Genomic DNA, 55,953 nt, shown 5'->3' on the forward strand with positions numbered 1-55,953 from the left:
CGTTGATGACGCTCGCCGACGGCGAGAGCGTGATCCGTGAGACGATCTTCGAGAACCGGTTCATGCACGTCCCCGAGTTGGGCCGCCTCGGCGCGGACATCTCGGTGCATGGCGGCGAGGCGCGCGTGCGCGGCGTGGCCAGTCTTGAAGGCGCTCAGGTCATGGCGACCGACCTGCGGGCCTCGGTCAGCCTGGTCATCGCGGGCCTGGCGGCGAAGGGCGAGACGATCGTCAATCGTGTCTATCACCTGGACCGTGGCTTCGAGCGTCTGGAAGAGAAGCTCGGCGCGTGCGGGGCCAAGGTTCGGCGCCTGAAGGGCGAGGGCGTCGAGGCGGAAGTCGAGTAGGCTGATGGCCGACGGCGCAATGCTCCACCTTCTTGCCGAAGATCCCGAGGATCTCAGCATAATCTCGGCTGCCCTTCAGGATGCGGTGGCCAAGGTGGGGGACATCTCCTACGAGGCCCGCTCACGGCGGCTGACCATCGCGTTCAACCGGTTTCGCTGGGAGGCCGGCGAGCGGCAGCGCGTGCGTTCGGCCCTGCAGATCGGCGGCGTGTTGTCGGTCCAGGCGCGCAGGATACGACGCGAGCGCCGTGAAGGCGTGCTGGAACTGCTTGCGATCGCCTTCGAACCCGGAGTGCCGCCCGGTGGAATCCTGACGTTGAGCTTTGCCGGCGGTGGCGATCTGCGGGCGACCGTCGAATGCGTGGACGCCGTCCTGGCTGATGTCTCAACGCCATGGCCGACGCCCCGCGCGCCGCGCCACGAGGCCTGAACGGATAGCCTTGGACGTCTGGCGCCATTAAGAGAGCGCGCCATGCGCCGCTTCCGATATGACCAGCCCGGCTTCGCCGACGCCTTCACCGCGTTCGTCTCCGAACGTCGCGAGACGCCCGAGGAGGTGGACACGATCGTCCGCGACGTGCTCGCCGCCGTCCGCTCAGAGGGCGTAGGGGCCCTGCTTCGCTATGCCCTTGAGTTCGATCGCATCGAACTGACGGAGGCGACGTTGCTGGTCAGCGCGGACGAGATCGCCGAGGGCGCCGCGAAATGCTCGGCGGAAGTGCGCGACGCGATCGCCTTCGCCGCCGAACGCATTCGCGTCTACCATGAGCGACAACGACCCGCAGATCAGAGGTTCACCGACTCGGCGGGAGTTGAACTCGGCTGGCGCTGGACGCCGCTGGAGGCTGTGGGGATCTATGTTCCCGGCGGTCGCGCAGCCTATCCTTCGACCGTGCTGATGAACGCCGTGCCCGCCAAGGCGGCGGGCGTCGAACGAATCGCCATGGTGACACCCCCTGGGCGACTTCAGCCGGCGGTGCTGGCCGCAGCTCAGACAGCAGGCGTCACCGAGATATGGCGTGTCGGCGGAGCCCAGGCTGTGGCAGCCCTGGCCTATGGCGCAGGTCCAATCCGCCCGGTGGATAAGATTGTCGGCCCGGGGAACGCCTTCGTCACGGCGGCCAAGCGGCGCGTTTACGGCGCCGTGGGCATCGATGCGCTGGCCGGCCCGTCGGAGATCGTCGTGGTCGCGGACGGCGCGAACAATCCCGAGTGGATCGCTGCGGACCTGCTCTCTCAAGCCGAACACGACCCAGCCGCGCAATCCATCCTGATCACCGACGACGAGGCGTTCGCCGCCAAGGTCGAAGCCGCAATCGAGGCGCAGCTTCAGGTGCTCGCGACCGGCGCTGACGCGCGCGCATCCTGGCAGACTCATGGAGCGGTGGTGATCGCCCCGCTCGACGCCGCGCCTGGCCTCGTTGACGAGATCGCCCCCGAGCACGTGGAGTTCGCGATCGATGAGCCCGAGCGCCTGTCCGACCGGGTCCGGCACGCGGGCGCCATCTTCCTGGGGCGCCATGCGCCGGAGGCGATTGGCGACTATGTGGCAGGGTCGAACCACGTCCTGCCCACCAGCCGTGCGGCGCGGTTCTCCTCCGGCCTATCGCTCTATGACTTCCTGAAGCGCACCTCGATCGTGAAATGCGATGCCCGCTCGTTCGCAGCTCTGGCGCCCGCGACCATCGCGCTCGCTGAGGCGGAAGGCCTGCCGGCCCATGCGCGTTCAGCCGCCATTCGGATGGGACAGTAGGTCGCGGGCGTTGCACGCCAGGGCGGTCAGGGGCTAAGCCGCTCTCGTGTTCGCCGCAGAAACCCCGACGACCGCCGCCACGCCCCCGGCAAAACCTCCTGAGCCAGGCTTCACCGAGCGGCTGGTCGATTCCGTGACCGACGGGATCGACCACGTCATCGGCATGGGCCCTCGAGAGGCGGGGATGAATCTGGTGGCCACCGGTGTTGTGGTGGTTGTCGCCTGGGTTCTCGTCTGGGGTAGCCGCCGCCTTCTGGACGGCTGGCTGGCGCGGGTCACCGTGAAGGGCGGCGATGCGCCGGACCGCGAGGAAGCCCGCACCCAGAAGGCGGCTCGGTTCAGCTGGATGCTGTTCCGGCTTGCGATGACGCTGGGCGTTGTCGTCCTGGTCCTGCAGATCTGGGGCATCGATACCCGCGCCTGGCTTTCGAGCGAGGTGGGTCTGCGCCTTGTTCGACTGGCCATGGTTGTCGTCCTGGCGACCGGCCTTGTGGAGTTGGCCGGCTACACGATCAACAGACTGATCGGAGGCTTCGCGCGGCGGAGCGGAGACGAGCGTCGGGCGGCGCAACTTCGAACGCTGGGCCCGATTCTCACCGGATGTGCCCAGACCGTCCTGATCGTCGTTGGGGCCTTGACCGTCCTGACCGAGCTGGGCCTCAAGGTCGGGCCGATCCTGGCCAGCGCCGGCGTCCTGGGGATCGCCATCGGCTTCGGCGCCCAGACCCTTGTGAAGGACTTCCTGACCGGCCTCTTCCTGATCGCCGAAGACGTCGTGTCGGTTGGCGACAACGTCGAGATTGGCGGCTTCGCAGGCGTGGTGGAGGCGATGACCCTGCGGACGATCCGCCTCCGTGACGCCAATGCGACGCTGCACGTGTTCCCTTACAGCGAAGCCCAGGTGATCCATAACCGGACCAAGGTCTTCTCTTCGTACCTGGCCGAGATCCCTGTGAGCTACGACAACGACCTCGATCATGTGCTGAAGGTGATCCAGACGGTCGGTGACGGCCTCCGAAAGGATCGGCGCTTCGGTCCGATGATCACCGAGCCGTTCGAAGTGATGGGTGTGGACCGCCTAGCCGACAACGCGGTGCACCTGAAGGCCCGCTTCATCACGGTACCCCGAACGCAATGGGACGTCGGCCGGGAGTTCAACCGCCGGCTCAAGAACGCTTTCGACGCGGAGCGCATTCTGACGCCCGTGAAGACTACGCCCGTCGCCGCCCAGCCGCTGGACGACCGGCATGCGCAGGCCGCCAACGGGCCGGCTGTGACGCCACCGGAAACCACGTCGACAACCTGAACGGTTCCTAACCGCAAGGTCTGCGGAGCCGTTCAGGCTCACCCGTCTAGAAGCTGCGTCATCGAATGAACGCAGAGGACGGAGATCATCATGCGTATCCTGAACACCAAGACGACCGGCGGCGCCCTGACGGCGGTCGCCCTGGCTGCCGGCCTGGCGCTGAGCGGCGCCTCGAGCGCCAGCGCTGGGGTGCTGGGCTGCTCAGCCCCGGGCGGCAAACAGGAGGGCGGCGCCGTGATCGGCGCTCTGGTCGGCGGCCTCATCGGCAACCAGGTCGGCGGTCGTCATGCCACCGGCGAAACCGTGGCCGGCGCCGCAGCGGGCGCCGCGGCGGGCTCTGCGATTGGATGCGAAGCACAGAAGAATAGGGCCCAGAAGCAGGGCGCGGCCACCTACAAGCGCAATGGCTATCGGCTGTACTCGAACGTTCAACCTGCCAGCTACAGCCGGATCGGCCAGACGTTCGTGGCCGAAAGCGGAGTGAACCTGCGTGCGGCGCCTACCGCCAGCTCGGCAAAGGTCGGCCGCCTGCAGGCCGGCGAACGGTTCCAGGCCCTGGCTGCTGTCCGTGACTCGGACTGGGTGCTGGTCGGCGTCAATGGCGTCGGAGCCGGCTATGTGCGCGGCGACTTTGTCCATCCCGTCGGCCGCTACGCCTCCCGCTAGCAGGCCTGACCTGCGGGCTTGAAAGGCGCCCGGAGCCTCCGCGCTCCGGGCGATTTCTCGTATCTGGGCCTCCCCGATGACGCGGTGGGATGACGTCGCCCCCCAGATTGCAATAAAGCTCGACCTGAAGCCCATGGTCGACGACCCGAAGAAGAGCCACCGCCTGCAATCCGTCGAGCTGGACGAGCAGTCCCTCGCGGCCGTTTCGCGCGACCAGGAACAGGAACGTCAGATCGCCATCTTCGATCTGCTCGAGGAGAACTTCTTCCATCCGGAGGGCGCCGAGGCCGGGCCCTACGACCTGCGCATGGGACTCTTGGAGAACCGGCTTGTGCTCGACGTGCGAGGTCCGGCCTACGAGCGACGCCATATCCTGTCGCTCTCGCCGTTCCGAATGCTGATCAAAGACTACTTCATGATCTGCGACAGCTACTACCAGGCCATCCGCAACTCGACGCCGCAGCAGATCGAGGCCTTGGACATGGGGCGGCGCGGTCTGCACAACGAGGCGTCCGAACTCCTGCGCACCCGCTTGGCCGGCAAGGTCGAGACCGACATGGACACCGCGCGCCGCCTCTTCACCCTTATCTGCGCCCTTCACTGGCGGGGTTGACCGGCATGACCGGCGATCCCGGGAAGCGGCTGCCCGACGCGGTCCTCTTCTGCTGCAACTTCAATCAGGTGCGGTCGCCGATGGCGGAGTCGCTATTGAAGCACATCGCCGGCACCCGGATTTTCGTCGACAGCTGCGGTCTGAAACGTGCGGCGTTCGATCCCGACGAGGACGACATGGAGGTCGATCCCCTGGCTGCGGCGGTCATGCAGGAGCTTGGCGTCGACCTGACGCGGCACCGGTGCAAGATCTTCGACGATCTGGAAGACGACTCCTTCGACCTGGTCATCTCGCTGACACCTGAGGCTCAGCACCGCGCGATCGAGATCGCCCGCGGGCGCGACGCCGAGATCGAGTATTGGCCGACGATGGACCCGACACTCAGCGAGGGATCGCGCGAGCATCGGCTGGAGGCCTATCGCCAGGTTCGCGACGGGCTGGCCCAGCGAATTCGGACGCGTTTCCGCGTCTAGGCCACGGCCCATCGACCTTTCCGCCGCCGATGCGCTATATGCGCACCCTGTTGGACGGCGCGCGTCGCCGTCGGATCGTCCAAGGACCAAGGGAGCCGCATGGCGAAAGAAGAACTGTTGGAGTTTCCAGGCACGGTCAGCGAAGTGCTGCCCAACGCCACGTTCCGGGTAAAGCTCGAGAACGACCACGAGATTATCGCTCACACGGCCGGCAAGATGCGGAAGAATCGCATCCGGGTCTCGGCAGGCGACAAGGTGCTCGTGGAAATGACGCCTTACGACCTGACCAAGGGCCGCATCACCTTCCGCGTCCGCTGACCGGCCCGAGGTTGCGACTTGGCTTCTGAGCCGCGCCTCGTCCTGGCCTCTGCGAGCCCCCGAAGGCTCGACCTCCTGCGTCAGATCGGCCTCGTGCCCGATGCCGTCGAGGCCGCCGATCTGGACGAAGCCCCACAACCCCATGAAACACCACGCCGGCTGGCGCTTCGCCTGGCTCAGGCCAAGGCGATGTACGTCGCCGCTCGTGCGCCGGACGCCCATGTTCTGGGCGCTGACACGGTAGTCGCGGTCGGCCGTCGCGTGCTGCCCAAGGCTGAGGATGCCACCGAGGTGCGCGCCTGCCTTCGCCTCCTGTCAGGGCGGGCGCACCGCGTATTGACGGGTGTGGCCGTGGTCGCGCCTGGCGGGCGGGTCTCTTCACGACTGGTGGAGAGCCGCGTCCATTTCAAGCGTCTCAGCGAAGGCGACATCGAGACGTACCTGACGTGCGGAGAGGGGATCGGTAAGGCCGGTGGGTATGCGATCCAGGGGCACGCCGGCGCGATGGTGATCTCTCTGCAGGGCTCCTATTCGGGCGTCGTCGGGTTGCCCCTCTATGAAACCGCCAACCTGCTGGCGGGATTGGGGTATCGGCGCTCATGAGCGAGCGGCGCGTCTTCCTGGATGTCGGAATCGGGGTCACGCGGGGGATCGTAACGTTAGACGGCCGCCCCGAACGCATGCTTCTGCAGCGGAATGACGACGAGCCCCGTCTGGCCTTGGGCGCACGCCTTATTGCCCGCATAACCAAGGTCGAACCGGCCATCGCCACCGCGTTCCTCGATCTGGGCGGAGGTCACGAGGCGATTCTACCGTTCAAGCCTGAGGCGCGGCCAGTGCGGGGCGGCGCGATCGTAATCGAGATTCGGAGCGAGCCGCGAGACGGCAAGCTGGCGGTCGCCCGCCAGGTCGGGGAGGGTGAGGGCGCGCCGCGCCTGCTCGCCGAGGCGCCGGGCGTGCGTGAGGCCTTGGAGTTCCTCGTCCGCGATGTTCCCATCATTGAGGGGCGTGAGGCCCGACGCACGGCCGACGACGCGGAGGCTGAGGCGCTTGAGACCATCCACCCGCTGCCGGGCGGCGGAACCCTCGCCATTGAGCCCACGCGCGCCTTGACTGCGATCGACGTCGACCTGGGGGAGCGCAAGGGTGTGGACGCCAAACGCGTGACCCGGCACGCGAACCATGCCGCGCTAGCGGAGTCGGCCCGTCTGCTTCGGCTCAAGGGCCTGGGTGGCCTGGTGGTGTTGGATCTCGTCGGTCGAGGGCACGACGGCGCTGCCCTCCTGGCTGCCGCACGCCTTGCCTTTGGCCCGGACAATCCAGGCGTCGCGATCGGGCCGGTTGGCCGGTTCGGGACCATGGAGCTCTCGATTCCGCGCCGCACCCGGCCACTGCTTGAGCGCCTGCGTCAGGCTGACGGCGCCTTGAACGATCGCACGCTCGCCGAGCGACTGATCCGACGTATCCAGGTCGAGGCCGAGGCGCAGCCTGGGGGACGCCTCGCCGCGTCCTGCGCGCCGGCTGTGGCCAAGGCGGCCGAGCCGCTGGCGCGGCTTCTCGCCGCGCGCATAGGCGCCCGCTTCGTCATCACATCCGATCCCGCTCGCCCGCGCGAGCGTCTCGATGTCGCCGTCGCATGAGCGGGGGGCGCTGTCCGATCTGCGCCAAGCCGCGGGTGGTCGAGTATCGGCCGTTTTGCTCTCGGCGCTGCGCCGACGTCGATCTGCAGCGCTGGCTCAATGGCAGCTACGCAGTGCCGGCCGAAGAGGACGAGAGCGGTCCGGGGGAGTTTTCCGACGAGGATTGAGGCGCGGCGAAAATCCTCCTCGGACCTTGCTGGACTTCGCGGATTGGCTCCCTTATAGACGCGGCTCCCGCGGGCCTGGGTAGCTCAGTTGGTAGAGCAGCGGATTGAAAATCCGCGTGTCGGTGGTTCGAATCCGCCCCCAGGCACCACACTTTCCGGACAGCGTTGAAGCCTCAAGCCCGTGGCGACGCGGGCGTCCGGGTACGTCCGCCATTTCGCGAGGCGCGCGACTCCGCGTCGCAGCAAACGGCCTTGCGCACCCATCATGCCCATTGGGACAGATTGCGGCTCAGCTTGTTGCTGCACTGCAGCATGAAATCGCGACGAACGGTGCTGAATCTGACGGCTCAAGACGCTTGTTGCGTGTGCAGCGCACAATCCGTGCGGATGCGTCAGTATTTTGACGCGGGATGGCAAGCTCATGCCCCTTGACGCCTCGACAAGGGGTTGCCAAAGGGTCGTGCCGCTCTCTTACAAGACGGTAAGACTTTGGGTTCCCCTCGTGGGAGTTCAAGGCCGTCCGCACCTTCGAAACGCCATCCCTGCGAAAAGACGGGAGCCGCGTTCCGGGTCGGGCGCACGACAGCGCCTCTGGAGCCCTGGGCTCGCGAAAGCGGACTGGGGCGCCGGGCTTGTTTCAACTAGGGTGGAGACGCTCTCGCGCGACGACCCTCCGGCCAATCGTGCTAGACCAACCAGGAACTGGCGACAGATGCTCGACAACAAACTGAAGATGACCTTTTCCGCTCTCCTCGGCGCCGTGGCGCTGAGCGTGAGCGCGCCGGCGTTCGCTCAGGACGCCGCCGCCCCGGCTGCTCCGGCCGCCGACGCCGCCGCCGCTCCGGCCGCTGATGCTGCTGCTGCGGCTCCTGCCGCTGCGCCGGCTGCGCCGGCCGCCGAAGAAGCCGCCGATCCGCCGACCATCAAGGGCGCCGGCAAGCTCAACGTCGGCACCATGTTCATGGACGCCGACCCCGTCGTTAAGGTGATCATGATTGGCCTGGCTCTCGCTTCGGTGCTGAGCTGGACGATCCTCGTCACCAAGATCCTCGAGTTCAACGCGCTCAATAAGGTCTCGGACGGCTTCGTGGAGAACTTCCGCGGCGCCAAGTCGATCACCGACATGAGCCGCATCGCGCTCTCGGAAGAGTATGACGGTAACCCGCTGGCCGACATGGCCGCTGCGGCTGCTCAGGAGATCGAACTCTCTAAGCAGGCCGGCCTCCAGATCACCGGCGAGCATCGCGACACCACCATCGATCGCGCCGCGCACGCCGTGAGCGCCGTCCAGGCCTCGCTGGCCCGTCGCCTTTCGGGCGGTATGCAGTACCTGGCCTCGGTCGGCTCGAACGGTCCGTTCATCGGTCTGTTCGGTACGGTTTACGGGATTATGAACTCGTTCATCGGGATCGCGAACACCAACACGACCAACCTCGCCGTCGTGGCCCCCGGCATCGCCGAGGCCCTGCTGGCGACCGGTCTCGGCCTGTTCGCCGCCATCCCCTCGGTTATCTTCTACAACTACTTCCAGACGCGGATTTCCGCCTTCGGCGCCCGTTCGGAAGGCTTTGTGGCCGAGCTGATGAATGCGATTTCCCGGCAGCTCGACAAGGGAGCCTAACCTAGATGGCCGCCAAACTCTCGAGTGGAGGGGGCGGGCGCTATTCTGAAGAGCAGAATGCCGAGATCAACGTCACACCGTTTGTGGACGTTATGTTGGTCCTTCTGATCATCTTCATGGTGGCAGCGCCGCTGGCGAGCGTGACCGTCAAGGTCCAGCTCCCGCCAGCTGTCGCGCCGCCAGGCACCAACCCTCCGAAGCCGGTCTACATCTCGATCCAGCCGAACGGCAGCATCTTCATCCAGGACTTCCGGACCGACCTGTCCAGCCTGGGTGAGGACCTGCGGAAGAACCTGGGTGAGAAGCGCAATCCCGAGAAGGAGCGGATCTTCATCCGCGCCGACAAGGACGTGCTCTACGGTGACTTCATGGGCGTGATGAACATGCTGCAGGATAATAATTTCTACAGCGTGGCTCTCGTCGGCGAAGACGACAATTAGGTGGTGACCCATGTCTGAGACATCACCTCATTCCGACGCCATCGTCCGGCACAACCCGTTTGACGATCCCAAGCCGAAACGCCGGCCTGGGACCATCATCGCGCTGCTCCTGGCGATCATCGTGCACGGCGCTCTCGGCGTCTATCTGTGGAAAACGCGGTTCGAGCCGAAGTACAAAGAGTACTCGGACGAAGTGACCGACGTGGACATCATCAAGCCTGTCCCGCCGCCGCCGCCGCCGCCGCCTCCGCCGCCGCCGCCGAATACGCCGCCGCCGCCGCCGCCCAAGCTGCAGCCCCGGCCGCCCGTCGCGGTGCCTGATCTCCCGTCGATCCCGCCTCTGCCGGTTCCCCCGGTCGAGCGTCGGATCGAGGAGCCTCGGCCGCCCGCCGCGCCGCCGCCCGAGCCGCCGCGCCCGTCGGTCATCACCAATCCGGACTGGCTCCGCCGTCCGTCGGCCGATGACATGAACCGCTACTACCCCGACCGTGCGTCGCGGATGGAAGTGGAGGGCCGGGCGACTCTGAGCTGCACGGTCAACGCCCGCGGCACTCTGGAAGGCTGCTCGATCGTTTCTGAGGATCCGGCTGACATGGGCTTCGGCGACGCCGCCCAGAAGATGTCGAGGCTCTTCAAGATGCGGCCGCAGACCAAAGACGGTCAGCCCGTCGACGGTGGCACGGTGCGGATCCCGATCCGCTTCGTCCTGCCCAAGGGCTAACCCCTCGGTTCGCCAGAACTGGCTAAGTCAAGGCCCCGGTCGCGTCAGCGGCCGGGGCTTTTTCTTTGCCCGAACGTCCGGCTAGGTGGGCCCGCGAAACAGCGGAGGTCGCTTGAGCGAGCAGCCAGCCAAAGGTCGGTGGGGTCGTGACGCGGCGTTCGTGTGCATGGTCGCGGTGGTTGGCTGCGCCATCGCGCTTGTCGATGCGCTCAGCGTTACTCACGACCGGGCCGACGCCGGCCGCCCGGTTCCACTGTGGGAGCCGCTGGTCTGGGAGATGAGCAGTGTCGCTGTGATGACCGCGCTTGCGCCGGCGCTCATGGCCTACACCCGCCGACTACCGCCTCTCGCTGCGCCGTGGCCCCGCGTGATCGCAGGCCACCTCATCGGGGCCACGGTCTTCTGCCTGGCGCATGTGACGGCGATGGGTGTCCTTCGGTGGGCCATCTATGCCGCTGTTGGGGACTCCTACTCGCCTTTGTCGCCGTTGGGGGATTTCGCCTACGAGTTCCGCAAGGACCTGTTGGCCTATTTCGGCATGGTGGCGACCTACGTCGTCTGGCGTCGCCTTGCCCCTGTTGACGCGCCCTCACCAGACGAGGGGCCGACGGCGGCGATTGAAGTCCGCGAGGGCGCCCGCCGACGCTTCGTCCTCCTGTCCGACGTCGACTGGGTTGAAGCAGCCGGGAACTACGTGGAACTGCATCTTGGCGGGGCTCCGATCCTTCACCGTGCTCCACTCTCCGAGATGGAGAGGCAGCTATGCGGCGCCGGATTCGTGCGCATCCACCGATCACGCCTGGTCCGGCGCGCTGCGGTCGCGGAGGTCGAATCCAAACCGTCCGGCGACTACATCGTGCGGCTTTCCGACGGGAGAGAGCTCGCCGGCTCGCGCCGCTACAGAAAGCCGCTGCTCGAGCCTTGAAGGCGCGGCTTGATCGGACCGCGCCTCGCGACTAGAAAGCGCGCTCGCGATGCGCCGCCCTAGCTCAGTTGGTTAGAGCGCCAGATTGTGGCTCTGGAGGTCTCCCGTTCGATCCGGGAGGGCGGTACCATCGTTTTTCCCGGCAGATGATCGCTATATCGTGGCTCCGATGAGCCAGGGAACGAACTCGTCGCCGCCGTATCCTAGGGCCTCGCTCTTGCTGCGCCGGCCCGAGGCGACGTCCAGCAGATAGTCCAGGATTTCCTCGCCCTTCTGCGGAATGGTGGCGGCGCCGTCGGCGATCGGGCCGCAGTCGACGTCGATGTCGCCTTCCATGCGCCGGTAGATCTCGCTGTTCGAGCTGAGCTTGATCGAGGGCGAGGGTTTGCAGCCGAACGCTGAGCCACGGCCGGTGGTAAAGGCGATCAACGTGGCGCCCGAAGCGACCTGGCCGGTGGCCGAACACGGGTCGAAGCCGGGGCTGTCCATGAACACCAGGCCGCGCGAGCGGATCTGTTCGGCATACTCGATCACGTCGATCAGCGGCGACGAGCCCGCCTTGGCCACGGCGCCCAGCGACTTCTCCAGGATGGTGGTGAGCCCGCCGGCCTTGTTGCCCGGGGAGGGGTTGTTATCCATTTCGGCGCCGTGGCGCGCGGTGTAGGCCTCCCACCAGTCGAGGCGGGCGCGCAGCTTGGCCGACACCTCGGCGGTGGCTCGGGCGTACAGCAGGTGCTCGGCCCCATAGATCTCGGGTGTTTCCGACAGCATCGCCGTACCGCCCACGGCCACCAGGCGGTCGACGGCGTCCCCCAGGGCCGGGTTCGAGGTCACCCCAGACCAGCCGTCCGAGCCGCCGCACTGCAGACCCAGCACGAGTTCTGACGCCGGCGTCTCGGTGCGCCGGGCGCGGTTGGCGATCGGCAGCATTTCGCGCAGGCGTTCCAGGCCCGTTTCGACGGCCCGCTTCGTGCCGCCGACGTCCTGGATCGTGAAGCTCTGGAAGCCCTCGCGGCCCGCCAGGCCGAAGTCCTGCGCGAATTTCGAGGTCTGGATCACCTCGCACCCCAACCCCACTAGCATCACCGCGCCGAAGTTGGGGTTGGCCGCCGTGCCCCACAACGTGCGGCGAAGGAGGTCGAAGCCCTCGCCGCTGGAAGCCATGCCGCACCCCGAAGTGTGGGTGATCGGCACGATACCGTCCACGTTCGGGTAGTCGTCCAGCAGGCCGGAGCGCTCGGCTTCGCGCGCGATCAGCCGTGAGACGGTGGCCGAGCAGTTCACAGAGGTCAGCACGCCGACGTAGTTGCGCACGCCCACCCGCCCATCGTCGCGGCGGAAGCCCATGAAGGTGCGAGCCGGCTCCTGTCGGCTCATGGCCGGCCTGGCCTCGACGCTGCGGCGTTCGGCGGTGACGGCGAGATTGTGCGTGTGCACATGAGCCCCGGCAGGAATGGCCTCGGTCGCGACCCCGATCACCTGGCCGTACTTTAGTATCGGCTGGCCGACCGCCACGGCGGCGACGGCGACCTTGTGCCCTGCGCCGATATCGGCCAGCGCGGTCACGCCCTCCACGACGGCGCCCTTTGGAACGCGGCGGCTGGCGACCAGCACATTGTCATGGGGATGCAGCCGGATCACCGGCGGGGACTGAACGCTCAAGCTCACGATTGGGCCTCCTAGACCTCAGCCTAGCGCATCTTGCCGGTGTCAGGGAAACCGGTGTCATACGCGGCGGGGAGAGCGTAACGGCATGACGGGTTGACTGACGCAGCGCGAGACCGCCTTCATTTAGAAGAGGCGGTACCCTGAGATGCCGCCATTCCAAGAGGGAGCGCCATGGCGGCCAAGAGATTTCCGGTGGAGGCGAGCCACATCCTCATGTTCGCCCGCTCGATCGGCGACGAGAACGTAGTCTACACCGACGAGGAAGCGGCGAAGAAGACCGAGGCTGGCGGCATCATCGCCCCGCCCACCTTCGTCCAGGCAAGCGCTCAGTTTGACCCGGACTACTTCCTGCGTCCCAAGGTGGGCCAGCCCTGGTTCGGTTCGGGCAAGAACCCGACCGGTATCGTCCGTGCGCCCGGCGGCGGCGGCGGCGGGGGCGGCGGTGGGCTCCACGCCGAGCAACACTATGAGTATCACCGGCCGCTGCGCGCCGGCGACGTGCTGACCGCGACCACCTTGCCCGGCAAGACCTGGGAGAAGGAAGGCAAGCGCTCGGGCAAGCTCGTGTTCTCTGAGAGCGTCACCGAGTACCGCGACCAGAACGGGGAACTCGTCGTCACCGCCCGCGGCGTGGGCGTGCGCACCGAACGGCCGGTCGAGCAGCCCGCCAAGAAAGAGGAGGCCTGAGCGATGGCTCTTTCCGCCGCCAAGCTGAAGGTGGGCGATGTCCACACGGCCCGTCTGGTCGAGGACCTCAAGCGCACCCAGATCGTCCAGTACGCGGGCGCCTCGGGCGACTACAACCCGCTGCACACCGATGAGATCTTCACGACCAAGGTCGCCGGCTACCCGTCGGTGTTCGCCCACGGGATGCTGACCATGGGCATGACCGGCAAGATGCTCACCGACTATGTGGGCGACACGCGCCTGACCAAGTATGGCGTGCGCTTCACCAGCCAAGTCTGGCCGGGTGACACCCTGGACGCCACCGCGACCGTCACCGAGGTGGGCAATGGGCTGGTGAAGTTCGACGTGTCGACGAAGAACCAGGACGGCGTCGAGGTGCTGTCAGGATACGCGGAAGCGCGGATCGACGCCTGATGCACCCCAGCGTCTTCGCGGAGACCACCCCGGACAAGCCCGCCTTCATCATGGCGGGCTCAGGCCACACGGTGACGTTTCGCGAGTTGAACGACCGCTCCAACCAGGGGGCCCAGCTCTTCCGGGCGCTGGGCCTTCGGGTGGGCGACGGGGTGGCCATCATGATGGAGAACCACCCCATCTACTACGAGGTGCTGTGGGCGGCCCAACGCTCTGGCCTTCGCTATACCGCCATCTCCTCGCGCCTGACGGCCGGGGAGGTCGAGTACATCGTGAAGGACTCCGGCGCGAAGGTGTTCGTGGTCTCGAGGGCCATGGCGCCCGTGGCCATGGAGTTGGCTGAAAACCTCTCCGACGTGACCCTGCTGATGGTCGACGAGGCGGTGGCCCCCTTTGGCTCGTTCGAGGCCGAGCGGGCCAGGCATCCTGCGACACCCGTCCCCGACGAAACGCCGGGCGCGGCTATGCTCTACTCGTCGGGCACGACGGGTCGACCCAAAGGCGTGAAGCGTGCGCTGGCCGGCGGCTCGCTATTGGAGGGCGAGGCGCTGACGGCCTGGGCGCGCGAGGGCTACGGGATGGATCCCGAGACCATCTACCTGTCGCCCGCACCGCTCTATCATGCCGCCCCCCTGGGCTGGTCGATGAACGTCCAGCGCCTGGGCGGCACGGTCGTGATGATGGAGAAGTTCGATCCCGAGGACTGCCTGCGGCTGATCGAGAAGCACCGGATCACCCACGTCCAGTTCGTGCCTACGCACTTCGTGCGCATGCTCAAGCTGCCCGAGGCGGTGCGGGCCAAGTACGACCACAGCTCGCTGAAGGTGGTGTTCCACGCGGCCGCGCCGTGCCCGGTGCCGGTGAAGGAGCAGATGATCGCCTGGTGGGGCCCCATCATCCACGAGTACTACGCCGGCACCGAGGGCAACGGCCGGACCGTAATCGACAGCTACCAGTGGCTGGCCCACAAAGGCTCGGTGGGCCGCGCGACCCTTCCCGTTGAGGTGAAGATCTGCGACGACGACGGCGAGCCGCTGCCGCCGCGGTCCGAGGGGATGGTGTTCTTCGCGGGCGGCGGGAAGTTCGAGTACCACAACGCGCCCGAGAAGACCGCCGACAGCACCAACAAGTACGGCTGGACGACGCTGGGCGACGTGGGCTGGCTGGACGAGGAAGGCTACCTTTACCTCACCGACCGCAAGAGCTTCATGATCATCTCGGGCGGCGTGAACATCTACCCGCAAGAGATAGAGAACCTCCTGATCACCCATCCGAGGGTGGCCGACGCCGCGGTGGTGGGCGCGCCCGACGATGAGATGGGCGAGAAGGTGGTGGCGGTGATCCAGCCGATGGACTGGGCCGACGCTGGCGACGACTTCCGCGCCGAACTGACCGCCTTCTGCCGCGGCAGCCTGTCGGGCGTGAAGCTGCCGCGCCAGATCGATTTCATGGAGGAGCTGCCGCGCCACCCGACGGGCAAGCTCTACAAGCGCCTCATCCGCGACGCCTACTGGGCGCAGGCCAAGGCCGCCGCTGGCGGTTGATCCTGGTTCCATTCCCCTGCGGACGGCCGCCAGAGTGGCCGAAAAGCGAGGGAACGGCATGACCCACGAACTCTTCGACCTGTCCGGCAAGGTCGCCCTGATCACCGGCGGCAGCCGTGGCCTGGGCCTGCAGATGGTGCGCGCCTTCGCCAAGGCCGGCGCGGACGTGATCATCGCCAGCCGGAAGCTGGAAGCCTGCGAGGCCGCCGCCGAGGAGGTGAGGGCGCTGGGCCGCCGCGCCCTCGCAGTGGCGGTTCACGCCGGGCGCTGGGACGAGATGGATGCGCTGATGGCTGCCGCCTACGCCGAGTTCGGCCGCATCGACATCCTGGTCAACAACGCCGGCATGAGCCCCGCAATGCCCAGCCACGAGGTCACCGAGCAGCTGTTCGACAGCGTGCTGAACCTGAATTTCAAGGGACCGTTCCGGCTGGCCTCGCAGGTGGCGCACCGGATGGCCGAGGGCGACGGCGGGGTGATCATCAACATCTCGTCGACCGGCGCGCTGGTGCCGCTGCCGCGGGTGATTCCTTATTCCGGAGCCAAGGCGGCGCTGAATGCGATGACCGTCTCGCTGGCGCACGAGTACGGGCCGAAGGTACGGGTCAACACCATCTCGGCCGGACCGTTTCTCACCGATATCTCGAAGGCCTGGACGCCGGAGGCGCGTGAGACCTCGGACAACGCGCTGCGCCGCCCCGGCCGCCCCGAGGAGATCGTCACGACGGCGCTGTACCTGGCCAGCCCGATGTCGTCGTTCACCACGGGGACCATCGTGCGAGTCGACGGCGGACAGCACTAGGTCTGTCCAGCGGGATCGCTCCGCGCCTGAACAATTCCGAGAACTTCCCTCTACCGGCGAGCGAGCTTGCCAAGCTCAACCGCAGGAGATGAAGTCACTTGGCCTTGGGGAGGCCGGTCGTGCGGGGTGGCGTGCGCCCGCGCGAGCAGTTGGGGTAGGCGCGTCTTGCCGACAGTGACGACGTTTGACGCGCTGCTCTCTGGGATCAGCTGGAACGGCGTGGGCGTGGCCGGCCGACCCGTGTTCGTCACCTATTCGTTCGACGCCACCTTCTCGTCGGCATTCACCAGCAGCTTTTCGCCCGCCTTCCTGAGCAGCTTCCAGGCCTTCACGCCAGCTGAGCAGGACGTGGCGCGGCAGGCGCTCAATGCCTGGGCCGACGTGAGCGGGCTGACCTTGATCGAGGTCCCCGCCGGGATGGGCGATATCCGGTTCGGCGTCTACGATTTCCGCTTCGGCCCGGAGAACATCCAGGACAGCGCAGCCTTCGCCTACAATCCTTACGTCCTGAACCTGCCCGATGGGGCCTGGGAAGAGGACTTCGGCGGCGACGTCTTTGTCGATATCGGCCAGGTGAACTTCGACATCCTGGTGCACGAGATCGGCCACGCGCTGGGGCTCAAGCACCCGTTCGAAGGCGAGCCGACCCTCGAGAGCGCGATCGACGACCTCGTCCACACGGTCATGACCTATAACCCCGCAGGAGGACCCGCGACGGCGCTCGGCAGCCTGGACGTGCTCGCCATCCAGCACCTCTACGGTCAGCAGGCGGCCGACGGAACCCAGGCGCAGAGCTGGTCGTGGGACGCCGCATCGCTGACGCTGACCCAGTCGGGCGGCGCCGGCGACGATACGCTGGCCGGCGTGGCGGTGAACGATCGGATCCGGGCGGGCGCGGGAGCGGACTACGTCATGGCCCGCGGCGGCTCGGACCGCCTCGACGGCGAAGAAGGCGCCGATACGATGGCCGGCGGGGCCGGCGACGACACGCTGAATGGCGGCGCCGGGAACGACATCCTCGACGGCGACAACGACAACGACACCATGGTGGGTGGCGCGGGCGACGACGAGCTTTGGGGCATGGCCGGGTCCGACACGCTCGATGGCGGCGACGGCGACGACTACGTGAGCGGCGGCTCGGGCGTGAACCGCCTGTTCGGGGGCGCCGGCAGTGACACCCTGACCATTTCGGCGGGAACCAGTTTCGTCGACGGTGGAGAGGGCTACGATGAGCTCTGGTACTTTGCTGCGGGCCCCGGGCTCACGAACTACGCCACCCTGACGGCCGGGGGCGGCGTCTACGCCAATATCGAGGCGATCGCCTTCTACGGTGGTCAGGGCCTCGACACCATGGTCGGCGGCGATCTGATCGACTTCCTGATGGGCTACGCAGGCGCGGACTCGCTATCGGGCGGAGGTGGCGGCGACGAACTCTACGGCGACTCGGGAAACGACACCCTGTCGGGCGGAGACAGCTCGGATCTGCTGGATGGCTCAGCTGGCGACGACGTGATCCTGCCCGGCGAGGGCGCCGACGAGATCTGGGGCGGGATCGGGATCGACACGGTCGATTACTCGGGCGAACTGTCGGCGGTCGAGGTCACTGTCAACGCGGCCCGCGCTACGGCCGGCCAGACCGAGACCATGAACGGCGTCGAGAACCTGGTGGGCTCGGCCTTCGCCGACAACCTCACGGGCGATGCGGGCGACAACCGCCTGTTCGGCGGCGGCGGGAACGATACCGTCCGGGGCGGCGACGGGGCCAACTACCTGCGCGGCGACGACGGGGCCGACAGCCTGGGCGGCGGGATCGGCTTCGATGACATCAACGGCAACGTCGGTGACGACACCGCCTCGGGCGGTGCCGGTGACGACTGGGTGGTGGGCGGCAAGGACCGCGACCTGCTGTTCGGCGACGACGGGAACGACCTCGTCTACGGCAACCTGGGCGCCGACACCTGCGAGGGCGGATCGGGGAACGACACCCTGCGCGGCGGGCAGCAGGACGACGTGCTGCTGGGCGGGTCGGGCGATGATTTCCTGTCGGGTGATCGCGACAACGACACCCTGACCGGCGGGGCCGGGGCCGACGTCTTCCATACCTTCGCCGAGGCCGGCGTCGACCGCGTCACCGATTTCAGCGCCTCGCAGGGCGACCGCGTTATGCTGGTCGCGGGTACGCAGTACACGCTGGCCCAGGTCGGCGCCGACACCGTCATCAGCATGACCGGCGGCGGCCAGCTGATCCTGGTCGGCGTGCAGATGAACTCGCTCCCCACCGGCTGGATCTTCGGGGCCTAGGCGTTCGCGGACGCCGGCTTCGGCTGTTTCACAAACGGCTGGCGTTTCCACTGCACCAGAGAGCGCCAGACCCACTCGAACGGGCCGTACTGGAAGCGCGTCAGCCAGGGCTGGCTCCAGGTGAGGATGAAGGCCCAGACCCCGGCCACCACCCACAGCTGCTGGGCGCGCGACAGCTCGCCGTAAAGGCCCAGGCCATAGCCGCAGAACACCAGGCTCGTGATGATCGAGGTCATCAGATAGTTGCTGAACGCCATGCGCCCGGCGGCCGCCAGTCGGTTGGTGAGCCACGTCACGGCGCCCGCCCGGATCACCAGCAGGAGCGCCGCCGCATGCGCCAGCGCGATGAGCGGGCGGCCGATCTGCTGCCACACCTCGTTCTCGTGCAGCACCTTCGCGTCAAAGCCGCTCTGGACGATGCCGTAGGCGAGCCAGGCCGTGAACGGGGCCGCGAGCAGGTAGCCGATGGCAATGGTGATGGCATAGGCGCGACTGGACCAGCCCAGCGTGAAGAAGCCCGTTCGGAACAGCGCCATGCCCAGGAACATCTGGCCGATCGCCTCGGGGATCGTGTCGAACGGATGGATGACGAGGTAGAAGAGCACCAGCATGTTCAGCCGCGCCTGCGTCGCGTCCATGAAGCCGCCGCTGAATCCTTTGAGTTCGGCCTCATTGGCGCCCGGCGGGGCTGCGAGCAGCTCGTGGTTCATGGCGTTCTTGGCCAGCAGGGCCGCCAGAATCGCCACACCGATTCCGATCTGCATCCGCGGGCTCAGCTTGCGGAACGGGAACACCAGGACACCGGCGATCGCGTAAGGGACAAGGATGTCGCCGAACCAGAAGAACACGGCGTGGACCAGCCCGATCAGCAGCAGCCAGAGCATTCGCCGGTAGTGGGTGGCGGCGGGACTGAGCCCCGAACCCGCCTCGGCGCGATCGGCGATCAGCACCATCGAGGCGCCGAACAGCATCGTGAACAGCGCCCGCATCTTGCCGTCGGTCAGCACGTTGTTGACCGCCCAGGTCCACATGTCGGCGCCCGTCGAGCCCCCCGCGTAGGTGGGGTCGAGGTAGGCGAATGAGGGCAGGCCCATGCCCACGATGTTCATCAACAGGATCCCCAGCACTGCGAACCCGCGGACCGCGTCGATGGAGAGGTGCCGTTCGGCGCTGGCGCTGGTCATGCGATTCCCCCGTGCTCCCTGATGGGCACTCTGGTCGACGCCCGCGCACTGTCAACGCGGGCAAACAGTGCTAGCGATGCGCGGTGAGATGCTGGAGAGACGGTTGGCCCGGGCGGACGGACAGGCAGGCGGCGCGCTGCGCGGACGTCGCCCCAAAGGCCAGGGGCCCGACCTTCGCCAGTCCATTCTGGACGCGGCGGAGGCCCTGTTCTCGCGTCACGGCTTCTACGGCGTCACGGTCCGACAGGTGGCTTCCGAAGCCGGCGTCGACACGGCGCTCATCCACTACTACTTCGGCGCCAAGCGCGAGTTATTCGACAGCGTGTTTGCCCGCAGGGCCGAGATCCTCAACGACGAGCGAGTGGCGGCGATGCGGGCCTACGCCGACGCACACGTCGGGACCATGACGCCCGAGGGTATCATCGGCGCCTTCATAGATCCTCTGATCCAGCGCTCGATGACGAACGATGAAGGCTGGACGAACTACTTCCGGCTGGTGGCGTTGGTGAACAACACGCCCGCGTGGGGCGGCGAGACCATGCATCGCTTCTTCGATCCCGTGGTCCACCAGCTGGTGGACATGCTGAAGATGGCGCTGCCGGGCGCCGAGCTGCGAGACCTCTACTGGGGCTATCAGTTCCTCACTGGGGCGATGATGCTGACCCTCTCCGAGACCGGACGCATCGACCAGCTGTCGGACGGCCTGTGCCGGTCGACCGACCTGGAGGCTGTGCGCGACCGGCTCTATGCGTGGTGTGCGGCCGGCCTGACCGAGGTTGTGCGCCGCCGGCTCTGATCGCGCAGGGCAGCTACTGTGCCATAAATTCATCACCCGCTTAAAATGTGCCGCGCCGGTCGCTCCAGCCCCTGGCGGATCGCGCGCGAATGGCTCAGAAGGTTCTTCAATTCACTAGTCAGTGAAAATGTGCGGCGCCGCTCCGGCCATCGGGGCAGGTCGGCGCTGGGAGGAAGAACATGAAAAGCTTCGTGAAAGCCGCCCTCCTTGCGGGCGCCGCCTGGTCCGTCGTTCCCACGCTCGCGTTCGCTCAGGCCGCCGAAGAGGGCGCCGGTGTCGAAGAGGTGGTGGTCACCGCCCGCCGCCGTGAGGAGAGCCTGAAGGACGTGCCGGTCGCCGTAACCGCGGTCACCGGCGAACGCCTGGCCGCCACCGGCGCCGTTGACATCACCACGCTGCAGCAGACCACCCCGAACCTTACCGTCCAGGTGGCGCGCGGTTCGAACTCGACGCTGATCTCGTTCATCCGCGGCGTCGGCCAGCAGGACCCGCTGTGGGGCTTCGAGCCCGGGGTCGGCCTCTACATCGACGACGTCTACGTCGCGCGTCCGCAGGCCGCCGTGCTCGACATCTTCGACGTTCAGCGCCTGGAGGTGCTGCGCGGTCCGCAGGGCACGCTCTACGGCCGAAACACCATCGGCGGCGCGATCAAGTACGTCACCGGCAAGATCGAGGGCGACCCGCAGTTCAAGATCAAGGGCGCCTATGGCTCGTACGACCAGAAGGACCTCGTCGCCTCGGCCAAGGGCCAGGTCAACGACTGGCTAGGCCTGGGCCTGACGTGGGCCACGTTCAACCGCGACGGTTTCGGCAAGAACCTGACGACCGGCGCAGAGCACTACAACAAGGACGTGGTGGCCGCCCGCGCCACCGTCGAGGTCACCCCGTCCGAGAGCCTCTTCTTCCGCCTGTCGGGCGATATCGTCACCGACCGTTCGAACCCGCGTCACGGGCACCGCGAGGTCCCGGCCCTGAACGCCCTCGGCCAGCCGATCGCCGGCGGCGAGGTGCTGTCGGACATCTATGACACCCGTGCCGGCGCCGGCGACAAGAACAAGGTCGAGGCCCGCGGCGTGTCGCTGCTGGGCGAGTGGAAGGCCAGCGACACGCTGACCTTCAAGTCGATCACGGCCTATCGCGCTGGCGAGACCGAAGGCGTCATCGACTTCGACACCCTGCCGGCGTCGATTCTGGACATCCCGGCGCGCTACAACGACCACCAGTTCACCCAGGAGTTCCAGCTGCTCTACACGAGCGACCGGCTCCAGGGCGTGTTCGGCCTCTACTACCTGAACGCCACGGCGGCGGGCGCCTTCGACACCGTGCTGAGCCAGGCCAATCTGTCGATCGCCACGGCCGGCGCCGTCGACACCAAGAGCTACTCGGCCTTCGCCGACGTGAGCTATGACGTCACTGACCGCCTCTCGATCTCGCTGGGCGGCCGCTACACCAAGGACAAGAAGACCGGGCAGGTCTATCGCCAGAACTTCACCGGGCTGAAGACCCCGCTGTTCGGCAACCGCCTGGCGGTCCCCGGCCTGATCCGCTCGAACTTCGTCAGCTCCGACACCTACGAGCGGTTCACCCCGCGCGTCAGCGTGAAGTACGACATTACCGACGACGTGAACGGCTACGTCTCGTTCAGCCAGGGCTTCAAGTCGGGCGGCTTCGACATGCGGGCCGACGCGATCCTCACGCCCACCTCAGTCAATGGCTACGACCCTGAGAAGGTCGACAGCTATGAGGGTGGCCTGAAGGGCTACTTCTTCGACCGGCGCCTGTCGCTGAACACCGCGGTGTTCTATTCGAAGTACAAGGACCAGCAGATCACTCAGCAGACTCCGGTCGGCGCCTCGATCGCGTCCCAGGTGCTGAACGTCGGCAGGAGCCACATCTACGGCGCCGAGTTCGAAGGTCAGGCCAACTTCACCGAGAGCCTCTTCGCCAACTTCTCGCTGGGCTACACCAAGGCCGAGTTCGACGAGTACCGGGCGCTGGATCTGACGCGAACACCCCCGGTGGTGCGCGACTTCGCCAACGAGCGGGTCTTCCAGAACACGCCGAAGTGGAACGGCTCGGTCAGCCTGACCTACAAGGCCGACCTGGGCGACAACGGCTCGATCGCCTTCATCCCGTCGGCCTCGTACCGCTCGTCGTTCAACATGTTCGAAATCCCCTCTCGCCTCGACCAGGACAGCTACTGGCTGCTGGACGCTAGCGTGGTCTGGACCTCGGCCGACGACCGCTATCGCGTCGGGCTGCACGGCAAGAACCTCGGCGACGAGGAATACCGGATCGGCGGCTACAACTTCCCGCAGTCGGCCGGCGTCCTCTTCGGCAACTCGGTCAACGCCTACTACGGCCCGCCGCGTACCGTGAGCCTCACGGTCGAAGCGAAGTTCTGACATAGCGAGACGCCCGGATCCCCCTCGGAGCCGGGCGTCTTTCGTTTTGCGGGTGGCCTTCCATGACCCAGCGCTACCGGATCGTCGTGCTGGCGGTCCTGATCCTCGCCTACACGTTCAACTTCCTGGACCGGCAGATCCTCGGAATCCTGGCCGGGTCGATCAAGAAGGACCTTGGCCTCACCGACAGCCAGTTGGGGCTGATGGGCGGGCTGGCGTTTGCGCTGTTCTATACCGGCCTGGGCGTGCCCATCGCCGCGTGGGCCGACCGCTCGAGCCGCACCTGGATCATGACCGGGGCGCTCACGCTCTGGAGCGGCTTCACAGCCCTCTGCGGCCTGGCGACCGGCTTCTGGCAGCTGTTCCTGTGCCGGATGGGCGTCGGCGTCGGCGAAGCGGGCGGCGTGGCCCCGGCCTACTCGCTGATCAGCGACTACTTCCCCAAGGACCAGCGGGCGAGGGCGCTGGCGGCCTACTCGTTCGGCATCCCCATAGGCTCCGCGCTGGGCATCCTCTTCGGCGGGCTGATCGCAGCCACCATCGACTGGCGGGCCGCCTTCATCATCGTGGGCCTCGCGGGCGTGCTGCTGGCGCCGATCTTCCGGCTCGTGGTCAAGGAGCCGCCGCGCGAGACCCCTGTGAGCGCTCCGACGCCCGTCGTCGCCGGCCTTAAAGAGCTGCTCGCCAAGCCCAGTTTCTGGCTGATCTCACTTGGCGCGGCTGCCTCGTCGGTCTGTGGCTATGGCGTTGCGTTCTGGTTGCCCAGCTTCTTCGAACGCAGCCTGGGCATGGGTCTCGTCGATCGGTCGCTGTTCCTGGGGTCGATGACCCTGGTGGGCGGCGTGATCGGCGTCTGGGCGGGCGGGGTGCTGGGCGACCGGCTGGGGCAGGCGCGGCCAGCAGCGTACCTGCTCGTGCCGGCCGTCGCGTTCCTGCTGGCGCTGCCCTGCTTCGTGCTGGCGGTGCAGGCGCAGTCGCTGGCGGTGGCGTTCGTGCTGTTCCTGATTCCGACCGGCCTGAACCTGGTGTGGCTGGGGCCTGTCATTACGGCGGTTCAGCACCTCGTCCCGGCGGCCCAGCGTTCAACCGCTTCGGCCTGTTTCCTCTTCGTGAACAACCTGATCGGGCTAGGCCTGGGCACCTGGTATTTCGGGGCCGTTTCGGATGCGCTCACCCCGCGCTTCGGGGCCGAGGCGCTGCGCTACGCCATCTACTCCGGCCTGAGCTTCTACGTCGTCAGCGCGGCGCTGTTCGCGCTCGCAGCTCGTGGCCTGAAGCGCGACTGGGTCGCCTAACCCCCATGATTTCGCTGCGATGCAACAGTCGCTGACGCAGCGACGCTTCCCTCGGCAGAGGTGAAATGACACCGGTTTCCAAAGAATTCTCGCGTCGATGATATTTTTCGCTTGCGTGCAGTGCAGCAAAGGCTCATTAGTGGTCTTGCCCTTTTGGGCGTTTCCTCCCTAATGAACTGCCGCGCCTTCGGGCGCGGCTTTTTTTTGGCCCAGCCGCGCCGTCGCGCGGCGCCTTTGCGAGTTGGTCTGGCCCGTCGGGAAGCCGTCACCCGGTGAAGCCGGCGAGGAACCACCGGCCAGCATTTTCGACATGGCGATCCGGTCGCGGTCGGTGATGTACGATGTCGCGTCGGCGCCGAGAGAGCACCCGGACGGGGTTTCGGCGGGCCGCGCCCTGACAACTCAACTACCCGAAATGGGGCGTTCACAACTCTCGCGAGCAAGGCGCTTGAGGGCCGCTGCAAGCCTTCAGGCATGGGCGCGACTCAGATCGTCGGTGGGCCGGTCCCAATGACAACTACTTGGCCAACTTGAGCAGTTCCACAGCCTCGCCGCCAGGCGCGAACCGCCGGCGACAAGCCTTGCCTTGCTTAGCAGTTCCGAGACGGCGTCGGCGCTGCAGGCGTCCAGCGCGGCGGTGTCGAATTCGACGATCTCGCACGTTTGCGGGAGCCTCGCATTGTGGCGAATTTGGCTCATAAGGGCGTCTAACCCTCTGATCGTCCGAGGGTTCCAGGTCGCATTCGACGGATGATCGCCGTTACGCCACGCGCTCGCTCCAGTTGCTTGCAATCCCCTGATCGATGGTCGAGTTTGCCACAAAAGGGGGCCCGATGATTCAGGACGAGGAGCACGGCAGAAAGCTGGCCCAGAACCTGGTGGAGCTGCTGGCGCCCTATGAGGAGGAGCTCATCCTTCTCGAACGCGAAGCCCCGGTCTTTGCTTCATTGCGGCGGGCTCTGGGCATCGCGATGGCGGAGGCCTGCTACGTGATCTCCGACCTACCATCGCCGCAGGCAAACCTGGTGCCGCCCGCGGATGATCTATCAAACCAGGAGCAGTAGGCGTTAAACCCCCCAAGTGACGCGTTTCCCCCCAGATGCGAGCTACCCAAAAAACAACAACCTGCCCCCCGCTAAGAAGACAAGAGCACCCATGGCCAATAAACCTGAAGCCGCTGCCGACCCTGTTGACGTTGCGGTAGGCGCGCGGATCCGGCTGTTGCGAAAGGTACGGGGCCTTTCCCAACAAGCCCTGGCGGAAGCCGCCGGGGTCACCTTCCAGCAGATTCAGAAGTACGAACGGGGCGCCAATCGCGTCTCGGCCTCGATGCTGACCCGCATCGCCAAGACCTTGAGCGTGCCGGTCGCCGAGATGTTCGGCGAAGCGTCGGCGTCCAGTGGCGCAGTGGACGAGGTCGCGGCCCTCCTGGCCGAACCTGGGGCCCTGGAACTCCTAAAGGCCTATGCCGGCTTACCCCGTGGCGTCTCCCGCTCGGCTCTCGTAGAGTTCGTGAGAAGTCTCCGCCAACCGAGCTGATCTATGCGCCATCGAATTCCGGGCGCGGCCGTTCTGGCCGCGCTTGCGCTTTGCGTTCCCGCCGTCGCGGCCCCAAGTGACCCCGCTGAGGCCAGGATGGTCGCTGCCGTCGAGGCCGATCACGCACGCAACGTCAAGCTGCTGGAGGCGCTGGTCCTGGTGAACTCCGGCACCATGAACCTGGCCGGTGTCGAACAGGTCGGCCGCATGCTGACCCCCGAGTTCGAGCAACTGGGCTTCACCGTCCGATGGATTCCCATGGCCAAGGTGGGCCGCGCCGGCCACCTGATCGCCACGCACAAGGGCAACGGCAAGGGCAAGCGCCTGCTGCTGATCGGCCATCTCGACACCGTGTTCGAGCCTGACAGCCCGTTTCAGGGCTGGAAGCGTAAGGGCGACATCGTCGAAGGCCCAGGCGTCGGCGACATGAAGGGCGGCGACGTCGTGATCGTCGCGGCGCTTCGGGCCATGCATGCTGCGGGCACGCTCAAGAACGCCGACATCACGGTGGTGCTGACCGGCGATGAGGAGAAGCCGGGCGAGCCGCTGGCCGAAGCTCGCGCCGACCTGATCGCCGCGGCCAAGGTCAGCGACGTGGCGCTCGACTTCGAGGGTCTGTCGCAGAGTGGCGGCCAGGACATCGGGTCGATCGCGCGTCGCTCCTCCACGTCGTGGACGATCACCGCGACGGCGAAATCCGGGCACTCGTCCGGGGTCTGCAAACCGTCGGCAGGCTGCGGCGCGATCTACGAGCTGGCGCGCATCGTCGATGCGTTCCGTCTCGAACTTCCCGAACCGAACCTGACCTACAACGTCGGCCTGATCGTAGGCGGGACGTCGGCCGAACTTAATGCTGGCGATACCGGTGGCGGCGCGACCGGCAAGCCCAACGTTATCGCCGCACAGGCGATCGCCCGAGGTGACATCCGAACCCTGTCGCCCGAACAGGAAGAGCGCGTGCGCGCGAAGATGAAAGCCATCGTGGGCCGCCATCTGGACAAGGCGCAGGCCGAGCTTGTGTTCTCGGACGACGGTTACCCGCCGATGGCGCCGACCGAAGGCAACAGGGCGCTGCTGGCCAGACTCAATGAGGTCAACACGACGCTGGGTCTGCCGCAGATGCCGGCGGGAGATCCGGCCAACCGCGGCGCGGGCGACATCTCGTTCGTCGCCTTCATCGACGGGCTGGTCGGCATGGGAATGGCCGGGGAGGGCAGCCACGCCCCAGGCGAGACCGCCGACCTCAGGAGCCTGGATCGCCAGGCCAAGCGCGCGGCGCTGCTGATGACTCGCCTGTCGAAGGAACCGCGCCCGAAGCGCTAGAAGACGTACGGGATCAACCGGCCCCGCACGCGCCGCGCATAGTCGGCGTAGTCCGGCAGGGTCTTGCGTAGGTAGGCCTCCGCCATCCGGATACGCCACAGCGTGGCGGCGAGCTGTGTCACGGTCGCCAGCGCCGCACTGCTGCCCAGCCAGAGCGCGCCGCCCGCGAACAGCATCAGGTTCCCGGCGTAGAGCGGATGGCGGATCAGGGCGTAGACGCCGCTGTCGATCACCTGCTGGCCGGCCTGCTCATCGATGGTCGGCGCCGCGAACTGGTTCTGCCAGACGGCGGCGTGCGTCACGAAGAGCCCGCCGATCGCCGTGGCCAGTCCGAGGCCCGACACCCAGCTGGCCACGGGCGGCAGCAGGTGGAGCACGAACACGTCGAGCGGGATGAAGACCAGCCACATCGCGAGCAGGACGAGGTAGCTCATGAGTGCGATGGCATCGATCAGCGGCTGACGCTTGGCCTTGTCGGCGACGAAGCCGCCCTGACGCACCTCGAAACTCGCCGGACGATAGACCGCCATCGCGATCCGCGCTCCGATCACGAAGACGCACAGCAAACCCATGAAGGCGAGGCCCTGGGGCCACAGCCAAGTCCCGCCGGGGGCAAGAGCGGCCGGGAGCAAAAGCAGCACGGCCGTGGGGATCAGGAAAGCCAGCGCCGAACGCAGAGCCCTGATCGCGCGCATGGCCGCATCTCCACAACCTTTGGGAGAAGTCTACGCGGGAACACCCAGCGCTGCCAGAGCGCGCTCCTTGATAGCCTTGTAGTCGACCTTGCCGTTGGGGGCGCGGCCGATGCTGTCCACCAGCACCAGCTCGCGGGGCGCCTTGTAGCCGGCCAGCTGCGACTGGACGAAGGCCGAGAGCTCGGCCAGCGTCGGCTGGGCGTCGGCTTCGGGCTCGACGACGGCGCAGATGCGCTCGCCGAAGCGGGGATCGGCCACGCCCACGACCACGGCGTCGCGGACCGAGTCGTGGCGCTTGAGCGCTTCCTCGACCTCTTCGGGGAAGACCTTCTCGCCGCCGGTGTTGATGCAGACCGAGCCGCGGCCCAGCAGCTTCAGCGTGCCGTCGGTGTTCACCTCGGCCCAGTCGCCGGGCACGCTCCAGCGGATGCCTTCCATGACCTTGAAGGTCTTCGCCGACTTCTCCTCGTCCTTGTAGTAGCCCATGGGCAGGAAGCCGCTGACGGCCACCAGGCCGCGCTCGCCCGAGCCGGGTTCGACGCGCTTGCCATCCTCGGTGAAGACCGCGGTGTTCGGGCCCAGCATGAAGGCCGCCGTCTGGGCCTCCGCGCCTGCCGCCGAGGCCGAGGCGCCGAGGCCCACGGCTTCCGACGAGCCGAAGCTGTCGGCGATCATGGCCTGCGGTATGTGACGCAGGAGGCCCTTCTTGTTCTCGTAGCTCCACATCGAGCCCGATGAACTCATCGAGCGGACGCTGGAAAGGTCCCAGCTGCCGGGGTTGGCGTCCAACGCCTCCAGCATCGGCGTCGAGAAGGCCAGGCCCACGATGACGATGTTGGTGATCTTCAGCCGCTGGACCTCGTTCCAGAGCTCGATCGCATTGAACTTCCGGGACGGCAGGACGCAGACCGTGCCGCCGCCGTTCAGCGAGATGAAGGACGAGAACTGCCCGGTGCCGTGCATCAGCGGCGCGCAGGTCATCATGGTGGCGCGCAGGTGCTCGGGCCCGTGGATCCTTTCGATCAGCTCGGGGATCGAGGTGGCAGGCGGGATGCCCATCGCCGCGTTGCCGCCCGCGCCCAGCACCTGGAACAGGTCGTCCTGGCGCCACATCACGCCCTTCGGCATGCCGGTGGTGCCGCCGGTATACAGCAGCAGCAGATCGTCGCCCGACCGGCCCCACGGCGCGCGCACCGGCCGCTGAGCCGGAACCTTCGCGACGATGGCGTCGTAGTCGTCAGCCCATGCGGGCACGGCATGCCCGGGCTCGGCGACGGCGACCCACGCCTTCACCTTGGGCAGCTGGGGCCGGATCTTCTCGAGCAGCTCGGTGAAGCCGGCGTGGAAGACCACAGCCTCGGCGTCGGCGTTGTCGAAGAGGTAGCGCACCTCCTCGGGACCATAGCGATAGTTGGTGTTCACCGGCGCGAACCCGCCCTTGAAGGCGGCGAAGTAGCTCTCGAGGTACTCAGGCCCATTGTACAGATAACCTGCGACCTTGGCCTGGTGGCCCATGCCCTTGGCGATGAAGTGCGCGGCGAGAGCATCGGCGCGGGCGTCGAACTCGGCCCAGCTGATCACCCGGTCAGCCTGGATCAGCGCGGGCCGCTCCGGCTGACTCGCCGCGATAGCCTCCCATACGTCCGCCACGGTCCAAGCCATCGTCACGCCTCCCACTCTAGTCTTGTCGTTTGGACGAAAGTGGAGGCCTGCCGCGGGGGTAAGTCAAACGACGGCTGGTTTCAGGCTCGCAATGCGCGGATCAGACGGGCAGGGCGGTGGTGTACTTGATCTGCTCCATAGCGAACGCCGAGGAGACATCCGACAGCGGCACGGCGGCGATCAGGCGCTTGTAGAAGGCGTCGTACGCGGCGATGTCCTTGACCAGCACTTTCAGCAGATAGTCCGTGTCGCCCGACAGGCGGTAGAACTCGACCACCTCGGGCATCGATGCGGCCGCCTTGGCGAAAGCGTCCAGCCACTCGGGGTCGTGACGGCTGGTGCGCACCGAGACGAACACCACCAGGCCCAGGTCCAGCTTCTCCCGCGCGAGCAGGGCGACGCGGCGGGTAATCACCCCGGCGTCTGTAAGCCGCTTCACCCGTTTCCAGCAGGGGGTCTGCGACAGTCCCACGTGCAGGGCCAGATCGGCGATCGGAACCGTCGCGTCGCGCTGCAGTTCGCGCAGGATGCGACGATCGATGGGATCCAGAACGATTTCCATGGGTCAGCCCCTCCTTGGAGAACGGAATTCTACAGGGAGCTGCGCCAGTGGCCAGACCTATGTCTTCCGGCGCACCTGGAGGCCGCTGGGGTCCACCGGCACGCCGTGCACCACGACGTTGTGCGTGTGGGCCAGCTGGTGCAGGGCGAACGCGGTCGTCATGGCGCCCACCCGGCCCTGTGCGTCCTCGGCGGCGTTCACCGCCTCCTTGGCCAGCTTCAGGGCGAAGAGGGGCTTGGCGGCGATCCGGATCGCTAGCGCCAGCGTGAACGCGGCCAGGTCTCCGGCCGGCACGACATGGTTCACCATCCCCAACGCCTTCGCCTCCTGGGCGGTCAGCCAGTCGGCGGTGAACAGGAGTTCCTTCGCCTTGCGCGGCCCCAGTTCCCAGGGATGGGCGAAATACTCCACGCCGCCAACGCCCATGCCGACCGTGTTGTCGCAGAAGGCGGCGTCGTCGCTGGCCACGATCAGGTCGCAGGGCCAGGCCAGCATCAGTCCGCCCGAAATGCACTTGCCCTGCACCTGGGCGATGGTGGGCTTGGGAATGTTGCGCCACCGCTCGGAGAGGCCGAGATAGATCTCCTTCTCCCGCGCCATCCGCCCTTCGGCGCCCGCACAGCCGAAGCCGCACCAGGTTCCGACCAGGTCGAAGGGCGACATCTGCTCGGCGATCGAGCCGCCCTCGCGCAGGTCGTGGCCGGACGAGAAATGCGGCCCGGCGGCGGCCAGGATGATCACCTTCACCGTGTCGTCCTGCGCGGCGCGGTCGAAGGCGTTGTTCAAGGCGTAGAGCAGGCTGGTGTCCTGGGCATTGCGGCTTTCGGGCCGGTTCAGGACGATGCGGACGATGTGGTCAGCGGGCGTCTCGTACAGGATCGGTGTATCGGACATCGTGGCGGCCCTCCCTTTGCCCGGACGCTAGCCCCCTGCCGCCAGGGAGGGCTAGTGGCCGGCAGGCGTCGACGGTCCTCCGACGGGGGCGGGCTTGGCGAACGGCACGATCAGCAGCGCGCCCGCGAACAGCATGGCCATCAGCAGGTAGGTGTCGGAGAAGGCCAGGGTCAGCGCCTCGCGGCCCAGAACCCGGCCCATCAACCCGTCGGCGATCTGTCCCGCCCGCGCGGCGTCGGGCGTCCACTGCAAGGCCATCTGCGTCAGCCCCCGGACCATCTCGCCCGCGCGCTGGGGCTGCTCGCCCATGGCGGCCGACAGGCTGTTCACGTGGGCGCGGGTAAAGTCGATCAGCCAGGTGTTCACGACGGCGATGCCGATCGCGCCGCCGAGGTTGCGCATCAGGTTGAAGAGGCCTGAGGCGTACGGAAGCTGGTCGGGTGGCACGCCGTTCAGCGCCATGCTCACCGCCGGCACGATGCAGAGCAGCATGGCCAGCCCGCGCATCACCTGCGGCCAGAACAGATCCCAGAAGCCCCACTCCGGGGTGACGTTCGAGAACATCCAGAGCGAGAGGGCGAACATCGAGAACCCGACTGCGATGACATAACGCCCGTCCACCTTGGTCGAGAGCCGGGCCGCGATCGGTGCGGTGATGGTCATGGCGACGCCGGTGACGAACACCGTGGTCCCGATCTGCAGGCTGGAGAACTCGCGCACCCGGCCCAGGTAGACGGGCGTCAGGTAGGTGGCCGCATACAGCCCAAAGCCGATCACAAGGTTCAGCACGCAGGCCATCGCGAAGGTGGGCCGCAGGAACGGCGTCAGCTTCACGACCGGCATCGTCGAGAAGAACGTGCGCTCGAAGAAGACGACCGCGCCCACGAACGAGATCCAGGCGGCGGCCAGCACCGCGTCGTCGTTGAACCACTCGTGCCGCGGGCCTTCCTCCAGCACGTATTGCAGTCCGCCCAGGAAGACCGCCAGCGAAGCCACGTGCAGCCAGTCGATCCGGCGCAGCATCCGGGGATTGGCGCTGTCCACCTTGCCCAGGAGCGGGAAGAGCAGGGTGACCGCCACGCCGGGCACGATGTTCATGAAGAACAGCCACCGCCAGTCGACATACTCGGTGATCAGCCCGCCCACGCTGGGCCCGAGGGTGGGCGCCAGCGTCGAGACCATGCCCAGGATGGCCGGGACCGCCGCGCGCTTGGGCCCGTCGAACAGCACGAAGCCCGTGGCGAACACCAGCGGCACCATGGCGCCGCCCGTGAACCCCTGGATCGCTCGGAACGCGATCATCGAGTTGATGTCCCAGGCGAGGCCGCAGAGCAGGCTCGAGAGGGTGAAGAGGCCGGCCGAGGCCGTGAACAGCCATCGCGTCGAGATCGCCTGGCTGAGGAACGCCGCCAGCGGGATCATGACGATCTCGGCCATCAGGTACGAGGTCTGAACCCAGGCGATCTCGTCGGGGCCGGCGTTCAGGCCCGCCTGGATCGAGTTCAGCGACGCCGCGACGATCTGGATGTCGAGCAGCGCCATGAACTGCCCGAACGCCATGATCGCGAAGATCAAGAGCTTGCGGCCCTCGGGCAGGCTGGCGGCGGAAGGCGGGCCTGCGGCGGTCGATGCGGCGGTCATGGTCTTGCGTTCCGGCGGCGGGCGCTTAATATGATAAGCATCATATAACGATGTGAAACGCCATGCGCTACAGCGAGACGCACAAGGAAGAGACCCGGCGGAAGGTGCTGAAGGCCGCCGCCACAGCGGTTCGGGCCAAGGGTCCCGACAGTGTCGGCGTGGCCGAGATCATGGCGCATGCGGGCCTGACCCACGGCGGCTTCTACGCCCACTTTCCAAACAAGGAGGCGTTGGTCGCCGCCGCCATCACTGAGGCCTTCGACCAGAGCGGCCGCCGCTTCGCCAGGCTGACCGAGGGGATGAGCGGGCCCGAGGCGCTCTCCGCCTTCGTCGACATCTATGTGACGCGCGAGCATCGCGACCATCCCGAGCGGGGATGCCCGATAGCAGCCCTATCCAGCGAACTGCCTCGCCAGAGCGCGGCGGTGAGGTCGGCGTACGAACGTGGCGTTCTGAACCTGATCGGTCGCGTCGCACGCTGGCTGCCGGACGAACGAAAGGCCGACGCCGCCTCGCTTGTGGCCGAAATGGCCGGGTCGGTCGTCGTGTCGCGCGCCATCTCGGATCCCGAGGCGGCCGAGCGCCTGCTGGCCGATGCGCGGCGCAATCTGAGACTCCGCATGGGGATCCCGCAATGAACGCCGTCACGCCACCCGCCGAGCTGTCGGGCCTGGAACAGTTGCGCGCCGCCTTCGATCCCGAACGGCCCGAGCGTGCGCCGGGCATTGGCAAGACGCTGGGCTTCACGGCTATCGAGATCGAGGAAGGGCGCGTCGTGTTCGGCGGCCACCCCGACGAGAGCGTCTACAACCCCATTGGGACCGTCCATGGGGGCTATGCGGCGACCCTGTTGGACTCCGCGGTCGGCTGCGCGGTGCACTCTGCGTTAAAGGCGGGACAGGGCTACACGACGCTGGAGCTGAAGGTCGCCTACCACCGTCCGATGACCAAGAACACGGGCCCGGTCCGCGCCGAAGGCCGTGTCGTGCAACTGGGCCGCCGTGCGGCCTTCGCCGAGGGCCGTCTGGTGGACGAGCGGGGTCGGCTCTACGCCACCGCGACGTCGACCCTGCTGGTGTTCGAGCGATGAAGATGGAGACGATCGAGACCGGGGCGCCGGTCAAGCCCAGGCGGAGGCTCCCGCCGCGGGGCGTTCTGGTGCTGGCGGCCGCACTGGTCGTGGGCGGGGGCGGCTATTCCTACATCCACGCGGCCAAGGGTTCGGCCGTGACCGACAACGCCTATGTCCGCACAGATGTGACAGTGGTGGCGCCGCGCGTTCGGGGCCACGTCGTCGAAGTGTTGGTGGCCGACAACCAGCCGGTGAAGGCGGGTCAGGTGCTGGTGCGGCTGGACCCCGCAGAGTACGCCGCCCGCGTCGCCGCCGCCGAGGGTGATGTCGCCCTGGCCGAGGCGGCGGCCGCCGCCGCGGAAGCCGTATTGACCAGGCTCAGCGCCGACGAGGCCGTCGCCGTGGCCCAGGTGCGCGAGGCCGAGACCGGCATCCGCGCCGCCGACGCCGAGGTGGCTCGCGCCCGCGCCGACTGGGGTCGCTACGAAGCTTTGCTCAAGACGGGCTACGCCCCCCGGCGCGACGCCGACCGCGTCGAGACCCAGGCGGTAGCCGCCGCCGCTGCCGCCGAGCGGACCCGCGCGGAGCTGGCCGTCAACCGCAGCCGGCTGGGGGCTACGTCGGGCCGCCGGGCTGAACTGGTCGCGGCGGTCGCCCAGGCCCACGCCCAGCGCGCCAAGGCCGTCGCTGCCCTCGATCTGGCCCGCCAGGACGCCGACCACGCCTTGATCCGCGCGCCCGTCAACGGGGTGGTGGGGGATCGCCAGGCCAACGTGGGCGACTATGTCCAGCCGGGCTCGCGGCTGCTGGTCGTCAACCCGCTGGATCGGCTCTACGTCACTGCGAACTTCAAGGAGACGCAGACCGCCCGCATGCTGGGCGGCCAGCCGGCCAAGGTGAAGGTCGACGCCCTGCCGGGCGTGATCCTCAAGGCCCACATCGACAGTTTCGCGCCGGGCACGGGTTCGCAATTCGCGCTGCTGCCGTTCGAGCCTGGCGTCGGGAACTTCACCAAGATCGTTCAACGCGTTCCGGTTCGCCTTCGCTTCGATCCCGGGCAGCCGGAGGTGGCCAAGCTCCGCCCTGGCCTGTCGGCGAAAGTGACGGTCGATCTCCAAGGCGGCGGCTAGCGGGGGCCCCAGCAAATCTGAACTCGCTGCGAGACTTTAGAGTTATTCCTATAAAAATAGTAGGAATAACGTGGGCGTATGGTTGAAGCCCGCATTGAGATCGAGCTGGAAGACGGCGTCCTCGACGCCTTCGTCGCCTGCCCCGTCACCCCCGGCCGCAAGGCGCCGATCCTTCTGCTGCCAGACCGCCATGGACTCTCGGCAGAGGTGGAAACCACGGCCCGGCGCCTATCCGCCCACAGTTATTTTGTGCTCGCCCCCGATTTGTCGGGGCAGCCCGCGGAGGATCGGAGGGACGCAGCAGCGGCGTGCCTCGACCATCTGGCGGACGAGCGACGGGTGGATGACACCCGGGTCGGCGTGCTGGGGTTCGGGCCGGGCGCAAACCTCGCCATGAGCCTGGCGGCTGCCCGGGCTGAGCGGGTCGCCGCCGTCGGCGCGTATGGCGGACGCGGCCTCGGGCCGCGGAGTGCCCGGGAGATTGCCAGTCGAATCAACGGTATAGTGAGAATTGGCTATGCCGTAGGCCATGTCCCACCGCGGTTGGGCGTCCTGGAGGGCGCGCTGTGCGAAGCGGGCGTCGACTTCGACATAGAAGTTTACGACCAGGAGCCGGACTGGCCCGAACTCCTGGACTTCTTCGCTCGGACGCTGGCCGCGCCGACTGCCGGTGCGTCACTTGCTGCGCAGGGGAGCCGCGCCGCGTGGAACCCGTAGGCGCCTGAGATGACTTATCTTCAGTAGCGCAAGGCGTGCGCCGCGTTAGGATGCGTCAAGCGACTCAGTCCTGGCGACCCCCGCCGGGAAGTCGCGCCAACATCACTAGCTGGGGGAGCCCATGGCCACTGGTAAGAACACGAACGCCCTGCAGAAGCCGCTGACGCCCTCAGCCGAATTGGCCGCTGTCGTTGGCGCAGGCCAGCTTTCGCGCGGCGAAACCGTGTCGAAGATCTGGGAATACATCAAGAAGAACAACCTGCAGAATCCCGCCAACAAGCGCGAGATCCTGGCCGACGCCAAGCTGAAGCCTGTCTTCGACGGCAAGGACAAGGTCAGCATGTTCGAAATGAACAAGCATCTGGCGAAGCATCTGAAGTAGGACGCAAGCCTTGGCGCCTCGGGCGCCAGGCGCAGGTTCTTCGTTGAGAACGGAAGACCCCGCGGGCCGCTCGCCTCGCGGGGTCTTTTCGTCAGGGCTCTCGCAATTCGTCACCGTTCGTGACCGGCGTGCGTCTTCACTTTCGGGTCGGAGCCAGACATAAGGGCCGACCCGCGCGACCGGGCCAGAACGCCTTCACCCAGAACGCCTTCCACGGACGCCTTCGTGACCTCTCCCACCCGAGCCATCATCCTCGCCGCCGGCCAGGGCAAGCGCCTGCTGCCGCTGACCGAGGCCCGGCCGAAATGCCTGATCGAGCTGTCGGGCCGCTCGCTGCTGGCCTGGCAGCTGCTGCGTTTGCAGGCTGCGGGGGTCGAGGAGACGGTGATCGTCACCGGCTTCCGGGCTGACGCCGTCGAGGCCGAGGTCGCCGCCCTGGGTCTGGCGATGCCCGTGCGGCTCGAGTTCAACCCGTTCTACACCGTGTCGGACAACACCGCGTCCTGCTGGATCGTGCGGCGGGAGTTCGATCGCCAGGTGCTGGTGCTGAATGGCGACACCCTGTTCGGCCCCGGCGTGGCCGAGAGGCTGCTCGCGGCGCCGCCGGCCGAGATAACGGTCACGATCGATCGCAAGCCCGCCTACGACGCCGACGACATGAAGGTGCTGACCGAGCACGGCCGCCTCGTCGCCATCGGCAAGACCATCGAGGCCTACGACGCCGAGAGCATCGGCTTCCTGCGCTTCTCGGTCGAAGGCGCGGCCAAGTTCCGCGACGGCGTCGAGAAGGTGCTTCAGACCCCGGAGGGACTGCGCCGCTGGTACCTGTCGGTCATCGATGAGCTGGCCCGCTCGGGCGTCGACGTGAAGGTCGCATCGGTCGAGGGGCTCGAGTGGGGCGAGATGGACTTCCCGCAGGACGTCGACAACCTGACCCGGCTCTCCTCGGGCTGGACCCTCTAGAGATCGGTCTGGGTCCGACCGACGATCTCGCGCACCAGGTCGAGGTCGGCGGGCTTGTCCACATCGACCGAGGCCAGGCCGTAGGGCGTCACCACGATGGCGGCGCGGACGCCGGCCACTTCGCCCAGGCGCTGGGCCGCAGCGCGCAGGGCCAGCTGGCGGGTGATAAAGCGCAGCAGCATGCGCGGGCCCAGGATCCAGGCCATCCGCCAGGGCCGCTTGCGCTCGGCCTCGACGCGCTTCCACAGGTCGAGGATGCCCAGCGCCCGGTCGTTGGCCAGCCAGAACAGGTTGCAGCCCGACCAGTGGCCATCGGCCAGCTTCAGCCAGGTGCGCTTGGTGCTGGGCGCGGCGGCCTCGACCGTGTTGCGCTTGGCCACCAGGACGGCCACGTCGGCGTCTCCGGGTGTCTCGGAGATGAAACGCTGGATCCAGGCCGGTTCAAGCAGGGCGTGGTCGGCGGTGGTGACGAGCAGGGGCGTGCCCAGCTGCTGCGCCGCGCGTTCGACGCTGAGGCTGGGGCCAGCGGCCTCCTCCAGGGCGACAGCGCCCAGGCGGGCGATCTCGGCGCGGACCTCGGGATGGCTGGAGATCACCGCCACCTCGCTCGCGCCGGCGGCGCGGACGGCGGTCACCACGCGGGCCAGCAGGGTCTCGCCGTCGAGTCGGATCAGGGCCTTGTGGGCGACGCCGGCATACGTCGCGACGGGATCGACGCCGCCTCGCGATCCCGCGAGGACCAGCGCCTTGAACCCTGTCACAGCGCCTTCTCATAGACGCGATAGGTCTTGTAGACCTTGGCCCCGCCAGCGTCGCAGATCCGGCGCATGGCCATGTTGTCCTCGAGGATCCACGACAGCTCGTAGCGCTCGTAGCCCTGCTTTCGGGCGGCCTGGGCCACCGCGTCGATCAGTTGGAAGGGCAGGAGCTGGCCGCGCATCGTTCCGGCGAACTTTCGCTTCACGCCCATGAGCGGCACGCGCCCTGTCTTGGGCCCTTTCACCTTGAGGCGCCAGAGCAGCTTGGCCCAGCCGAACGGGAGGAGCTTGCCGCCGAGGTCTGCGATCGCCTCGTTGATGTTGGGCAGCAGGATCATGAAGCCCGCCGCCTCGCCGTCGATCTCGGCGAAATAGGCCAGCCTCGGGTCGAGCAGCAGCTTCATGTTGTTGGCCAGCGCCTGGGTCTCGGCGGCGGTGGTGGGCGTAAAGCCCCAGTTGTTGGACCAGGCGTCGTTGAGGATGCCGGTGAGGGTGCGGACCTCCTCGTCCAGGCGCTTCATCTCCAGGGTTCGCAGGACCACGCCGTCGGGCGCGGGTTTGCGCACCCGGCGCAGGATCGGGCCGGGCAGGTCGTCGGCGACGCTGCAGGTGTAGGCGTAGATGTCCTTGGCCTTGGCGTAGCCCTGGCCCTCGATGCGCGCGGGGATGTGGCGCGCGTCGTGGCCCATCATGAACATGGGCGGGGTGTCGTACCCCTCGACCAGGAGACCCACTTCCTCGTTGGTCGACAGGTTGACCGGGCCCTGGACGACCTTGCATCCGCGATCCTTCAGCCACGCTTCCGCGGCGGCGAAGAGGGCGGCGAAGACCTCCGGGTCGTCCTCGGCGGCGATCATGCCGAAGTGTCCGACGCCGTCCTTGGCCGTCGGGTTCAGGTGGTCGATCTGGGCGCTGATGCGGCCCACGTCGCGGCCATCCTTCACCGCCAGCCAGAACTGGACGTCGGCGTGTTCGAAGAACGGGTTGCCCTTGGCGGTCAGCGCCTCGCCGCGCTCGAACATCAGGGGCGCGATGTAGTTGGGTTCGCGCGCGCCGATGCGCATGGCGACACGGATGAAGCGGTCGAGGCCGGCCTTGTCGCCGACCGGCACGATGGAGACGCCCCCCGGCATCGTCATCCTTCCAGATAGAGCAATACGGTGACCGCCAACGCAGCGAACATGGCGGGCGCGGCCCAGGCGGCCAGGATCGGCGGCGCGGCGCCGTTCTCTCCCAGGGCGGTGAAGGCGCCGTCAAACACGAGGAACAACAGGCCCGCCGCAAGGCACTGGACGATCAGCGTGGCCCCTCCGCCTCGGAAATTGGCCATCGCTGCGGGCGCGGTGAGCAGCAGCATGACGATGCAGGCCACGGGGGCGGCCCACGCCCGCTGCAGCTGGGTGTCGTAGAAGGTGCGGGGCCTGACCGACAGGCCGCCGGCCAGCGCCCGGCTGGCCTCGGCCGGGGTGACCGAGGTCTCGCCCATGGCCAGGGTGCGGATGTCGGTGGGCGTCAGCTTGCCGGTCCAGTCCTGCGATCGCGCCGCGCCCTCGGCGACGCTGTTGGGGCCCAGGCTCTCGAAACGCGGCTCGATCAGCCGCCAGCGCTCGTTCTCGAACACGGCCGCCTGGGCGGTGGTGCGCTGGGTCAGGCGGCCGGCCTCATCGCGACGATAGATCGTCACCTTCTCCAGGCTGCGGCCGTCGGGGTCGCGGGGCACGGCCACCACGATCTCGTCGCCGACGCGGAAGGTGACCGGATCGACGATCTTGGCGGGGTCCTTGGGGGTCGACGCCTGCCACCATTCGCCCAGGCGGGCGTCGGTGCGCGGCGCAATGACGATCACGATGGCGAGCTGGGCCAGGGCGATGAGCACCGCGGCGGGGAGCGCCATCAGGGTCAGCCGATAGGCCGAGATGCCGGTCGAGCGCATGGCGGTGACCGCGCTTTCGCCGGCCAGCTTGCCGAAGGCGAAGAGACCGCCGGCCAGCACCGCCAGCGGCGCGGCCTGCTCGATCAGCCGCGGCAGGCGCAGCAGGGCGTAGTAGCCGACGCCGGCCGCGCCGAGGTCGCGGTCCAGGATGTCGGTGGTGACGTCCAGCAGGTCGAGGATCTGCAGGATGCCGATCAGCACCAGGAGCGCGGTCAGGATCCGCGTCGCCATCAGCTTCAGCAGGTAGGTCGAAAGCGTCATGCCGGCGCCCCGGCCGCGGCCTTGCGCGGACGCATGCGGGCGATGGCGGCCGAGATATGCTCCATGGCCAGTCCGATCGGCGTCTCGCCCGGCCGCTTGCGGCTGGTGAAGAAGACCAGGAAGCAGATCGCGGCGAAGACCAGGAAGGGCGTTCCCACGGCCAGGCTCGCGGGCACGCGCCCGGTCTCCGCCAGGCCCTGGCCCAGCTGAACCATATGGTGGAAGGCCAGCAACAGAAGGCCGCCGACGATCGCGCCGGGGGCCCGGCCGCTGCGCTTGGCCGCCATGCCCAGCGGCACCGCCAGCAGGGGCAAGAGCAGCAGGCCGAACGCCCGGGCCAGACGGCCGTAGAGTTCGCCCTTCAGCGTCTCCTTGGGCAGGGTCGAGCGGTTGGAGTTGGCCTGGTTCCACAGCTCGAACAGGGTCAGCTCGCGCTCGTCGCCGCCGCGAGCCCGCAGCAGCTTGGCGGGGCCGGTCATCGGCAGCTGCATCGTGAAGGAGTCGAAGCGCAACACCTGGGGATGTCCCTCGGCGTTGAAGCGCAGTTGCTGGCCGTTCCGCAGCTCGAGCCGCACGTTGGCGTTGTCGGCGGTGCGGCGGATCTCGGCCATGCTGGCGGTGGTGACCTCCTCGCGGCCCTTCTCGTCGATCCGCCGGATGAAGATCCGCTCCAGCCGCTGGCCGGCGGGGTCGGCCGCGTCGGTGGTGACGGTGAGGTCCTTGGAGGGGATCAGGATCGTCTCGGCGGGCACCAACCCGTTCCAGCCGGCGTTCTGCGCGGTGTGCAGGACGGCGCGATAGGCATAGCGGCTGTAGGGCTGCAGGAAGCCGAAGACGAGCAGGCTGACGGCCGTCAACGCCGCCGCCAGGCACAGGTAGGGCGCGGCCAGCCGGGTCAGCGAGACGCCGGCGGCCAGCAGGGCGTCCACCTCGGACGACTGGTTCATCCGGTTCACGACCACGACCAGCGCCAGGAAGAAGGCGGCGGGCAGGGTGAGGCCGACGTAGTGGGGCACCAGGTTGACGGCCAGCTGGGCCACGAAACCGAACCGGTCCGACGAGGCGGCCAGCATGTCGAGCAAACGCAGGGTGCGCTCCAGCAGGAGCGCGATCAGGGTCACCCCGGTCGCGCCCACCATGGGCCAGAAGGCCAGGCGGAGCAGGTAGCGGTCGATGAGACTCAAGCGGTCCCCCCAAGGACGCCCGGGATGGACGGGGCGATCATGCCCGCCAGCGGGCGGCGAATTCGGCGGCCATCGCCTTGGCCTCCTCCTCGCTCAGTGCGACGTGCGACGCAAGCTGCGGCTGGCCCGGCCAGCCCGCATCCGCGAAGGTGTGGCCGCCATGCCGCCGTTCGCCCTCGTAGCGGGGCAGGACGTGGAAGTGGACGTCGGGGTCGACCATCATCAGCATCAGGTAGTTGATGCGCTCGTAGGCGACCTTGTGGCGAAGCAGGGCCTCGATGCCGTCGACGGCCGTCTTGAGGTCGGCGAAGGCCCCGGCCGAGAGGTCGGAGAAGGCCTTGGCGTCCTCCTTGCAGACCAGCACCAGCGATCCGTAGGTGGGCTGCTGCGGGCGCACCAGCACCAGCCAGTGGGGCGTTTCCGCCACCAGGGTGTCAGGGAAGCCGAACTTGCGGGCCGTCGGGTTGGTCACGACTTGTCCATGGGAATCCGCGGCCGCGCCGCCGCGCCATCATAGGGAGACGGTCCCCGGGGTGGAAGCGCGAAGGGGAGCCTCGCGGTCAGGTCTCTCGCGCCGCGGGCGCTGCCGGTTGAACCACGGATTGCACGGATTGCACGGATGGGCGGCCGTGCCGGGTGGGGACGCCAGGGCTCGGTCTGGCAATCCGTGAAATCGGTGGTTTGAGAGCGCTTCGCGCGGAACCACGAAATACACGAAATACACGAACGGGCATGGGGCGGCCCGCGGGCGGCGGGAGCCGGCTCGCTTTCGTGTATTTCGTGTATTTCGTGGTTTGAATTCAGGGCGCTGCGCGCGGGCTCGGCGGTCAGCCGGAGTTGGGCCAGGGGGGCGGGGCGCGGGGGCCGGGTCTTGGCGGCGCGGCGGAGCCCAGGAGGGTGTGGCGGGTCGCGGGTTGCGGCGGACGGGCCAGGACGGCGACGCCGGTTGGTCTTGAGGGGCCGGGTTCGGGTGACGGCGGATCGGCTTTCGCCTGCGCCAGGAGGTCCCGGAGGGTCGGCAGGAGCCGGGCGGCCTCCGGGGGAAGGCGGTCTTCGAGACGGGCCGCATCCCGGGCGACCACGCCCAGGGTGCTCAGGAACTTCGGCAGGCTGACGGGTTCATAGTCCCGGTCGCGTTCCCGCTCCAGTTCCGGGCGCTCGCCGCGTTCGACAGGCTCATGTTCCGCCCGCTCCCGCTCGGAGGCCTCGGCGCGGGCGGGCTCCGCCTTCGGCGGAGCGCGCAGGGTCCTGCAGAGGCGGATGCCCATTCGCATGGCGAACGAACACTTGGTGAACCCCTCGACCAGGTCGAGGCAGCGCCGGGTGTCGGGTTCGGCCTTCGCCGCCGCGGCGAGCGTCGTCGCCAACCCGTAGGCGCAGTCGACCAGCCCCTCCAGCATCTGGAGCTCACGCGCGTCGCGGGCGGCCTCGGTCGACATGAGAACAAAGATAGAACATACGCGCCTATTGTCAAGCGCCTGGCTGCCGGACTTTCGTTGTCAGCCCGGAGGCCTTCGACGCTTAGCGGACATTGTGTCAGCGAGGCTCGCCATCCGGTACAAACTGCACAGTCGAGAAGGTCGCCGCCCTTATCAGCCAGCCCGAAGCGCGGCGCTGGACGACAAAGGTCCAGAATCCCTCCTCGACCTCCCGCCGCCCATTGCGGGTCAAGGTCGCCCGAACGGGGTAGACGGCATAGACACTGTCGTCGTGGACGTCGACGAACGATGGAGCGGTGATCCTTCCCCAATCCGTCACTTCAAGTCTGTTCTGCTGCGCCCATCGCTCGGCTGCGTCCCACTCGTCCTCACATGCCGACGGTCCCGAAAAGACGTAGGGCGGTACGTGGTCGACATAGATCATGTCCGGAGCGCAGAACGAGGCGTAGGTCGCGCGGTCAGGCGCAGCTGCGAATCTCTGGACGACCGCCAAGGCCGCGCTGGGATCAACGGCGTGGGCCGGGGATCCCATGAGCGTTGAAGCCAGAACAGCCGACGCCACCCCGCGCAACATGCGACTCATCCCCGAGAGGCCTTCGGACAGTTTAGCATCAAGTCAGCCTTGAAGCTCCCGATGGTCGATTGCGCCGCGTCAGTCTTCCACCCATCCCAGACCCTCGCGACGTCCGCGGGCCTCCCGCCGCGATCCTGCCACGAGCGCTGCAGATACAGCCGGGTCGGGGCGTGACATGTTCAGGTGAGGGCGGCGTAAAGGCTGGACGCAACGGCCTGCCACAGGTTCGTGTCGAACAGGAAGGCTTCAGCCGCCTGTTCCGCCACAATCGGGACGCCGACGAACCACCACACGGGGTGCACGCGACCCTCGACCCATCGGTCGCGCAGCATGGCGACGAGGACGAGGCTGTAGGCCGCAACGATGGCAAACCAGATTTCGGGTCGAGGGACCGCAGGAAACCAGTGCCTCAGGCGAAACCAGGCGGGCCACAGCACGACAATCGTCGCCAGCAACATGAGCCGCTTGTGGACGGCGGGCCTGGCCCGGAGAGCTATGGCCGCGATCACAAGCGCCAGGAAGATCAACGACGCCGTGACGACGCCGAGGAGGCCGGAGACGGCGGTCGCGCCGAGGCCGGCGGCGAGATCCCGCTCCACCACATAGAGTCCCGCCGGAATGGCCGTGGCGGGCACGACGAGAGCGATGATCGCACCGAGAGCACCCGCTCGGACATGCAGGTCGTAGCGTCGGCGCTGGATCAGCGCGGGCTGAACCACGAACAGCAGCACCCAGGAGAAGGCTGCCGCGCCGTGGAGATGCACCACGAGAGGCGCTTGAAACGTGCCGGAAAGCGCAGGAACGAGAAAGGTCTTGGAGAACCCCGCGACGGCCACGCCCAGCCCCAGCAGGGCCATGCCAAGATAGAACCGCGTGGTACCGACCGCGTCCGCACTGGTCATCCAGTAACCCCACCCAGGCCCGGAGCGTGCACGCGCGGAAACCCCCTGTCGAGCCGAATGGCCATGGGGCCAAGCCGGGCTCTGACCGGGCGCTCGCAGCCTTCAAGACACGCGGTTCGGAGCGCCGCCTCAGGCCAGCACGAAGCTGCCCTTGTGCTCCACCGTCAGCTCCAGCGTGATGCCCCGCGCCGTCACGGTCGTGCGGAAGCCTTTGCCGTCGCGGAGGATCTCGAGTTCGTTCCAGCGGGCGGGTTGGCCGCGGCCGCCGGCGGGGGTGGAGGCGGCGGGGACGGCCAGAACGGGGATGGCGGCGGCCGGGCCCGGGACCGTGGTCAGAAGGGCCTCGTGGGCGTGGCCGTGGAGGATGAGTTCGGCGCCGGTCTCGGCCAGCATGGCGCGCAGGGCGTCGGCGTCGACCAGCTCCTTGCGGCCGGACACCACGTCGGGGGCGACGGGGTGGTGGACCAGCACCACGCGGTAGAGGCCGCGCTCGGCGGCCTCGCGCAGCAGGGCGCGGGCGGCGGCGATCTGGGCCGCGCCCAGCTCACCCTGGGCCAGGTGCAGCGCCGTGGGCACCGCCGAGGACAGGTTGATCAGCGCCACGGGGCCACGGACGCGCAGGTAGGGGAAATCGGCGCCCTCGTCGCCCAGCCAGGGCCGCCAGGGGGCGAACGCCTCTGGCGCGCCGCGGGCCGACAGCGCATCGTGGTTGCCGGGACTGACGGTGACCCCGCCAGGGTCGCCCAGGTTGGCCAGCCAGGCGCGCGCGGCCGCGAATTCCTCCGGCGTGGAGAAATTGATGATGTCGCCCGTGATCGCCACATGATCAGGCCGGCGGGCGGCGATATCGGCGGCGATGGCGTCGAGGACGACCTGATCGTGGCGATGCTGCTTGCGCCGCCAGGCAAACCGGCTCAGCAGGCGTTTCGAGGCCACGTCGCGCCAGCGGAAGGGCAGGGGCGGCGGCGGCAGCTGCAGGTCTGACAGATGGGCGAGACGGAAGGCGGTCACGAGCTTTCCTAACGGAACGGCCCCCGGTATCAGGTTCCACCGATTTGCGTGAGGCGTAAGGCTAGCTTTTGCAGACGTTGGATGACGCGGCGGTGACGCCGGCAGGAACGATGACGACACCCGCTGGGATGATCTTGGGCGCGGGCGACGTCCGCATATGGGGCATGACCGCCCGCGAGCGGCTGCGCCGGACCTTCGCGCGCGCCAAGCTGGCGGTGGTCGAGACCGCGCCCGCGTCAGGCGGGGTTGTGCTGGCGCTGGGCGGCTGGGTCTATGACGAAAGCCTGCTGGCGACCCTGGCCAAGCGCCCGGACGCCGTGCTGGTCACCGACGACGGCGAGGCCGTGGCGGCCCATGTTCCCGCCTCTCAGGTGGCCGAGGCGTCGGCGGCGCTGGAGAGCGGCCGTGAGCCCGCGGGGCTGCAGCGCCTGTCGCTGGCCGAGCTCTCGTACAACGAGGCCCTGCGCAAGCGCGAGCCGCCGGTGCTGGTGCGGCTGACGCCCGAGAATGTCCGCGCCGTCGAGGCCCGCACCTTCGCCGGCTCGTACAAGGGCGTGACCGATGTCGTCACCAAGTACTGGTGGCCTGTGCCGGCGCGCATCGTCACCCGCTGGTGCGCCATCGCAGGTTTGCGGCCCAACCATGTGACCTTCATCGGGTTTCTGCTGGTGCTGGCGGCCTTCTACCTCTTCTGGCAGGGCCAGTTCGGGTGGGGCCTGCTCTGCGGCTGGATCATGACCTTCCTCGACACCGTGGACGGCAAGCTGGCCCGGGTGACCCTGACCTCGTCGGCGATCGGAAACGTCTTCGACCACGGCATCGACCTGATCCATCCGCCGTTCTGGTGGTGGGCCTGGTACGCGGGCTGCTTCGGGATCTGGGCGATCGGAACCGATGCGGCGGGGATCGCGCTGTGGGTGATCCTGGGCGGCTATGTGGTCCAGCGGGTCATCGAAGGCATCTTCATGCGCCGCTTCGGCTTCCACGTGCACTCGTGGCGCGCGTTCGACAGCTTCTTCCGGCTGATCACCGCGCGGCGGAACCCGAACCTGCTGATCCTGACGCCGGCCTGGGCGATCGGACAGCCGGTGCTGGGCTTCTACCTCGTGGCGATCTGGACCGGGCTGTCGCTGATCGTCCACGCCGTCCAACTGGTCCAGGCCATGGCCATGCCGCGCGAGCGGGTGGTCTCCTGGCTGTCGCGTTGATCCGCGCGGGCCTCATCTGGAATCAGAACAGCCACCGCAACCGCGGCTCGGGCGGCCCTGCGCCGCTGCCCGAGGACGTCATCGACATCGTCCCCGAACAGCCCAGCCACCTGATGGCGGGGCTCAGGCGGCTGGCGGGCGAGGGCGTGGAGCTGGTGGTCATCGACGGCGGCGACGGCACGATCCGCGAGGTGCTGACGCGCCTGCCCGAGGCCTATGGCGGCGGCAAGCTGCCGCGTCTGGCGGTGCTGCCCAACGGCAAGACCAACGCGCTGGCGCTCGACATCGAGACGCCGCTGGGGACCACGCTCGAAGACATCCTGGCCTCGGTCGAGGCGGGCAAGCCCACCAAGCGGCGCCAGTGCCTGGAGGTTCTGCGGGCAGGCGAGACGACGCCTGAGCGGCGGGGTTTCCTGTTCGGCGTCGGCGCGTTCGTGCGGGCCACCAAGCTGGCGCAGAAGAACCACGGCCGGGGATTTTTCGACAACGCGGCGGTGGGCGTCACCATCGCCGGCGGGCTGTTCCGCACGCTGCTGGGCGGGGCGGGCGACCGCTGGCGGCGCGGCGAGCCGGTGGCGCTGTCGTATGACGGTCCCGAAGCCGCGCGGCGGTTCATCGTCATGGCCTCGACGTTCAAGCGCTTCCCGATGGGCTTCAAGCCGTACGGCGAGCCGCGGGAGGGCCTGAAGGTGCTGACCGTCGACGCGCCGCCGCGCAGCCTGCTGCGGGCGCTGCCGCGCATCATCCGGGGCGATGAGACGTCGTGGCTGGCCGACCACGGCTATCGGCGCGACGACCTGACGAGCTTCGGGATCCGCTGGGAAGGCGACTTCGTCCTGGACGGCGAGCCGTATCCGGGCGGGGACCTGACCGTGCGCCAGGGCCCGTCGCTGGAGTTCGTCATTCCGTGAACGACCTTTCGGCCCTGATCGAGGCCGAGCTGGCCTCGCCGGCGCCGGCGGGGGTGGTCGAACTGGCGGCCGCGCTGGCCGATCCGGCCCGGGACGCGGTGATCCTCTACTATGGCTCGACCCTGCGCACGGGCGACCTGACCGGGATCCTGGACTTCTACCGCCTGACCCGCGGGCCGCATCGGCGCGGCCTGCGCGGGCTGGTCGAGCGCCTGCTGTGGCCCGAGGTGAGCTACCACGAGGTCGAGACCTCGGCGGGACGGCTGCGGGCCAAGGTGGCGACGTTGCCGATGGCGACTTTCCAGCGCGCCGCCGCGGGCCGGACCCTGGACACCACCATCTGGGCTCGCTTCGTCCAGCCGGTGCAGCGCGTGTGGAGCGCGGGGCCGGGGGAGGCTCAGGAGGCCGCCCAGGCGGTTTCGGCGGCCGTGACGACCGCATCCAGGTTCGCCGCCGCCCTGGGCCCCGAGAGCGGCCCTGCCGAGGCCTACTGGCTGGCGCTGTTCCGCCGGACCTACGCCGCGGAGTTCCGGATGGAGACCACCAGCCGGGCCGACACCGTCGTCGCGCCCTTCGCGGCCCGGTACGCGGCGATCCTGCCGCTGGCTTGGCAGGCGGCCGGCGTGGCGTTCGAGGTCGCGGGGGAGGGGCTGCGGCCCGAGCGGCGCGGTCTGCCAGGGTGGATGCTGCCGAACCTGATGGGCAAGCCGCTGAACGTCGCGCGGATCCTGAAGGCGGCCTTCACCTTTGACGGCGCGGCGCGCTATGCGGCCTACAAGGTCGAACGCCACACGGGGATCGAGATCGCGGTGACGCCCTGGCGCGAGCGGCATCCGTTCCTGGCCGCGCCGGGCGCCTGGCTGGAGCTGCAAAAACGCCGGCGCGAGATGGCCCGCGCCGGCGCTTTGAAGAGCAGATAGCGGTTTCGATCTACGCGGAGGCGCGGCGCGCACGCTTCAGCAGGCCGTACTCCAGGCCCAGACGCTCGAAGATATCCAGCACCGCGTCGATCTGCTCGGCGGTGTGGGCCGCGCTCACGCTGGAGCGCAGCAGCGACTTGTTCTCAGGCGTGGCCGGCGGGATCGCCAGGTTCAGGTAGACGCCGTTCTGCAGCAGCGCGTTCCACATCGTGACCGCCATGGCCTGGTCAGGCATCACCACCGCAGTGATCGGGCTGGCGTGGGGGCCCACGGCGTAACCCATGTCGCGCAGGCCGTCGTAGAGGCGGTCGGCGTTGGCGGCCAGGCGGACGCGCAGGCTGGAGTCCTCTTCCAGGCGCTTCAGCGCCGTCAGGGTCGAGGCGATCACGGCCGGCGGCAGCGAGGCGGTGAACATGTAGGGCCGGCTGACGATGCGCAGCAGGTCGAAGTTGTCCTCGTTCGAGACCAGGAAGCCGCCGACGGCGCCCAGGCTCTTGGAGAAGGTGCCGACGATGAAGTCGACGTCGTCCTCGACGCCGGCGGCCTCGGCCAGGCCGCGGCCCTTCTCGCCCAGGACGCCCATGGAGTGGGCTTCGTCCACGAGCAGGTAGGCGCCCATTTCCTTCTTGACCGCGACCATCTCCTTGAGCGGCGCGACGTCGCCGATCATCGAGTAGATGCCCTCGACGACGATGAGGCTGCCCTTGGCGGCGTCGCCCATGCGGCGCAGGCGCTTGGCCAGGTCTTCGGGGTCGTTGTGGCGGAAGCGGATGACCTCGGCGCCCGAGAGCTTGGCCGCGTCATAGATCGAGGCGTGGCTATCGGCGTCCAGGATCAGGTGGTCGCCCCGGCCGACGAGGCCCGAGATGCCCCCCAGGTTGGCCTGGTAGCCGGTCGTGAAGACCATGGCGTGCTTGCGGCCGTAGAAATTGGCCAGCGCCGTCTCCAGCGCCGTATGGCCCGCGAAGGTGCCGTTGGCGAATCGCGAACCGGTGGTCCCCGTGCCCCACTGGCGGACCGCATTGGCCGAAGCCTCGATGCACTCCGGGTCGAAGGTCAGGCCCAGGTAGTTGTTCGTGCCGAGCAGGATGACCTGCTTGCCATCCAGCATGCCCTCGGTGGGCGAGAGGATTTCGTCGAATCGAACGGCGGACGGATCAGCGCCAGCAGCGCGGATACCGTCCAACGGGGCGCGATAGCCCAGGTGCTTGTCGAGCAGCCCCATCCTTAAGCCTTTATCCGCAGCTTGTTGATCAGGTCGGAGAGGTCGCCCACCGTCTGCACGGTAGCCAGGCGATCGAGAGGAATCGATAGGTCGAACCGATCCTCAAGCTCCATCACGATGTTCATGAGCGCAAGCGAGTCGACCGCGAGGTCGCGGGCGATGTCGGTGTCCGGGGTCACCTGCACGCTACGGCCGAGGACCGTTTCGGCGGCCCGCGCGACTTCGCGGACGGTCAGGTCCGTCGCCAGTTCCACCATAAGTGAGCCCCCCATCGGCTCTTAACAGCTTACGCAAGCCGCGTACCTAACCATGTCCGACCTCTTTTTCTACCGTGGCGATCAAGGGTCGGTCACAAATCAGCTACTAATGTTTCATCCATGCCGCAGTGCGGTACCACGCCACGGTGTGTTCGAATCCCGCCCGAAGATCAAACTTGGCCATTGGTGTTCCTTCTGCCCGCTCCTCCGGCGCGACCGCCCAGTTTGGATGCAGCAGTTCTCTGACCTTCGCGGAGGTCAGCATAGGGGTCACGCCCGCGAGCACAGTGAAATCATTTGTGATTCCGACGGCGCGGATCAGGGCCTTCGGCGCCGGGGCAAATCGCGGCGAACGGCCGCAGGCGCGCGCCGCCTCGGCCATCAACTCGCGCCATCCATACCCTTCGGGGCGGTCGTCGCAGAGCGCGAAGGTGCGGCCGGATGGCTGCGCTGCAGCAAGGGCGGCGGTTTGCGCCGCGGCGTCCTCGACGTGGATCATCGCCACCTTGGCCGACTCGCTGACCACGGGGAGCAGGGGGCTGAGCGCTGCGGCCTGGAAGACCGGCAGCAACTCGCGGTCGGAGGGGCCGTAGATCGCGCAGGGCCGCACGATCGTCAGGCGCTCGCCCAGCATCTCGGACATGGCGCGCTCGCCGGCGTGCTTGCTGGCGCTGTAGTGGGACAGCGCGGGCTCACGCGCCGTCAGGCTGGAGACCAGCACCGTGTGCGGGACCGACTCGGCCGCGCGGGCCACGCGGCGCGCCCCCTCGACATTGACGGCGTCGAACGCGGCGCGGCTGGGGGCCTTCACGAGGCCGGCGGCGTGAATCACTACGTCGGCGCCCAGGCAAAGCCGGCCGAGGGCGTCGTCATCGCGAAGATCGCCGGCGACCACTTCGGGCGTGAGGTGGCGCCAGAGGCTGTCGACAGGATCGCGGCGCGAGAGGATCCGCACGCGCCAGCCGGCCTCGCCCAGGGCCCGGACCACCTGGCGGCCCAGGAAGCCCGTGGCCCCCGTGACCGCCGCGAGCCGGCCGGTCAGGCCGGCACCTCCTGCTTGAAGGCGCCGGCCAGGAACAGGGCGCGGGCCTTCGAACGCGACAGCTTGCCGGACGAGGTCTGGGGCAGGGTGTTGTGGCCCACCAGCTCGACCCGCGCCTCGACGCCGTGGCGGGCGCGCAGCAGGGCGGCCACGTCGTCGGTGAGGGCCTTGCGCACCTCGGGATCGCCCGAGCGGGTCTGCACCAGCACCACCAGCTCTTCGCCGGCGTCGGCGTCTATCGAGAACGCCGCCACGTCGCCGCTGCGCAGGCGTTCGACCTCGGATTCCGCTGTCCACTCAAGGTCTTGTGGCCACACGTTACGGCCGTTCAGCAGGATCAGATCCTTGGCGCGGCCGGTCGGCACGATCTGGCCGTCTGCGAGATAGCCGAGGTCGCCGGTGTCGAGCCAGCCGTCCGCCGACATCGCCGCCGCCGTCGCCTGGGGATCGCCGTAGTACTCGCGCATCAGGCTGGGCCCGCGCACGAAGATGCGGCCGACGGTGTGTTCGCCCAGGACGCGGCCGTCCTCGTCTCGCACCTCGAGCTCATGGCCCGGGAAGATTGGGCCGCAGCGCACGAAGGCGCGCGAGCGCGGGCCCGAGCCGGCCTGGACCACGCCGTCTTTTTCCATGCGGTCGACATCTACGGTGTCGAAGATCAGGCCCTTGTGCAGCGGAGCCATCGTCAGGCCCAGAGTCGCCTCGGCCATGCCGTAGCTGGGCACGAACGCGGTGGCGGCGAAGCCCGCGGCGGCGTAGCGCTCGGCGAAGGCCAGCAACGGCCCGGGGCGCACCATGTCGCCGCCGCAGCCCGCCACCCGCCACGACGACAGGTCGAGGCCTTCGCGCGTGCCGTCGCCGCGCTTGGCGCAGAGCTCGTAGCCGAACGAGGGGCTGTAGCTGATCGTGCCGCGGTTCTTCGAGATCAGGTCCAGCCAGAGCAGCGGCCGGCGCACGAAGGCGCCCGTGGGCATCAGGTCGATCGACATCTGCGCCGACAGCGGCATCAGCAGGAACCCGACGAGGCCCATGTCGTGATAGAGCGGCAGCCACGAGACGGCGCGGTCGGCCGCCGTCACCTGCAGGCCGTCGCGGGTCGAGGCCAGGGCGTTGGCCATCAGGGCGCGGTGGGTGCAGAGCACCCCGGTCGGGTTGCGCGTGCTGCCTGACGAAAACTGGACGTAGCTGGGGTCGTCCGCGGTGGGCTCGGGCAGGTCCGCAGGCGGCGCGTCCGGCAGTTCGCCCACGGTCATCGCCAGACTGGTCCCCGCGGTCGCGGCCGCGTCCTTCAGCCAGGGCAGCAGGGTTTCGGGTCCGAACACGGCCGTGGCGCGGGCCGAGGACAGCATGCGGCCGATCTGCTCGACATAGGCGTCCTTGCCGCCCAGCGGGGCGGGCAGGGGCAGCGGGGCCGGCGTGATCCGCGCGTACTGGCAGGCGAAGAAGGCGGTGATGAAATCGGCGTCGGTTTCGGCGACGAGGCCCACGCGGTCATGCGGCTTCAGGCCCGCGGCCAGCAGGCGCGTCGCCATGCCGCGGGCGCGGTCGCGCAGGGTCGCATAGGGCAGGGCTTCGACAAGCTCGCCCCGCAGCCCGTAGAGCGTCAGGCCGGTCGGCCCCCCGGCGGCGAAATCCAGCGCCGCGGTCAGGGTCGCAAAGCCGCCCTCCTGGAACGGCCTGTCCGGCGCCGTCGGAATTGGGGTCGTCGTAGTCAATCGTCGCCTTTCAGTCGTTCCGCGGGATCGGCTTCGGCGGGCGTGGTCGCCGTCTGTCGATTCCCGTTCTCTCTGAGGATGAACCACAGCATGCCCAGGGCAAGCGCGGCGGCGGCCGCAGCCAGCCCGGCGCCCGCGCCTATAAGGCCGAACTGCCGCACGAGGAAGGGCATGGCCGCCAGGAAGGCGACCCCCACCGCCAGGCGCACGCGCACCGCGGCCCCCGGCTTGCCCAGCGAAATGAGCATCGGCTCCAGCGGCAGCGCGAAGATGCCGATGACCGCGGCGCCCACCTGCCAGGTCATCACATCGGCCGCGGGCGCGAAGTCCTTGCTCATGACCAGGGTCAGCAGCTGAGGCCCGGCGAACGCGCTGACCGCCAGCATGACGAGGCCGATGCCGCCGGCCAGCAGGCCCACGTTGCGAGCCAGCCGCCACATGGCGTGCGGCTGGTCGTCGGCGCGCAGGCGGGCGAGCTCGGGGTAGAGTGCGGGCGTCAGCAGCTTGGCGGGCTTGGCGAGCGCATCGGCCACCTGCCGGCCCACCCGCCAGAACGCCGCCTGCGCCGGGCCGACCAGGGCGCCCACGATCAGCGTCGCCACGTGCGTGAAGGCCACGTCCAGCGCCGAGGCCATGTTGGTGTTCCAGGCGAAGCGCCAGGCGCCGGGCATGCCCTCGGTGAGCGGCCCGCGCCAAGAGAAGTCCTGGGTCAGCCCGCGCTTGCGCAGTTCGGCGTAGGCCGAGCCGGCGAGGTAGAACCAGCTGCCGACCGTGCCGATGGCCCAGGCCAGCAGGAAGCCCTCCATGCCGGCGCCCAGCAGCAGGGCTGCGATGCTGCCCACGGCGCGGAACAGCGAGATCAGGCCGGATTGCCAGGCCAGCACGTCGAACCGGTCGAACAGCCGCAGCAGGCCCAGCGGCGTGGCCGAGACCATGAAGGCGATCGAGAGCATGTAGAGCGCCGCGGCCGGCGCATCGTCGCTGCCCCAGCCCAGGGGCCGGGCGAACACGAACGCGCCCACGATACCCACGGCGATGCCGAAGGCGGTGCTGACCAGGTCGAGCGCCAGGCTGAAGCGCAACACGCGCTGGAAGTCGGGAATCCGCCCCTCGGCCAGGGGCCGCGTGCCGAAGTGCAGGATGGTTTGCCAAGATTGGAACTTGGCCACCTCGCCCAGGAACTGGCCGAACGCCATGATCAGCACCAGCACGCCCATCTCGGCCGCGCCCAGCGCCCGGGCCGCGATCGCCACCGCGACCAGTCCCAGCACGGCGTTGACCGTGCGGCCGCCCAGCAGCAGGCCCGCATTGGCCACCACCCGCCGCAGGATCGGCCGGACGCCGGCGATCTGTTCCGCCTGGGACGCGCTCATGCGCTCTCTGTCGACTCCATGACGCCATCCCCGAACCGGCGGCGCGCCCTCAACTACCCCCTAGCGCATTCGACGGGAACCGACGAATGCGCGAGCCTCCTGCTTACCGGGACGACCAAGGGGCGGGCACGGGTCGGCTAGGCGCCTAGAAGCTCCGCCAACGTTCGGTTGATGAAATCGCTGTCCGGCGGGTTGTTTCCACCGCCCGCAAGGTGTCCCCAAATCGAGGGGATGGGTCGGCAAGACGCACCTGGGATGTGAGCGACTTCAGCCTCGTTGTCCTCCGGCCTGAAGTAGAGGTCGGTCTCGCACGGCAGCGCGATCGTCTTGGCCCGAATGGCGCCAAGCGCAGCCTTCAGGTCCCCGCCATGGCGCTCCGCCGAAATGTCGGCGTGCTGCCAGGTCCAGATTTTCGCCAACAGGTCATTGGCGTCCCACGCCCCAAAGTAGGGTTCGGCGAATCCCTGCAGGAAGCCCTCAACGCTGTCGAAGCCAAAGGCCTTGAACAGACCTTCGCGATAGAAGGCCTGTGATGGAAACCAGCCGGCGTAGATCCTGGCGAAGGCGGCGAGGCCTTGCTGCGGCGGGGCCGCGTAACGGCCACCCTCGAAATCGGATGACGCCATGAGCGCCGCCTTCAGGCCCGCGAGCATGACGTAGTTGTGGGGCGAGACCCGCGCCGCGCCGCAGATCGGCGCCAGGCGCTCCACCATGTCTGGATAGGCGCAGGCCCATTCGTACGCCTGCAGCCCGCCCATCGAATAACCCACCGCGAGCGCGATCTTCCTCACGCCGAGGCTGCTCACGAGTCGATGCTGGCAACGAACATTGTCAGCGATCGTGACGTTGGGAAAACGTGGGCCCTGTTGATCGGTCTGGGCCCGACTGGGTGATGTCGAGAGGCCGTTCCCGAACATGTTGGGCACGATCACGAAATAGCGCTCAGGGTCGAGGGCCATGCCTTCGGCGATAAGCCATTCGTTGTTGTCGTGGCGGCCCGTGTAGTGGGTCGGGAACACGATCGCGTTGTCGCCAGCGGCATTGAGTTTGCCGTGTGTTGCGTACGTGATCTGCGCCGACTTCAGCGTCGCTCCCGTCTGAAGCGATACATCCCCGAGCTCGAAGACTCCGAGTTCAGCCATCCAACACCCCCCGAAAGACCATCGCCCCGCCAATCCCGCAGTTCGTAGAACCGGCCCGAGACGGACCTACGCTGGCCCGGGAAGACCGCGAACCCCCGGCCGACGCCCTGCGAGAGCTTACCCTAGTCGAGCCAGCGGATCGCATCGCCCTGTCTAATGGGGCCCGGCTCCAAAACATCGGCATAGACTCCCACGCAGGGGAGGCGGCCCACAGCACCGAGATCGACCATGTTGCGCTGGGCGATACCCCGCAGAAGCTGCGGCGCCCGGGGTAGTCCGTCCTGGGCCAGGGTGACGTTCACGCATCGGGGGCAAGGGATGGTCATCTTCAGGACGACCTGATCACCGATGGCCACCCGACGACCGGCCCAGGTGTTCTCCACGAAGGGCTCGCCCTCGGTCTGAATGACGATGTTGGGGCGAAAACGCCGAACGTCGACATCACCTTGCGGATAGGCGCTCTTGAGATGGTCGATCGTCGAGGTCCCAACCAGGTGAATGCACGCAAGGTCGAAGAACGTCCCCTCCGGCGCTCCGCCGGCCAGTGGCGCCTCGGTCAGCTCTGACGCTGCTCCGGCCAAGGTCCCGGCCGGAAACTCGATCAATAGACCGGCCGGCGCATGCGACGTCAGGCTGAGCCGTCGGTCGAACCGCTCGGACAGGCGCTCGTCGATGTCCGGCTGTGAGGTCATAAGCGTTTCGCCGTCAGGGCTGGTGATACGCACCGCCGGCGCCGGCTGGCCTGCCCGAGGCTCTTCCGCATAGGTCGCACGGTAGCTCATGAATCCGGACGCCCAGGTCCTGACGGCGGCCGTGCGGTTGGACGCCCGATCCACGAATGCGTAGGCGCGATCTCCCGCCAATCCGCGCGCCGTCACCTCAGCGACTTGCACCTTCTCGCCCATCATCGACTTGATCGGATATCTCCAGATTCCATCGACGATCTCGTTGGCCGCCATGCCTTTCGTCCCCTTCGTCGACAATTCGTCACTGGCTCAAGTCGCTGTGGCAGCACCATCGAGACCCGCGAATGAGGCGGCAAGGGGAATGTCAGGGATCGACCTCTTCCTCGGGCGGCGCCTCCTGAGCCAACGGCGGCGCGCCCGCACCCTCGGCGACGCCTTGTCGCCTCTCCCACGGCGCCGCCGCGCCTCGGAGAGGGGCATCTGTGGCGGTTTCCCACATCGGCTGGACGCCTCCGCCGCGCCGTGGCGGTCGTAGTATTCCAGAGGGCGGCTTCTCGGCCGCGGGCAGCGGCGCCATTGTGGGCGCCCCGGCGGAGTTGGAAGCGTCCATGCGAAGTGTGCTCGCAGCCCTTTTGGTCTTCATCCTGGCGGCTGCCGCAACGCCCGCCTCGGCCGAAATCCGGGCGCTGATCGTGGCGATCTCGAAGTACAGCGACCCGATTCCCTCGCTGGAGGGGCCGCCCAAC

58 protein-coding genes, 2 tRNA genes and 1 pseudogene (1 of these 61 only partly in view) are annotated in these 55,953 nt (G+C 68.0%); 38 read left to right on the top strand and 23 right to left on the bottom strand.

Going from position 1 to position 55,953, the window contains the following annotated elements; translation table 11 throughout:
• The 17 genes and pseudogenes from EPN98_RS14430 to EPN98_RS14510 all read left to right on the top strand — a co-directional run.
• A pseudogene (locus EPN98_RS14430) lies at positions 1–347 on the top strand (UDP-N-acetylglucosamine 1-carboxyvinyltransferase); the annotation flags it as partial.
• Positions 348–351: 4 nt separating this feature from the next.
• Complete coding sequence (locus tag EPN98_RS14435; RefSeq protein WP_293363542.1) at positions 352–777, top strand: DUF2948 family protein; 426 nt, start codon at positions 352–354, stop codon at positions 775–777.
• 42 nt (positions 778–819) lie between these two features.
• Complete coding sequence (gene hisD, locus EPN98_RS14440; protein ID WP_293363543.1) at positions 820–2,100, top strand: histidinol dehydrogenase; 1,281 nt, start codon at positions 820–822, stop codon at positions 2,098–2,100.
• Between the two features lie 46 nt (positions 2,101–2,146).
• Positions 2,147–3,406, top strand: a complete 1,260-nt coding sequence (locus EPN98_RS14445; protein ID WP_293363545.1) for a mechanosensitive ion channel domain-containing protein — start codon at positions 2,147–2,149, stop codon at positions 3,404–3,406.
• Between the two features lie 90 nt (positions 3,407–3,496).
• Positions 3,497–4,072, top strand: a complete 576-nt coding sequence (locus EPN98_RS14450; RefSeq protein WP_293363546.1) for an SH3 domain-containing protein — start codon at positions 3,497–3,499, stop codon at positions 4,070–4,072.
• Between the two features lie 133 nt (positions 4,073–4,205).
• Positions 4,206–4,685 (top strand): UPF0262 family protein, encoded by a 480-nt coding sequence (locus EPN98_RS14455; RefSeq protein WP_293363548.1) that lies wholly within the window; start codon positions 4,206–4,208, stop codon positions 4,683–4,685.
• A 5-nt stretch (positions 4,686–4,690) separates the two neighbouring features.
• A complete protein-coding gene (locus tag EPN98_RS14460) occupies positions 4,691–5,158 on the top strand; it encodes a low molecular weight phosphatase family protein (protein WP_293363549.1) in 468 nt (155 codons plus the stop codon).
• 99 nt (positions 5,159–5,257) lie between these two features.
• A complete protein-coding gene (gene infA / locus EPN98_RS14465) occupies positions 5,258–5,476 on the top strand; it encodes a translation initiation factor IF-1 (RefSeq protein ID WP_111458197.1) in 219 nt (72 codons plus the stop codon).
• Positions 5,477–5,494: 18 nt separating this feature from the next.
• On the top strand, positions 5,495–6,079 hold the full coding sequence (locus tag EPN98_RS14470; protein ID WP_293363550.1) for a nucleoside triphosphate pyrophosphatase: 585 nt from the start codon (positions 5,495–5,497) through the stop codon (positions 6,077–6,079).
• Positions 6,076–7,116, top strand: a complete 1,041-nt coding sequence (locus EPN98_RS14475) for a ribonuclease E/G (protein WP_293363551.1) — start codon at positions 6,076–6,078, stop codon at positions 7,114–7,116. The genes EPN98_RS14470 and EPN98_RS14475 overlap by 4 nt, the downstream gene beginning before the upstream one ends.
• Complete coding sequence (gene yacG, locus EPN98_RS14480; RefSeq protein WP_293363553.1) at positions 7,113–7,283, top strand: DNA gyrase inhibitor YacG; 171 nt, start codon at positions 7,113–7,115, stop codon at positions 7,281–7,283. The genes EPN98_RS14475 and yacG overlap by 4 nt, the downstream gene beginning before the upstream one ends.
• Positions 7,284–7,356: 73 nt before the next feature.
• Positions 7,357–7,432, top strand: a tRNA-Phe gene (locus EPN98_RS14485).
• Positions 7,433–7,995: 563 nt separating this feature from the next.
• Positions 7,996–8,904, top strand: coding sequence for a tonB-system energizer ExbB (gene exbB / locus EPN98_RS14490; protein WP_293363554.1), 909 nt, complete (start codon positions 7,996–7,998; stop codon positions 8,902–8,904).
• Between the two features lie 5 nt (positions 8,905–8,909).
• The gene (locus tag EPN98_RS14495) at positions 8,910–9,344 is read left to right on the top strand and encodes a biopolymer transporter ExbD (RefSeq protein WP_293363555.1); all 435 of its coding nucleotides are present in this window, start codon (positions 8,910–8,912) and stop codon (positions 9,342–9,344) included.
• A 10-nt stretch (positions 9,345–9,354) separates the two neighbouring features.
• Positions 9,355–10,065, top strand: a complete 711-nt coding sequence (locus tag EPN98_RS14500) for an energy transducer TonB (protein ID WP_293363556.1) — start codon at positions 9,355–9,357, stop codon at positions 10,063–10,065.
• Positions 10,066–10,177: 112 nt separating this feature from the next.
• Positions 10,178–10,990 carry a LytTR family DNA-binding domain-containing protein gene (locus EPN98_RS14505; protein WP_293363558.1) on the top strand — a complete coding sequence of 271 codons (813 nt, stop codon included), beginning with the start codon at positions 10,178–10,180 and terminating at the stop codon, positions 10,988–10,990.
• 53 nt (positions 10,991–11,043) lie between these two features.
• Positions 11,044–11,120 (top strand) — tRNA-His (locus EPN98_RS14510).
• Positions 11,121–11,143: 23 nt separating this feature from the next.
• Here EPN98_RS14510 and EPN98_RS14515 read toward each other — a convergent pair.
• Positions 11,144–12,658 (bottom strand): UxaA family hydrolase, encoded by a 1,515-nt coding sequence (locus EPN98_RS14515; RefSeq protein ID WP_293363560.1) that lies wholly within the window; start codon positions 12,656–12,658, stop codon positions 11,144–11,146.
• Between the two features lie 171 nt (positions 12,659–12,829).
• Between EPN98_RS14515 and EPN98_RS14520 the strand changes: the two genes are divergently transcribed.
• The 5 genes from EPN98_RS14520 to EPN98_RS14540 all read left to right on the top strand — a co-directional run bounded on the left by EPN98_RS14520 (position 12,830) and on the right by EPN98_RS14540 (position 18,406).
• Positions 12,830–13,345, top strand: a complete 516-nt coding sequence (locus EPN98_RS14520; RefSeq protein ID WP_293363561.1) for a MaoC family dehydratase N-terminal domain-containing protein — start codon at positions 12,830–12,832, stop codon at positions 13,343–13,345.
• A 3-nt stretch (positions 13,346–13,348) separates the two neighbouring features.
• Positions 13,349–13,759 carry a MaoC/PaaZ C-terminal domain-containing protein gene (locus tag EPN98_RS14525; protein ID WP_293363562.1) on the top strand — a complete coding sequence of 137 codons (411 nt, stop codon included), beginning with the start codon at positions 13,349–13,351 and terminating at the stop codon, positions 13,757–13,759.
• On the top strand, positions 13,759–15,303 hold the full coding sequence (locus tag EPN98_RS14530) for an acyl-CoA synthetase (protein ID WP_293363564.1): 1,545 nt from the start codon (positions 13,759–13,761) through the stop codon (positions 15,301–15,303). The genes EPN98_RS14525 and EPN98_RS14530 overlap by 1 nt, the downstream gene beginning before the upstream one ends.
• A gap of 58 nt (positions 15,304–15,361) precedes the next feature.
• Positions 15,362–16,105 (top strand): glucose 1-dehydrogenase, encoded by a 744-nt coding sequence (locus tag EPN98_RS14535; RefSeq protein ID WP_293363565.1) that lies wholly within the window; start codon positions 15,362–15,364, stop codon positions 16,103–16,105.
• 174 nt (positions 16,106–16,279) lie between these two features.
• The gene (locus EPN98_RS14540; RefSeq protein ID WP_293363567.1) at positions 16,280–18,406 is read left to right on the top strand and encodes a matrixin family metalloprotease; all 2,127 of its coding nucleotides are present in this window, start codon (positions 16,280–16,282) and stop codon (positions 18,404–18,406) included.
• Here the strand turns inward: EPN98_RS14540 and EPN98_RS14545 are convergent.
• Positions 18,403–19,590 (bottom strand): DUF418 domain-containing protein, encoded by a 1,188-nt coding sequence (locus EPN98_RS14545; RefSeq protein ID WP_293363568.1) that lies wholly within the window; start codon positions 19,588–19,590, stop codon positions 18,403–18,405. The genes EPN98_RS14540 and EPN98_RS14545 overlap by 4 nt on opposite strands.
• A gap of 103 nt (positions 19,591–19,693) precedes the next feature.
• Between EPN98_RS14545 and EPN98_RS14550 the strand changes: the two genes are divergently transcribed.
• From EPN98_RS14550 to EPN98_RS14575, 6 genes are all read left to right on the top strand, one after another.
• On the top strand, positions 19,694–20,386 hold the full coding sequence (locus tag EPN98_RS14550; protein WP_293363569.1) for a TetR/AcrR family transcriptional regulator: 693 nt from the start codon (positions 19,694–19,696) through the stop codon (positions 20,384–20,386).
• Between the two features lie 179 nt (positions 20,387–20,565).
• Positions 20,566–22,791 (top strand): TonB-dependent receptor, encoded by a 2,226-nt coding sequence (locus EPN98_RS14555; RefSeq protein ID WP_293363571.1) that lies wholly within the window; start codon positions 20,566–20,568, stop codon positions 22,789–22,791.
• Between the two features lie 62 nt (positions 22,792–22,853).
• On the top strand, positions 22,854–24,086 hold the full coding sequence (locus EPN98_RS14560) for an MFS transporter (RefSeq protein ID WP_293363573.1): 1,233 nt from the start codon (positions 22,854–22,856) through the stop codon (positions 24,084–24,086).
• A gap of 833 nt (positions 24,087–24,919) precedes the next feature.
• A complete protein-coding gene (locus tag EPN98_RS14565) occupies positions 24,920–25,150 on the top strand; it encodes a hypothetical protein (RefSeq protein ID WP_293363575.1) in 231 nt (76 codons plus the stop codon).
• Positions 25,151–25,241: 91 nt separating this feature from the next.
• Positions 25,242–25,625, top strand: coding sequence for a helix-turn-helix transcriptional regulator (locus EPN98_RS14570; protein WP_293363576.1), 384 nt, complete (start codon positions 25,242–25,244; stop codon positions 25,623–25,625).
• Positions 25,626–25,721: 96 nt separating this feature from the next.
• On the top strand, positions 25,722–26,948 hold the full coding sequence (locus EPN98_RS14575; RefSeq protein ID WP_293363577.1) for a M20/M25/M40 family metallo-hydrolase: 1,227 nt from the start codon (positions 25,722–25,724) through the stop codon (positions 26,946–26,948).
• On the opposite strand, the gene EPN98_RS14580 is transcribed toward EPN98_RS14575, so the two are convergent.
• The 5 genes from EPN98_RS14580 to EPN98_RS14600 all read right to left on the bottom strand — a co-directional run bounded on the left by EPN98_RS14580 (position 26,945) and on the right by EPN98_RS14600 (position 32,402).
• The gene (locus EPN98_RS14580; protein WP_293363579.1) at positions 26,945–27,643 is read right to left on the bottom strand and encodes an isoprenylcysteine carboxylmethyltransferase family protein; all 699 of its coding nucleotides are present in this window, start codon (positions 27,641–27,643) and stop codon (positions 26,945–26,947) included. The two genes, EPN98_RS14575 and EPN98_RS14580, sit on opposite strands and share 4 nt — an antisense overlap.
• A gap of 30 nt (positions 27,644–27,673) precedes the next feature.
• A complete protein-coding gene (locus tag EPN98_RS14585; protein WP_293363581.1) occupies positions 27,674–29,305 on the bottom strand; it encodes an AMP-binding protein in 1,632 nt (543 codons plus the stop codon).
• Positions 29,306–29,405: 100 nt separating this feature from the next.
• Positions 29,406–29,867 carry an Lrp/AsnC family transcriptional regulator gene (locus EPN98_RS14590; RefSeq protein ID WP_293363582.1) on the bottom strand — a complete coding sequence of 154 codons (462 nt, stop codon included), beginning with the start codon at positions 29,865–29,867 and terminating at the stop codon, positions 29,406–29,408.
• Between the two features lie 57 nt (positions 29,868–29,924).
• Entirely contained in the window at positions 29,925–30,761 is an 837-nt protein-coding gene (locus EPN98_RS14595; protein ID WP_293363584.1) for an enoyl-CoA hydratase, read from the bottom strand.
• Between the two features lie 51 nt (positions 30,762–30,812).
• A complete protein-coding gene (locus tag EPN98_RS14600) occupies positions 30,813–32,402 on the bottom strand; it encodes a DHA2 family efflux MFS transporter permease subunit (protein ID WP_293363585.1) in 1,590 nt (529 codons plus the stop codon).
• 62 nt (positions 32,403–32,464) lie between these two features.
• Here EPN98_RS14600 and EPN98_RS14605 point away from each other — a divergent pair, with 62 nt between their 5' ends.
• The 6 genes from EPN98_RS14605 to EPN98_RS14630 all read left to right on the top strand — a co-directional run bounded on the left by EPN98_RS14605 (position 32,465) and on the right by EPN98_RS14630 (position 36,666).
• Positions 32,465–33,040 carry a TetR/AcrR family transcriptional regulator gene (locus EPN98_RS14605; protein ID WP_293363587.1) on the top strand — a complete coding sequence of 192 codons (576 nt, stop codon included), beginning with the start codon at positions 32,465–32,467 and terminating at the stop codon, positions 33,038–33,040.
• Positions 33,037–33,492 carry a PaaI family thioesterase gene (locus EPN98_RS14610; protein ID WP_293363588.1) on the top strand — a complete coding sequence of 152 codons (456 nt, stop codon included), beginning with the start codon at positions 33,037–33,039 and terminating at the stop codon, positions 33,490–33,492. Before EPN98_RS14605 ends, EPN98_RS14610 begins: the two co-directional genes overlap by 4 nt.
• On the top strand, positions 33,489–34,604 hold the full coding sequence (locus tag EPN98_RS14615) for an HlyD family secretion protein (RefSeq protein ID WP_293363589.1): 1,116 nt from the start codon (positions 33,489–33,491) through the stop codon (positions 34,602–34,604). The genes EPN98_RS14610 and EPN98_RS14615 overlap by 4 nt, the downstream gene beginning before the upstream one ends.
• 78 nt (positions 34,605–34,682) lie before the next feature.
• On the top strand, positions 34,683–35,321 hold the full coding sequence (locus EPN98_RS14620) for a dienelactone hydrolase family protein (RefSeq protein ID WP_293363591.1): 639 nt from the start codon (positions 34,683–34,685) through the stop codon (positions 35,319–35,321).
• Between the two features lie 121 nt (positions 35,322–35,442).
• A complete protein-coding gene (locus EPN98_RS14625; RefSeq protein ID WP_293363592.1) occupies positions 35,443–35,703 on the top strand; it encodes an SWIB/MDM2 domain-containing protein in 261 nt (86 codons plus the stop codon).
• 225 nt (positions 35,704–35,928) lie between these two features.
• The gene (locus EPN98_RS14630) at positions 35,929–36,666 is read left to right on the top strand and encodes a phosphocholine cytidylyltransferase family protein (RefSeq protein WP_293363593.1); all 738 of its coding nucleotides are present in this window, start codon (positions 35,929–35,931) and stop codon (positions 36,664–36,666) included.
• Here EPN98_RS14630 and EPN98_RS14635 read toward each other — a convergent pair.
• The 9 genes from EPN98_RS14635 to EPN98_RS14675 form a co-directional block, all read right to left on the bottom strand.
• A complete protein-coding gene (locus EPN98_RS14635) occupies positions 36,663–37,427 on the bottom strand; it encodes a nucleotidyltransferase family protein (protein ID WP_293363594.1) in 765 nt (254 codons plus the stop codon). The genes EPN98_RS14630 and EPN98_RS14635 overlap by 4 nt on opposite strands.
• Positions 37,424–38,563 (bottom strand): dATP pyrophosphohydrolase, encoded by a 1,140-nt coding sequence (locus EPN98_RS14640; RefSeq protein WP_293363596.1) that lies wholly within the window; start codon positions 38,561–38,563, stop codon positions 37,424–37,426. The genes EPN98_RS14635 and EPN98_RS14640 overlap by 4 nt, the downstream gene beginning before the upstream one ends.
• On the bottom strand, positions 38,560–39,618 hold the full coding sequence (locus EPN98_RS14645) for an LptF/LptG family permease (protein ID WP_293363597.1): 1,059 nt from the start codon (positions 39,616–39,618) through the stop codon (positions 38,560–38,562). Before EPN98_RS14645 ends, EPN98_RS14640 begins: the two co-directional genes overlap by 4 nt.
• Positions 39,615–40,802, bottom strand: coding sequence for an LptF/LptG family permease (locus EPN98_RS14650; RefSeq protein ID WP_293363598.1), 1,188 nt, complete (start codon positions 40,800–40,802; stop codon positions 39,615–39,617). The genes EPN98_RS14645 and EPN98_RS14650 overlap by 4 nt, the downstream gene beginning before the upstream one ends.
• A gap of 37 nt (positions 40,803–40,839) precedes the next feature.
• On the bottom strand, positions 40,840–41,274 hold the full coding sequence (locus EPN98_RS14655; RefSeq protein ID WP_293363600.1) for an HIT family protein: 435 nt from the start codon (positions 41,272–41,274) through the stop codon (positions 40,840–40,842).
• A gap of 355 nt (positions 41,275–41,629) precedes the next feature.
• Complete coding sequence (locus EPN98_RS14660; protein ID WP_293363601.1) at positions 41,630–42,241, bottom strand: hypothetical protein; 612 nt, start codon at positions 42,239–42,241, stop codon at positions 41,630–41,632.
• A 97-nt stretch (positions 42,242–42,338) separates the two neighbouring features.
• On the bottom strand, positions 42,339–42,815 hold the full coding sequence (locus EPN98_RS14665) for a nuclear transport factor 2 family protein (RefSeq protein ID WP_293363603.1): 477 nt from the start codon (positions 42,813–42,815) through the stop codon (positions 42,339–42,341).
• Positions 42,816–42,994: 179 nt separating this feature from the next.
• Positions 42,995–43,717 (bottom strand): hypothetical protein, encoded by a 723-nt coding sequence (locus EPN98_RS14670; RefSeq protein WP_293363604.1) that lies wholly within the window; start codon positions 43,715–43,717, stop codon positions 42,995–42,997.
• Positions 43,718–43,846: 129 nt separating this feature from the next.
• Complete coding sequence (locus EPN98_RS14675; protein ID WP_293363606.1) at positions 43,847–44,728, bottom strand: metallophosphoesterase; 882 nt, start codon at positions 44,726–44,728, stop codon at positions 43,847–43,849.
• Between the two features lie 110 nt (positions 44,729–44,838).
• On the opposite strand from EPN98_RS14675, the gene EPN98_RS14680 reads away from it, so the two are divergent.
• Genes EPN98_RS14680 through EPN98_RS14690 form a run of 3 tightly spaced genes read left to right on the top strand, consistent with a single transcriptional unit; the run spans position 44,839 to position 47,767 of the window.
• Positions 44,839–45,936 carry a CDP-alcohol phosphatidyltransferase family protein gene (locus EPN98_RS14680; protein ID WP_293363608.1) on the top strand — a complete coding sequence of 366 codons (1,098 nt, stop codon included), beginning with the start codon at positions 44,839–44,841 and terminating at the stop codon, positions 45,934–45,936.
• Positions 45,933–46,847: a diacylglycerol kinase family protein gene (locus tag EPN98_RS14685; RefSeq protein ID WP_293363609.1), complete on the top strand. Its 915-nt coding sequence runs from the start codon at positions 45,933–45,935 to the stop codon at positions 46,845–46,847. The genes EPN98_RS14680 and EPN98_RS14685 overlap by 4 nt, the downstream gene beginning before the upstream one ends.
• Positions 46,844–47,767, top strand: coding sequence for a hypothetical protein (locus tag EPN98_RS14690; protein WP_293363611.1), 924 nt, complete (start codon positions 46,844–46,846; stop codon positions 47,765–47,767). Before EPN98_RS14685 ends, EPN98_RS14690 begins: the two co-directional genes overlap by 4 nt.
• A gap of 10 nt (positions 47,768–47,777) precedes the next feature.
• Here the strand turns inward: EPN98_RS14690 and EPN98_RS14695 are convergent, their stop codons facing one another.
• The 7 genes from EPN98_RS14695 to EPN98_RS14725 all read right to left on the bottom strand — a co-directional run bounded on the left by EPN98_RS14695 (position 47,778) and on the right by EPN98_RS14725 (position 55,480).
• The gene (locus EPN98_RS14695) at positions 47,778–48,992 is read right to left on the bottom strand and encodes a pyridoxal phosphate-dependent aminotransferase family protein (RefSeq protein ID WP_293363612.1); all 1,215 of its coding nucleotides are present in this window, start codon (positions 48,990–48,992) and stop codon (positions 47,778–47,780) included.
• Positions 48,993–48,994: 2 nt separating this feature from the next.
• Positions 48,995–49,246, bottom strand: coding sequence for an acyl carrier protein (locus tag EPN98_RS14700; RefSeq protein WP_293363790.1), 252 nt, complete (start codon positions 49,244–49,246; stop codon positions 48,995–48,997).
• Positions 49,247–49,355: 109 nt separating this feature from the next.
• Positions 49,356–50,291: an SDR family NAD(P)-dependent oxidoreductase gene (locus EPN98_RS14705; protein ID WP_293363791.1), complete on the bottom strand. Its 936-nt coding sequence runs from the start codon at positions 50,289–50,291 to the stop codon at positions 49,356–49,358.
• The gene (locus EPN98_RS14710; protein WP_293363614.1) at positions 50,288–52,006 is read right to left on the bottom strand and encodes a fatty acyl-AMP ligase; all 1,719 of its coding nucleotides are present in this window, start codon (positions 52,004–52,006) and stop codon (positions 50,288–50,290) included. The genes EPN98_RS14705 and EPN98_RS14710 overlap by 4 nt, the downstream gene beginning before the upstream one ends.
• Positions 52,003–53,379 (bottom strand): lipopolysaccharide biosynthesis protein, encoded by a 1,377-nt coding sequence (locus tag EPN98_RS14715; RefSeq protein WP_293363615.1) that lies wholly within the window; start codon positions 53,377–53,379, stop codon positions 52,003–52,005. Before EPN98_RS14715 ends, EPN98_RS14710 begins: the two co-directional genes overlap by 4 nt.
• Positions 53,380–53,516: 137 nt before the next feature.
• A complete protein-coding gene (locus EPN98_RS14720) occupies positions 53,517–54,521 on the bottom strand; it encodes an alpha/beta fold hydrolase (protein WP_293363616.1) in 1,005 nt (334 codons plus the stop codon).
• A gap of 122 nt (positions 54,522–54,643) precedes the next feature.
• Positions 54,644–55,480 carry an MOSC domain-containing protein gene (locus EPN98_RS14725; protein ID WP_293363617.1) on the bottom strand — a complete coding sequence of 279 codons (837 nt, stop codon included), beginning with the start codon at positions 55,478–55,480 and terminating at the stop codon, positions 54,644–54,646.
• 335 nt (positions 55,481–55,815) lie between these two features.
• On the opposite strand from EPN98_RS14725, the gene EPN98_RS14730 reads away from it, so the two are divergent.
• Positions 55,816–55,953: the 5' end (the start) of a caspase family protein gene (locus tag EPN98_RS14730; protein WP_293363637.1), read on the top strand. The gene runs 1,446 nt beyond the window's last position; the window shows 138 of its 1,584 coding nt (coding positions 1–138); it begins with the start codon at positions 55,816–55,818; its stop codon lies off the right edge, out of view.

This window comes from Phenylobacterium sp., from assembly GCF_004299445.1.
Classification (GTDB): Bacteria; Pseudomonadota; Alphaproteobacteria; order Caulobacterales; family Caulobacteraceae; genus Phenylobacterium.

Coding starts and splice junctions, on each gene's coding strand:
- EPN98_RS14435 (WP_293363542.1), top strand. CDS start 352: ATGGCCGACGGCGCAATGCTCCACCTTCTTGCCGAAGATCCCGAGGAT.
- hisD (WP_293363543.1), top strand. CDS start 820: ATGCGCCGCTTCCGATATGACCAGCCCGGCTTCGCCGACGCCTTCACC.
- EPN98_RS14450 (WP_293363546.1), top strand. CDS start 3,497: ATGCGTATCCTGAACACCAAGACGACCGGCGGCGCCCTGACGGCGGTC.
- EPN98_RS14455 (WP_293363548.1), top strand. CDS start 4,206: ATGGTCGACGACCCGAAGAAGAGCCACCGCCTGCAATCCGTCGAGCTG.
- EPN98_RS14460 (WP_293363549.1), top strand. CDS start 4,691: ATGACCGGCGATCCCGGGAAGCGGCTGCCCGACGCGGTCCTCTTCTGC.
- infA (WP_111458197.1), top strand. CDS start 5,258: ATGGCGAAAGAAGAACTGTTGGAGTTTCCAGGCACGGTCAGCGAAGTG.
- EPN98_RS14475 (WP_293363551.1), top strand. CDS start 6,076: ATGAGCGAGCGGCGCGTCTTCCTGGATGTCGGAATCGGGGTCACGCGG.
- yacG (WP_293363553.1), top strand. CDS start 7,113: ATGAGCGGGGGGCGCTGTCCGATCTGCGCCAAGCCGCGGGTGGTCGAG.
- exbB (WP_293363554.1), top strand. CDS start 7,996: ATGCTCGACAACAAACTGAAGATGACCTTTTCCGCTCTCCTCGGCGCC.
- EPN98_RS14495 (WP_293363555.1), top strand. CDS start 8,910: ATGGCCGCCAAACTCTCGAGTGGAGGGGGCGGGCGCTATTCTGAAGAG.
- EPN98_RS14500 (WP_293363556.1), top strand. CDS start 9,355: ATGTCTGAGACATCACCTCATTCCGACGCCATCGTCCGGCACAACCCG.
- EPN98_RS14520 (WP_293363561.1), top strand. CDS start 12,830: ATGGCGGCCAAGAGATTTCCGGTGGAGGCGAGCCACATCCTCATGTTC.
- EPN98_RS14525 (WP_293363562.1), top strand. CDS start 13,349: ATGGCTCTTTCCGCCGCCAAGCTGAAGGTGGGCGATGTCCACACGGCC.
- EPN98_RS14530 (WP_293363564.1), top strand. CDS start 13,759: ATGCACCCCAGCGTCTTCGCGGAGACCACCCCGGACAAGCCCGCCTTC.
- EPN98_RS14535 (WP_293363565.1), top strand. CDS start 15,362: ATGACCCACGAACTCTTCGACCTGTCCGGCAAGGTCGCCCTGATCACC.
- EPN98_RS14545 (WP_293363568.1), bottom strand. CDS start 19,590: ATGACCAGCGCCAGCGCCGAACGGCACCTCTCCATCGACGCGGTCCGC.
- EPN98_RS14555 (WP_293363571.1), top strand. CDS start 20,566: ATGAAAAGCTTCGTGAAAGCCGCCCTCCTTGCGGGCGCCGCCTGGTCC.
- EPN98_RS14560 (WP_293363573.1), top strand. CDS start 22,854: ATGACCCAGCGCTACCGGATCGTCGTGCTGGCGGTCCTGATCCTCGCC.
- EPN98_RS14565 (WP_293363575.1), top strand. CDS start 24,920: ATGATTCAGGACGAGGAGCACGGCAGAAAGCTGGCCCAGAACCTGGTG.
- EPN98_RS14570 (WP_293363576.1), top strand. CDS start 25,242: ATGGCCAATAAACCTGAAGCCGCTGCCGACCCTGTTGACGTTGCGGTA.
- EPN98_RS14575 (WP_293363577.1), top strand. CDS start 25,722: ATGGTCGCTGCCGTCGAGGCCGATCACGCACGCAACGTCAAGCTGCTG.
- EPN98_RS14580 (WP_293363579.1), bottom strand. CDS start 27,643: ATGCGCGCGATCAGGGCTCTGCGTTCGGCGCTGGCTTTCCTGATCCCC.
- EPN98_RS14585 (WP_293363581.1), bottom strand. CDS start 29,305: ATGGCTTGGACCGTGGCGGACGTATGGGAGGCTATCGCGGCGAGTCAG.
- EPN98_RS14590 (WP_293363582.1), bottom strand. CDS start 29,867: ATGGAAATCGTTCTGGATCCCATCGATCGTCGCATCCTGCGCGAACTG.
- EPN98_RS14595 (WP_293363584.1), bottom strand. CDS start 30,761: ATGTCCGATACACCGATCCTGTACGAGACGCCCGCTGACCACATCGTC.
- EPN98_RS14600 (WP_293363585.1), bottom strand. CDS start 32,402: ATGACCGCCGCATCGACCGCCGCAGGCCCGCCTTCCGCCGCCAGCCTG.
- EPN98_RS14605 (WP_293363587.1), top strand. CDS start 32,465: ATGCGCTACAGCGAGACGCACAAGGAAGAGACCCGGCGGAAGGTGCTG.
- EPN98_RS14610 (WP_293363588.1), top strand. CDS start 33,037: ATGAACGCCGTCACGCCACCCGCCGAGCTGTCGGGCCTGGAACAGTTG.
- EPN98_RS14615 (WP_293363589.1), top strand. CDS start 33,489: ATGAAGATGGAGACGATCGAGACCGGGGCGCCGGTCAAGCCCAGGCGG.
- EPN98_RS14620 (WP_293363591.1), top strand. CDS start 34,683: ATGGTTGAAGCCCGCATTGAGATCGAGCTGGAAGACGGCGTCCTCGAC.
- EPN98_RS14625 (WP_293363592.1), top strand. CDS start 35,443: ATGGCCACTGGTAAGAACACGAACGCCCTGCAGAAGCCGCTGACGCCC.
- EPN98_RS14640 (WP_293363596.1), bottom strand. CDS start 38,563: ATGACGATGCCGGGGGGCGTCTCCATCGTGCCGGTCGGCGACAAGGCC.
- EPN98_RS14645 (WP_293363597.1), bottom strand. CDS start 39,618: ATGACGCTTTCGACCTACCTGCTGAAGCTGATGGCGACGCGGATCCTG.
- EPN98_RS14660 (WP_293363601.1), bottom strand. CDS start 42,241: ATGTCGACCGAGGCCGCCCGCGACGCGCGTGAGCTCCAGATGCTGGAG.
- EPN98_RS14665 (WP_293363603.1), bottom strand. CDS start 42,815: ATGTTGCGCGGGGTGGCGTCGGCTGTTCTGGCTTCAACGCTCATGGGA.
- EPN98_RS14670 (WP_293363604.1), bottom strand. CDS start 43,717: ATGACCAGTGCGGACGCGGTCGGTACCACGCGGTTCTATCTTGGCATG.
- EPN98_RS14680 (WP_293363608.1), top strand. CDS start 44,839: ATGACGACACCCGCTGGGATGATCTTGGGCGCGGGCGACGTCCGCATA.
- EPN98_RS14695 (WP_293363612.1), bottom strand. CDS start 48,992: ATGGGGCTGCTCGACAAGCACCTGGGCTATCGCGCCCCGTTGGACGGT.
- EPN98_RS14715 (WP_293363615.1), bottom strand. CDS start 53,379: ATGAGCGCGTCCCAGGCGGAACAGATCGCCGGCGTCCGGCCGATCCTG.
- EPN98_RS14720 (WP_293363616.1), bottom strand. CDS start 54,521: ATGGCTGAACTCGGAGTCTTCGAGCTCGGGGATGTATCGCTTCAGACG.
- EPN98_RS14725 (WP_293363617.1), bottom strand. CDS start 55,480: ATGGCGGCCAACGAGATCGTCGATGGAATCTGGAGATATCCGATCAAG.